Here is a 56,221-nt window from a genome sequence, read left to right as displayed (position 1 = left end):
ATATAAATCCGCAGTCCCGCTAAATCGGGTTTTGCCGTGAACATTATCAATATCAACCAAAGTCACCGGATAATGGGGATAAACTTTCCCACCCAGAAATTTGGTCACTTCCACCATCTTCGGATCATAGGTAATAACCACGTCAGTCCCCAAAGTCGGGATGCCGGCGCTGGAGACATTAACCGAAAGCCTGAATTCGTCACCGGCCGGAATCATTTGCGGCACGGCCTCAAAAGATAAATTAACCGAAGCCGCGAAGACCAAAGCCGGCAAAAAAGGATTAATCATTTTAAAGGTTGAGGCGATTTGGCGTATTGCTCTTGGTAAATTTTAAAATCAACGGCGTTAATGACACCGTCATTGTTAAGGTCAACCTTGGGGAATTGATCCGGTTCCGCCGCCTCTTTTCTGATATCCTGTTTTTGCGTGACCGCTAAAAGTAAAAGAGGAATGGTTAAAAGTAAGACGATGAGGGCAATGATGATCGGTAAATTTCTAAGCAGTAATTTTTTAGACATCAACCTTTAGCTTACGGTTAAAAAGAAAATTTGTCAACTGGCGCCCCCCGCCTGCTATCGCTTTGCGAAGCATTGCGGGCAGGCCGCCCGCCGCACCTCCGGAACTGTCGGTTCGTAAAGACAAAGAAAAAACGCAAAAATTTTAAAGAATTTTTTATAATTTAAATGGCCGCCCCAGTTGTAGAAAGAAAAAATAATAGCTGTTGCACTACGCAAAATCTTTTGAAAAATGTATAATAAACTCAGGATTATGGAAAGCACGGATTTGACTAATATCACCAAGGCAGGTCTTGATTGGATTGCTTGGGAATTAAACCACCGTCCGAGAAAAAGATTAGGCTTTCAAACACCATCAGAAGTTTTTTACCAGGAGACCGGGTGGGGCACTTGAAACTTTAATTCAGCCTTCCCATTCCTGCAAGAAAATCTACAACTTTGGATAATGGAAGAGAAACGCATCTTCACTTCCGGTTACGGGGAGAGTTGAAAATGAAGACCTATCATGCCGATCCGTACTCTTCCTGACAACGGGGGACAAACGAACATGGCAACTGGCACTTAAGGTACTACTTTCCTAAAGGGACAGACCCATTGTCAATAATCAATCGCAACCCCTAACCTCCTCCCTTAATAATTGATAAAACTTTTCTCTTGCTGTCATATACCCAAGGATCTTTCTCGGACGGTTGTTAATCTCGTCAATAACATCCTGCAATTCCTCCTCTGAAACGAGGGAGAAATCTACTGAATTTCTGAATCATTAGGTTGTACAATAATTATTGTTTGTCTGCAGATAGAAAAAAATATTGACACATGCTATTATAAATCATATGATTAAAAATCTTTTTTCTGGTCGAATAAGTATTGGTGATATATGGGTAGGAAGCCTAGTAGGTGGAATAGTACTTGCATTAATAGCAACATTTCTACCACCACTTATTATTTATGAAATAGATTTTTCAGCAGTACTACTATTCAGCGCTTTTTTTGTATTTATGGCATCACTGATAATAAGAAGATTGCATGATTTGAATAAGTCTGGTTGGTGGGCTTTGCTTAGTTTTATCCCAGGAATAAATTCAATTCTTTGGACATATGTGGGATTATGGAAGGGAGATCAAAAACAAAATAAGTTTGGACCTGTACCAATAGAGCTTCAAAAAAATACCATGAAAAGAATTTTTGGTTTGAATTAATCCTCAAATGCTTGGCAATAGCTAAGCAAAAATCGCGCGCGCAAAAAATACCTGCCTGCCAATAAAGTTCCGAAACATCCTGATATTTTTTGACAGGGCATAAGCAATCTTTTCATCAGCCAGGGAAAAATCCCGATATTGACCAAGACCTTCTTTTTTCACGATTTTATTTTATCACGTTTTCGGATTTGCTTTTTGATTTAAGCTTATAGTATAATTCGCCAAATATGACAGCAAACATAAAAGAGAGACCAAAACCTACTCTGCCTTCAGATGTTCCTCAGCGTCGTGGTGAAAGAGGGACTGACACCAAGCGACTCCCTTCTGCATCTTCCGAATTACTTAGAAGTGAACAAGATGCTTGGAGAGGAGTTTTAGGCGTAGATTTTGAAATTCAGCCTCTTCCGGAGTATGTCACTCCTGAAGTCCGAAGAAATCTTAAGGGAATGGGAATAGAGTTACGTTTTATTCCCAAACTAGAGATTGGAACGATTAATGACTTAAGGAGCAAGGGTGAAAAAGGGTATTTAAAAAAGCTTCAGGAACGCTATCCAGGCTGGAGAAAAGTTGAATCATTAAGCAGCCAAGAGTGGGTCAACCCGTGGATAAGCAGAAACCTGACAGAAGAGTATTGGAGGATGGTAATGAATGGGGAAATTGACTTTCCACGATTTCCTGGAGTTTGGTTGGCAGTAGAAACTATGCCTAAACCTTCCCGTGATAGCTTATATGAGGATGAAACATCAGGCGGAGACATGTTAGGACTTTCTAGGCGTTTCAATGTTATTTGGAACAATGCCCAAGCTGCCATTCAAAAAGCCAAACCAGATATTCTTTGGAAAGCTGGGCTACCCAGCAGTCTGGACGCGAGAATGCTTGAGGTTCATGAGTGGAATTTACTGGCTAATCGTGAAGGTTGGGGAGGAACTAACACTTATGAGTGGACAAACACAGAATTTCACGGGGATAGTTCTTGCCGTATTATTGTTGGTTTCTTTGGTAACGGTGGAGCTGCTCACATCAGCAAGGCTTCTCCTGGTTACTCGTACGAAGACGTCGGCTTTCGTTTCGCTATAATTCTTGGTTCTTGATCTTTTGAATTTCGGTTTCTTTGGTTTCCTGGAATCTTATCGACAGCTTCCTTTCTTTGCTACCCCCCCCGTTTGACTTTTTGATAATTCGTGTATAATAAAAAAAGACCCTCCTTCGTTAAAACTATGGAGGGCAAGGAGGAAAAAATGAGAAAAATATTTTTAGGACTATTATTAATGATCTTTGTTTCTTTAATTTTAGGGAAAACGACCCTAGCCGCGACCCAAGCGGGCCCCTTAAAAGCGGCCAGCCCCACCGCTCAACCTAAAGTCAATTATTCTTTGCCCTATCCCGGGATCTTGCCGGATCATCCTTTGTATTCCTTAAAAATGTTAAGAGACAGACTGGTGGATTTTTTGATCCGTGATCCTTTGAAAAAAGCCGAGTTTTTAATTTTGATGGCCGATAAAAGACTAGGCGCGGGCAAAACTTTGATCGAAAGTCAAAAAGCGGACCTGGGCCAGACGACCATTAATAAAGGCGAAAACTATCTTCTCCGGGCCATCGAAACCGCCAGGTTAGCCAAAGAGCAAGGGAAAGACACGAGCGGTTTAACCGAAAAGTTAGAAAGCTCCATCGCTAAACATCTTGAAGTTTTAGGAGAAGTTTTGCAAAAGGCTCCGGAGCAGGCAAAGCCCGGTTTACAAAACGCCTTAAAAAATTCTCGAAAGGGCTACCAAAGAGTTTTGGAACTTAAAACCCAAAAATAAATGTTTGATTTAAGCGGCAAAAAAGTTTTAGTCACCGGTGGTTCAAGGGGAATCGGCCGGGGGATTTGTTTGGCGATGGCGAAAGTCGGAGCCGATGTAGCGGTTAACTATGCGGCGAGTGAGAATGAAGCCGAACAGGTTATCCAGGAAATTAAGAAGATGGGTCGTCAAGCCATAACGATTCGGGCTGATGTTTCCCAGAAAAAAGAAGTGGAGTTTATGGTTGACGAAGTGACTAAGCAGTTTTCTAAAATTGATATTTTGGTCAATAATGCCGGCATTTTATCTTACGCGCCTTTTTTGGAAATGACGGAAGAGACCTGGGATAAAATGATCGCCGTTAATTTAAAAGGCCAGTTTTTAGTCGCTCAAGCCGCCGCCAAACAAATGGTTAAACAAGGAAAAGGTGGAAGGATTATTAATATCGCCTCCATTGCTTCGGGACAAATCGGCACCGGTTTTCCTAACCTGGCTCACTATTGTGCGACCAAAGGAGGCATTATCGCCATGACCGAAGCCATGGCTTTGGAATTAAGCCCGCAAAAGATTAACGTCAACGCCATTGCTCCGGGCGTAATTGAAACCGACATGACGAAAACAATTACGATGGATGAGAAAGCTAAACAGGGAATGCTTCTAAGAATCCCGAAAGGTCGAATGGGCAAGCCGGAAGATATTGCGGCGATGGCGGTTTTTTTGGCTTCTGATGAGGCTGATTATTGTACTGGCGCGACCTTCTATGTTGACGGCGGCTGGCTGGCAGGATAAAGAGAGATATAGATACGAGTAATTAATTATTGGTCATCAGTCGTTGGTCATTAGGAACGAAACGCTTATTCTTCTTAAGATTTCGAATAAAAAGTTTATTCGGTCATTTTTTCTCCTTTTGCTTTTCGTCAGTTATTGATCTTTTTAAGGCTGGTTTTTAAACTGATCTATTTTGATATCTTCATTCCTAGTTGACAGGCTACGATTAGTGTCCTACTATTCTTCTTGGCACTATATCTAGTGCTTATTATTTCACAAAGAAAAAGATGAAATGTCCTTATTGTGACAGTCAGGAAACCGAAGTCGTCGAAACCCGAGACAGTGAAGACTTTACGACGACCAGAAGAAGACGAGAGTGCATTAAGTGCAAGAAAAGATTTACGACTTACGAAAGAGTCGAGACGACACCTTTATTAGTCACCAAAAAGGACGGCCGGAGAGAACCATTTTCCAGAGAAAAATTGCGGGAAGGAGTTATTAAGGCTTGTCAGAAAAGACCGGTGAGTATGGATTTAATTGAGAGCCTGGTTGAGGAGATTGAAAAAGAATTATTGGGCAAGGCAACAACCGAGATTTCCTCAAAAACGATTGGAAACTTAGCTTTACGAAAATTGAAAAAGATTGATAAGGTTGCCTATTTAAGATACGCCAGCGTTTATCTGGATTTTGACGACCTCTCGGACTTTGAACAAATGATTGATAAATTAACTTAAAAAATGACCAAAACAACCATCAAACAAATCAAAAAAAGAAACGGCCGGATTGTTAAATTCAATCCTTTAAAAATTATCAACGCCATGGAAAAGGCTTTTAGGGCCATTGGCGAAAAAGATGGGGAGCGGGTTCGTTATTTAGGAGATAAAGTGATGGAAAAATTGGAGGCCCGCTATGATGGTAAAATCATTCCTCAAGTTGAAGAAATTCAGGACCTTATCGAAGAAGTTTTAATGCATCACGGACATTATGATGTCGCCCGCGCTTATATTCTTTACCGGGATTTGCGAAGCCGGGTCCGCGATGTCCATTCCCTTATTGATTCCGACGAATTAGTCGGCGATTATCTTGCTAAGCTTGACTGGCGGGTTCGGGAGAACAGCAATATGGCCTATTCTCTTCAGGGCCTAAACAATCATGTCGCCTCGGTGATTTCCGCCAATTATTGGCTTAATAAAATCTACCCGCCGCAGATAAGAGAAGCCCATACTAATGGTGATTTGCATATTCATAATTTACAAATCCTGGCGGCCTATTGTTGCGGTTGGGATTTAAGGGACCTATTATTTAGGGGTTTTGGCGGCGTGGTTGGTAAGGTTGAATGTAAACCGCCCAAACATTTTCGGACCGCCCTGGGACAACTGGTCAATTTCTTTTACACCCTTCAGGGAGAATCGGCCGGGGCCCAGGCGATCTCGAGTTTTGATACGCTTTTAGCGCCTTTTATTGCCTACGACCATCTTTCTTACAAGGAAGTTAAGCAGGCCCTGCAGGAGTTTGTTTTTAATATGAACGTGCCGACCCGCGTTGGCTTCCAGACGCCTTTTACCAACGTGACTTTGGATCTTAATATTCCTACACATCTTGCTAAAGAGCCGGTCCTTATCGGCGGCAAGACCCAGGATAAAACTTATGGTGATTTTCAAAAAGAAGTCGATTCGTTTAATAAAGCTTTTGCCGAAGTGATGCTTGAGGGCGATGCCAAGGGACGGGTTTTTACTTTTCCCATCCCGACATACAATATCACCAAGGATTTTGCCTGGAATAATCCCAATTATGAGGGGATTTGGGAAATGACGAGAAAATACGGCATTCCCTATTTTTCCAATTTTGTCAATTCCGATATGAAACCAGAGGATGCCCGAAGCATGTGCCCTTTAGCCGGTGATGAAAAAGTTTTAATTAAGTCAAGCCGGGGGCGAGATTTGGAATACAGTGAGATTAAAAATATATATGAAGGTAATGGTAAAAATAATGAATATGAAATTTATAGTGACGGAGATTTTGTTAAGGGAGTATTTAATAAGTTTGAAAACCAAAAAATGATTAAAGTAACGTTGGAAAATGGACACGAAATAAAAATTAGTGAAGAACATTTAAATTTCGTCACTTTTGATCAAGAATCAAAAACTCAAGAATTAAAAGGCAAAGAATTAAAAAAAGGTATGTTTTTACCTTATTCCTTAAAGATGATGAAAGGATCAGGTGGAAATAGAGATTTGGGATATTTTGTCGGTGCTTATGCGGGCGATGGATCGTTTGACGGGGAAACAACAGTTATTTTTTCGTTAGAAAATGAAAAGAAAAAGCAGGTAATCACCCGATTGCAAAAGATTAGTGAAAAATATTTTGGAGCCCATTGGTCTGTTTCGCCATCCCAGGAAACGAAACTTTTTACCTTAAAAATCCATTCCAAAGCGGCGGTTGGTTTATGTCAGGATTTCGTTTCCGGAAAAGAAAGAGAAAAATATTATTCCGCTCGTATTTTTGGTATGAGTCAAGAATTTAGAGAGGGAGTGATTACTGGACATTATGCTACTGATGGGGGTAACAGACATAGAATTTATACTTCTTCGAAAAAAATGGTAGAAACCCTGAATATGTTAGCGGCAACATTGGGAACGACAACTTCTATATATAGAGATAACCGACAGGATCGTTTTGGAAAAGAAACTAATTATGCAGTTTTAGTTTATCAATTAAACAGAAAGAAATACGGGGATATTTGGTTTAAAAAGGATAAAAAACTATGGGTAAAAATAAAATCCATAGAACAAATTAGTAATTCAACCGCTTATTGTTTTGAGGTAAAAAATGGCAGGCCAATGTTTACGGTCGGTACGACCGGTATTTTAACTCATAATTGCCGCTTACGTTTAGACAACCGTGAATTGGCCAAAAGGGGCGGCGGTCTTTTCGGGGCCTACCCTTTAACCGGCAGCTTAGGCGTTATCACGATTAATCTTCCCCGGATTGGCTATTTGGCCAAAAACAAAAAAGAATATTTCGAAAAACTCTCTCATTTGATGGATTTGGCGAAAGAGGCGACGATGCTTAAAAGAACGATCGTCGAACAGTTTACCGACGAAGGACTTTATCCCTATTCCAAGGTCTATTTAGGGGCGATTAAAGACCGTTTCGGCGAATACTGGAAAAATCATTTTAACACGATTGGTTTAATCGGCATGAATGAATCACTTTTGAATTTTATGGGGAAAACCATCGGCGATGAAGAGGGGAAAGCCTTTGCCCAGGAAATTCTGGATTTTATGCGGACGAAGCTTTTGATTTATCAAAAAGAAACCGACCAGATGTTTAATCTGGAGGCGACGCCGGCCGAAGGGACTTCTTATCATCTGGCCAAGCTTGATAAAAAAGCTTATCCTGATATCATCTGTGCCAATGAGGAAGAAATCGCCAAAGATCACGCGGAACCATTTTATACCAATTCGACTCATTTGCCGGTTAATTTTACCGACGATCTTTTTGAAGCCTTAAATCTTCAGGACGATTTACAGACGAAATATACCGGGGGTACGGTTTTGCACGGCTTTTTGGGCGAAAGCCTTCCGGACACCGCTTCCGTCAAAAATCTAGTCCAGAAGATTGCCCAAAATTATCATTTGCCTTACTATACCTTAACGCCGACTTTTAGTATCTGTCCTTCTCACGGATATCTTAAAGGTGAACAAAAAACTTGTCCAGAATGTGGTAAAACCTGCGAGGTTTGGTCAAGAATCGTCGGTTATCTTCGGCCGGTAGTGCAATGGAATGCCGGTAAACAAGCCGAATTTGTCGAAAGACAGGTTTACCAGCATCTTCAAAAACACAAGACTTAATGATAAAAATTAAAGGTCTGCAAAAAACAACCCTGCTTGATTATCCGGGGAAAGTGGCGGCGATTATTTTTGTTGCCGGCTGTAATTTCCGTTGTCCCTTTTGTCACAATAGCGATTTGGTTTTGCGGCCGGAAACCTTACCGGAGATAAAAGAAGAAGATTTTTTTATTTTTTTAAAAAACAAAAGGCAACTTTTAGACGGGATTGTCGTTACCGGCGGCGAGCCGACCCTTTACGAAGATCTGCCGGCCTTTATCAAAAAAATCAAAAAATTGGGTTTTTTAATTAAACTTGACACCAACGGGACAAACCCCGGGATGGTTAAAGATTTATTGGCCCAAAAACTTTTGGACTACGTGGCGATTGATTATAAAGGACCGCTTATTAAATACTACAAATATACAAATACTACAAATAAACAAATCAATAAACAAATAAGCGAATGCATTAATATTTTAATCAAAAGCGGTCTTGATTTTGAATTGCGGACAACAGTAGTCCCAACACTACATAATAGAGAAGATTTGATCGAAATGGCAAAAGACCTATCATCCATCATCCACAATCCATCATCCATCAAGTGGTTTTTACAGCAATTTAATCCCGGACAGTGTTTAGATAAAAGTTTTGAGAAACTGAAGCCTTATCCGAAGGAATTTTTTGATAAAGTCTTGCCCAAATTACGTAAATTAATACCAAAAACGGAACTAAGGGGAATATAAGGAAAGTAATTAGCTAATTAAGGAAAAGTTACTAATTCCTAATTACTAATATCTAATTTCTAATTATTATGATTATCGTTTATACCGGCAATGGCAAAGGCAAGACAACCGCAGCCTTGGGTTTGGCGTTGCGGGCGGCGGGATGGGGGAAGAAAGTACTCGTCATTCAATTCCTTAAAAAACAGGTTAGCGGAGAAGTAAAAGCGCTGTATGAGATACAAAAAAAATTTCAAATTTCAAATTTCAAATTTCAAATTGACGTTGAGCAATACGGAACTAAAGATTTTGTCAACCCAAAACGATTAAAACCGGTTGATTACAAAGAAGCCAAGAAGGCGCTTGAAAGTAGTAAGTATCAAGTATTAAGTAGTAAGTATGAGCTTATTATTTTAGACGAAATCAATGTGGCGGTAAAATTCGGGCTCATTAAATTAGAGGATGTGTTACAAATAATAAATGATAAACCCAAAAAGCTTGATTTGGTTTTAACCGGCAGGTTCGCTTGTCCGGAAATTATTAGAAAAGCGGATCTGGTAACAGAATTCACCGAAGTCAGCCATCCTTTTCAAAAAGGCGAAAAAGCCCGCAAGGGAATTGATTATTGATGATTGACAAAAAAATTTATTTTGTTAGACTTTAATTATCCTTAAGGTTACGGGAACCTTGTGTGAATCAAGGACTGTGCCGCAACCGTAAAAGGCCGCCTTCGCTAAAGCTTCGGCGAGCCAGAGCCGGGAACCGTCTTAAGGTTATCTCTCGAGCAAGGGTAGCGTTAAATATCAGAAATTAAGAATCAGTGGAGTAATTTTCCATTAATTCGCTTAACCTTCTCGAGAGAAAAAACGAGAGGGTTTTTTTATGGCCAAAGTCGAAAGACCAATCTTTGATGTCAGGGCGGAAATAGTCGGTATTGTTGATTCTCTCAAGAGAGATCCCTTAAGTCTTCCTGGGAGAATGTTTGGTTTGGTGCAAAATCGCAGAAGCGCCAATAATGAAAAAGGAAATCCTCACCGGGCCTATTGGCAAACGACTTACCGTTGGGGTCAAGACAGACACGGTGAGCCGGCTTTGGTCGATAGCAAAGGCGAGACCGGCCTGGCGATGATTGATTCGATGAAACGCTATGCGGCTTTTGTGCAAAATGACAAAAGAGATTCTGGGGAAATTCGAAGCCTTAAATGGCGAGTGGCACTTGGACAAATTAAGCAATTTGAAGGTGTGCAAAGAGCTGTTTTTTCTCTAAAAAACGGAGAAAGCCTTATTTTTTTCAGTCCTTGCGGTATCGATATTAATGACGGCGCGGCGGTTTCTAAAGTGACAAGAACAGACAACGAATTTCAATTTAAATCAAAACTCTTGCCGCCAACGACGGAGAATACCGCCAGAAGCCTTCTTGGTGATTTTTTAACGGATGAATCCCAGTTGATTAATTTAGATAAACAGCGAGATTTAGTCTTATTCATGGTTGTCAAAGGACACGTCAGAAATATCGATTTTCAGGGAAATTTTTTGGAGGAAAGAAACAAATTTCATCTTCAAAGACTAGGAGAAACACCAACGATACAAATTTCACTAGGCGCGTGTCAGTCAGTTTCGCAAGAGAGAACTTGCGGATCTACCTGCAAAAGCGAGACACAGAATAATTTCTCAGACAGACAGATACCCATAGTCCCAATCCTTCCAGTCGTGCCTCTTTTATTGGCCGTTTCCTTGCCATCCCCATCATTGCCATTAATTCATGGGGTTACACCTCTTACTACAGTGCTATGTAACATTGTAGCAAACGATAATGATAATCCTGTTAGTCACGTTTTATCTGAATCAGCTTCTATGTTTAAGATTTTATCTTTGCCCAATAATGTGCAGATTAATGAACTGTTTCCTAAAACAGGAGTACTGCCCGCCGTTGAATTTATCGCGCCAGCGGAAAGGGACATGATTAAACCATATCCAAATATCCAAATATTTGACCGCGTGCGGGAACAGGTAGAAGTAATTATCCCACAAGTAGCTCCCTATCAACCCCTAGCAGAGTGTTCTTATGTGTTGATATATGAGAGTCAATCCTCCAGGGGACAAGTAGTCGAGCAAAAAAATCTCATGATGGAAAGACCGGTGAATTTTAAAGAGATACCTATATTTAAACCACAAATCAAAGTAGGACAGGAAGACCAGATAGTTTGCGAAACGGCCAGAGAAACAATCACCATGCCTTTGGTAAAAATTTCTGCGACGGCGGATAACCAAATCGGCAAGATACTGGAAGTAGAAGCAGAAATAATTGACGAAGATGAGATGGGAAAGATGTTGCCAGTTAAACCAGGGTTACAATTTTATGATCAGCCTGTATTAAATGAACAGACAGCTGTTCGGCCCAAAATTAAGACAGAAGACAGAAGTGAAGAACCGGATAAACCGGCAGTTGGAAAAAAGGTCAAGGTTTTGGCCATAAAAAGACTGGTAGTGAGACCATCTTTAGATTTGTCTTCGGCAAAACCTGACGTTGTTGGGGTCCGTTCGGAGATTCAAAAACTGATTTGGGTTAGCCAGTCGACCGAAGTTACGTTTTCGGATATTTTAGAGCTAGAGTTTCCTAAAGACCAAAACCAAAGACTTTATTCTTTATTACATTTCTTAAGAAAATTGGTTAAGGAAAAACTAGGAGAAGATTTCTTATGGCAGCGGCGGATAAGTCTGATGAATGCAGACGGGCCAGCAGATGATTTAACAGAAACTTCAGGGGATCTTGAAGATTTTCAGGAGATAGAGTATTATTTCTCATTATTGCAAGAAAGGGGAAATTATGCGCAAGTATTTGCTTTTGCTAATTAGTCTGGGAATATTGGGGGGATTGGGAACTTTGGTGATTTTAGAGAAAAGACCAAGTCCAACCCCGGCGCCGCAAGTTAAGGTGGAACAACCTAAGTTACAAACACAGATAGTTATCGAAAATGAAGAAACAAGGAAAGAAGCCACGGTTTCGGCCAAAACGGCCCTTGAGGCTCTGCAAAATTTGGCCAAACAAGAAAATCTTGATTTAAAAACAAAGCAATATGATTTCGGGGTTTTCGTGGAAGGAATTGGCGGAGTAGAAAACACCAAGGAAAAAGCCTGGATCTATTTTATTAACGGGAAATCGGCGGAAGTTGCGGCTGACAAATACGAATTGAAAAATGGTGATATAATAGAGTGGAAATACATAAAACCAAATTTTTAATTTTTAATTGCTAATGTTTAAACTTAAACGTAAAATTTTCTGGACAATCCTTTTGGTTTTTTTAGGTCTTTTCTTTAGAACCATTGGTCATATTGCGCCGAATATCGAATACGTTACGGCCGCCTCGCTTTTGGCCGGAGCTTATTTAGGGAAAAAATACGCCATTTTAGTGCCCTTAGCGATCATGGTTTTGTCAGACACGTTAATCGGCAACACCAATATTTTTCTTTTTACCTGGTCGGCTTACTTAGTCATTGGACTAGTTGGTTCCAAATACTTAATACTTAATACCAAATACCTGATACCAAAAGCCACGGGGTTAGGAATAGGAGCGGCACTGTGGTTTTTTCTTTGGACCAATTTCGGGGTTTGGGCTTTAGACAGCTGGGGGATGTATCCAAAAACACTGGCGGGTTTAATTGAGTCTTATCTTATGGGTTTGCCCTTCTTAAAACTTAATCTTTTGGGCAATTTGTTCTTCGTGCCGGTTTCTTTTGGTATCGTCGAAATGGTAAAATCCTTTTATGCCTCAAAATCTAGGAATCTCAACTTCCTATTTCGCCGCTAGGGTTTTTCCCGATTTAATCCCTAAACATTTGGCCGGGGTCAAAGAAGGGGAGATTGTAAAGGAAGTTAAATTAGTTGAGAAAAACCTCAAAAGTTGTTAGAATTAAGGCAAGATGAGCAGTCTGCCCGATCCTCTTAATAAAAAAATTGATCAAACAACAAGTTCTTATTCTGGTTCCTTAGGAACCAAAGAAAAAGAAACTCTTATAAGACAAGATGAAGCTTCTTTAGAAGCGGTCAGACAAGAAATTGAGTTGACACCGGAAATCAAAAAAGTTGTCGAAATCCGTCAGGAAGAAATTGAACTGCCGCCGCCCCTGCCGAAAATGGGAGTGACTCAAACCGGAGCGGATTTATCGGTAAATTTATCATCGGTGAATCTTCCCTTAGCTGACGAAAAAATTTTAAGCAGCCGGAAAGCCCCAATTACCGACAACTTGCGTTGGTTTGCCGAATGGTGTTTAAAACAATTAAGAAAAGTTCATATTAAGTTAAAAAAAGAAAACGGCCGAATTGTCAGGGTCAAGACCTAAAAAGGGTCATTAAGATTTATGCAGACGGAAGCGATTAACGAGTTTTTAACTCAAGCCCAGGCTTTTTTATTTAGTCTTGTCATCGCTCTTTTGGCCTTGGGAGGTTTCGTCATTCTTCTTTACTTTATTTTCCTTTTATGGAAATACCGTCATCGGGAAGAGCGGGCGCTTAACTCGGTTTTGCTGCAAATTGCCTTGCCTAAAGACAATGAGATTAAAATTGATGCGGCCGAACAGATGTTTGCTTCCTTACACTCGTTGACTAAAAGTGGTTTTTTTTCTTTTTTAAAACTTCAGGAACATCTTTCTTTTGAAATTGTCGGTTTACCCGAGGACATCAGATTTTATGTGCATTGTCCGAAAAACATTCAGGACCTGGTCGAAAAACAGATTAACGGTGCTTATCCCGGCGCCGACATCAAGGAAGTTGAGGAATATAATCTTTTCGGCGAAAAAGGCAAGGTCGCTTTTGCTTCTTTAAAACTTAAAAACGTCAATTATTATCCTTTAAAAATTTATAAGGATTTGCCGACCGACCCTTTATCTTTAATGACTTCGGCTTTGGCGAAAATGGGAGAAGGGGAGGGGGCGGCGATCCAAATCTTAATTTCACCGGTTAACAGTAAATGGCAGTCGATCGGTCGAGGGTATATCGGTAAAATTAAAAGGCGGGAGGCGGATCCGGAAAAGGCCCGATTTACCGTTGACCAAAAAATTTTGGAGGCCATTGAACAAAAATGCAGCAAGCCCGGTTTTGCTACCTGTATTCGTCTTGTCGTGGCCTCGGCCACGAAAGAACAAGCGAGCGCTCATCTTCAGAATTTGACGGCCGTTTTTGAACAATTTGCCAATGATTTAAACAGTTTTAAGAAGGCTAGACTCTTCAGTAAAAGATCTTTTATGATTGATTTTATTTATCGTTATTTTCCGACGATCTCCGTACCTTTTTTTGGGAAAACCGGGATCTTAAATTCGGAAGAATTAGCGACCATTTTCCATTTTCCCAATAAACAAGTCGAAACACCGCATCTCTTCTGGCTGAACGCGAAAAAGGCCCCGGCGCCGCAGCAGATTTCAACGAGCGGTCTTTTCCTGGGCGAATCGGTTTACCGCGGGATCAAAAGACCGGTTTATATTGAAAAAGGAGATCGCAGTCGTCATATCTATATTATCGGGAAAACCGGAGTCGGCAAGTCAGAGCTTTTAAAATCCATGATTTTACAGGATATTAAAAACGGCGAAGGTGTTTGTTTTATTGATCCTCACGATACGATTGACAAAATTTTGCCGTTAATCCCGCCGGAGCGAGCCGAAGACGTTATCTATTTTGACCCGTCAGACACGGAACGGCCGCTGGGTCTGAACATGATTGAGGCCTATACCGAACAGCAGCAGCACATGGTGACCACTTCAATTATCGGTCTCATGTATAAACTTTATGATCCTTATAAAACCGGAATTATCGGGCCCAGATTTGAACACGCGATCAGAAATGCGATTTTAACCGTCATGGCCGAACCGGGCAGTACTTTTGTCGAAGTTGTTCGTTGTCTGACCGATTCTAATTTTGTTCAAGAAATTTTGCCGAAAGTTCAGGATCCGATGGTGAGGCGGTATTGGACCGATCAAATTGCGCAAACGGCTGACTTCCACAAATCCGAAGTTTTGGATTATATCGTTTCCAAATTCGGTCGGTTCGTCACTAATAAACTCATCAGAAACATTATCGGACAATCAAAAACCGCTTTTGATTTTCGTAAAGCGATGGATGAAGGGAAAATCATTCTCGTTAATTTGGCCAAGGGAAAGATCGGTGAAGAGAATACCAGCTTTTTAGGGACGATTATTGTGCCAAAGATTTTAATGGCGGCGATGTCAAGGACCGATGTTTCTGAAGAAAAACGGCGTGATTTTTATCTTTATGTTGATGAATTCCAAAATTTTGCCACTCCTGATTTTGCCACCATGCTTTCTGAAGCCAGAAAATATCATCTCGCCATTACCGTGGCCAACCAATTTATCGGCCAAATGGAAGAGGAAGTGAAAAACGCCGTTTTCGGTAACGTCGGAACCTTGATTGCCTTTCGGGTTGGCGTCACAGACGCCAATTTTATCCAGCACGAATTCCAGCCGGTTTTTAACGAGGCTGATTTAATCAACGTTGACCGTTATAACGCCTATATCAGAACGATTGTTAATATGGAAGCCGTTCCGCCTTTTTCCGTTGATATGACTAAAGATTTGGCCGCAGAGGAAAAAGCTAAAAATGACAAGGTCGCCGAGGCGATTAAAAAACTCTCCGCTTTAAAATACGGCAAGCCCAAAGAGCTTATCGAGGCGGAAATCGCCCAAAGATCCAGGCTGTGATATAATCTCACCGCGCGTTCTAACTTAATAAATTTGGGCCCGTAGCTCAGCGGAAGAGCGGTTGTCTTATAAACAACAGGTGCTTGGATCGTCCCCAAGCGGGCCCACTTTTTTATGCAGACTTTAATTTTAGTTGATAAGGAAGACAAAGAAGTAGGTTTCGCCGAAAGGGAGGAGACTCATAAAATCCCCGGTAAACTCCATAGGGCGATTCTGGTGATCGTCAAAAACGATCGGGGGCAAATCCTTTTGGCCCGCCGGTCTTTAGAAAAAACCCTCTGGCCGGGAATTTGGGACGGGACGGTCGCGACTCATGTTTTTCCTCGGGAGAAAGTTACCGAAGCCGCGGCCAGGGCTCTTAAACAAGAGCTGGGGATAGAAAAAATTCCTTTAAAATACCTGGCTCATTTTATTTATCAGACTAAATGGGGTGAAGAGGGAGTAGAGTATGAGTTTTGTCATTTACTTGAGGCCAAAAGCAATGTAGCTTTTCCCCAAAAAAAAGAAATCAGCGAAATTGCCTGGGTTAAAAAAGAAGATTTAAATAACTATCGCGTTAGCCCCTGGTTTTTGGAAGCTTTAAAGTTCGTCTAATCCCATTTTCCCATGACAAATATTCGGTTGATTCTACGGCCTAAAACTTGACAAATCTACCCAGATTATGCTATAGGATAGGTGGAATATGGGAATTAAAGAGTCAATAGAAAGATTTTTGGTACTACGTGGTTCAAAAGATTCTTTGAGACGTGCCATTTATATTTATGGTCAAGAGAATCGTCAAGAGTTGCCAGGGAAGTCTTTTCAGGAGTTGCTAAAAGACGTAAGAGAGGAAGCCCGGGAACAAGAATTTTACGAAAGAGCCAAAATAACAGTTTTTGCTATCTCGCAGGATGGAAAAACTTTACTGATTCGAAGAGATGAACGAGGCGGTCCGGATCCTCTTTCTGTTATAGATATTTTTTATGAGAGATGTCATCGGCAATACGGAAAGCGGGACTTTTTCCCATTAGTCTCAGGGATTTATCAAAAACCGTCGTCAAATATATCTCCCTATCTTTCAGAGGATGGAAATTTCATTTTGGTTACGGCTATTTTATTTGACCTGATGTCCCCTTATGCTCCCCCTGAGTATGGTGATCATATTTTGCCGCTAGGAAAAACAGAGAGAAGATTTTCTTTCCTTGGTCGAGGGAAATCTCTATCCCTGAGTGGCACAGTGGTCTCTTCCGAAACTGGTCTTAATTTAAAAGACTACACAAGATTTTTTCATAAGAACATAAACGGCGAAGAAGACTCTTTATTTATAAAGACAGAAGAATTAAGAAAGTTTCAAGGAAAATGAGAGCTATAATTCCTCTAATTTGACGTTTTCTTCGACTTTGTCTTTTACTAAATCTAAATACTTTTCGGTCGTCGAGAGTCTTTTGTGGCCGGCTAGTTTCGAGATGACGGTTAAAGGCGTTCCGGCCATTAAATGATGGGCAATAAAAGTATGACGGAGATCATTAACACACGCATGTTCAATTCCGGCCAATTTAAAATAACGGTCAATCGCGGTTCTTATGTTTCTGATCAAAAGTGGTTTGCCGGTTTTGGTTATGAAAAGCGCTTCTTCCTTGGTTTTCGGCCTGATCGTCAGATAATGGTCCAAAGCCGCCTTAGCCGCCTTGTTTAAAGGCACAGTTCGGCCTTCATGGGATTCAAAGGGCTTAACGATAATTTCGTTTTCCCGAAGATCTTCAAGACGTAAGTTGGCCAACTCACCGATTCTTAAGCCGGTTTGCAGAAGAATCTCAACAATAGCGGAAATTCTGACATCTTCCCGGCAGGCATCTCTTAGCGCCCGGTATTCTATTTTGGAAAGAATTCTGGGCGGCCGAACTTCATATTTCGGGTGAGCGATTTCTGCGGCCCGATCAAACTGAACAATGTCGGAGCTTTTTAAAAACCGGTAAAAAGTTTTAAAAGAGTTTAACTTTCGGGAAAGAGATTTTTGCGTGTAGCCGTCTTTGCCGAGCTTACCTAAGAAAGCCTCGATATCTTCTTTTTGCGCCTCATCAATGGTTTTTCTACCCATATCCTTGAGGAAGTTCATTAATTGTTCGATATCTTTGCGGTATGCTAAAATAGTGGCATGGGCACGCCGTTGCCCTTCTAAAAATTCAACAAATTTTTCTCTGGCAGAAGATAAATCAAGAGTTTGAGGCATATTTCGCGACCTATAATATCATTCACGAAGTTATGTGTCAAGAGAGCTGTTTTTATAAAGTTACTATTGGGGACGGCCTTTATGTTTAAGTCCAGACTGACAAATTTAATTATTCTTATTTTAGGTTTGTTTTTAATAGTAAATCTTACAAGGTCTATTTATAGTCTTCTTAAAGCCGGCGATAAACTCAAAGAAGAAGAAAAAAAAGTGGCGGAATTAAAATACCAAAACGACGAACTTAAAAATAAGCTAAGCGAAGTTCAATCACCTTCTTTCTTGGAAAAAATGGCTCGGGAAAAATTAGGCTTGGCGAAGGAGGGGGAAACGGTCGTTATCCTGCCTTCGATTTTGCCCCAAAACCCAAAACTTAATCCGGAAGAAAAACTTGCCAATTGGCAGAAATGGTGGAGACTGTTTTTCTAAGTTGTCAATAATAGGAAGATTTGCTATAATCTAGACCTCGACGCGGGGTAGTGTAGAGTTGCACAGGAGGCTCATAATCTCCTAGGCCGGGCGCGACTCCCGGCCCCGCAACATAATAAATTAAGGGCGTATTAACGCCCTTTTTGTTTATTGCTTTTTTCAAGTTTAAAACCTATAATTCTGCCCAAACTGGTATAGCCATTTTTTTATAAATTTACCGTCCATTTGGTTATGTCATTGGATGGTTTATAGAGGGAGAAGAAAGGGAATGAAAACAGAGAGAATTCTTGTTTGTAGTGAGACCGCTTTACAACTTAAGAACTGGATTCAGGAGGATCTTAGAGAGCATGGTCGTGTTCCACGCGACATGGCTAAATTCTATAGGTCTTTCGCAAAGGACGACGCATCTTTTCATAGAACAAATAGCTTCAGTCATTGTTTTGGGGGTGCTCTTGCCCAAAGAGCAGGTCAAAAGATGCGATAAGGACAAGTTTAAAAGGAGAATGATTATGACCGTAAATAAAAAAGAAGTTAGTGTTCCTGATGAATTAGCCAATGACCCAAACTATAAGGCCTATCAGACAGCCTTACAAGCAGGTCAGTTTGAAGATATGCCACCCGGAACCTATGTTTTTTTTCACGAAGGTCAATTAGCAGGAACAGGAATGGACAGACATAGACTATTTGAGGAAACGGACAAAAAAGGGATAGGCGCTGGTTTCGTCCACCAGGTAGGAGTTCCCGAACGAGTAGTGTATCTTCCCGCACCATTTATTTAGATAAAGATTAACCAATAAGACGTTCTCCTTCGACAAGCTCAGCGCGAGCACTTCGTGCAACGAAAAAAACAGCGCCAGTTTACTTAATCCTTCTTTTCTGTTAAAATTTGCTAGGGTTTACCCTGAAAATCTTTAGATTTTTAGGGCTACGTAGCTCAGCGGTAGAGCGGTGGCATCATAAGCCATGTGTCGCTGGTTCGATCCCAGCCGTAGCCACCCTTTATGGATAAACGTGTTTTTTCAGGAATTAGAGCTACGGGCAGATTGCATTTAGGCAATTATTTTGGCGCGGTCAAAGGCATGTTGGAGCTTCAGGATAAGTATGACTGCATTTTTTCCGTGGTGGATTTGCATACAATAACGACGCCTTTTGAGCCCAAAACCCTCCAAAAAAAGATAAGAGAGGTCGTTTTGGATTATCTGGCCGCGGGTTTAGATCCGCATAAGTGTCACCTCATGATTCAATCCCAGGTTCCGGAACATCTGGAACTGGCCTATCTTTTATCAACCGTTTATCCGGTTTCCCGGCTTGAAGATTTGCCGACCTATAAGGATAAAAAATTACAGCACCCCGATTATGTCAATCTGGCCCTTTTATACTATCCGGTTTTGATGGCCGCCGATATTTTGGTTTACAAGGCGGAGCTGGTTCCGGTCGGTCTTGACCAGGAGCCGCATATCGAAATAGCCCGGGAAATAGCCAGAAAATTTAACAGGATGTTTCCTGACGGCACTAAAGATCATGTGACTTTTCCTGAACCGCAACGCTTTATAACGAAAGAAGAATATGTTCCTTCGCTTTTAGGCAGCGGCAAAATGAGCAAAAGCGTTGAGGGAAGTTTTATCTTGCTTGCCGATGATCAGGCGACGATCAAAAAAAGACTGGCCGCCGCGCCGACGGATAAAGGTTTTGGCAAAGACATTCCCCAAGAGGGAGGCGTGGCTAATCTTTTGAAAATGGTTGAAATTTTTCAGGGTCAGGATAAACGCGCTAAGTATGAACAAAAATATTTAAGTACTGGGATTAATTATCGGGCATTGAAAGAAGATTTGGCCAACGGTATTTATAAAGTTCTGGCGCCGATTCAGGAAAAAAGAAAATATTATGAAGCTCATCCGGCTTTAGTCGAAGGAGCCTTAAGGGACGGCCGGGATTATGCCACCAAAATTGCCAGCCAAACTTTAATGGAAGTTAAGCAAAAAATGGGTCTTCTCGCTTAAGACGTAATGTGATATAATTTCCTCCACAAAATTACTTGAGAATTTATGATGGAAGAAGACACTCAAAAATTGCGTCCTATCAAGAAAATGTCTGAAATTAGGGTAAATTTAAACCTCAAAAATCTTTTTATCTGGTTTTTTATCTTTATTTTCGGTGTTTCCTTTTTTCTTTCCTTTCAACATGGAGCCAAATTCTTAGAAGAGAAACCGTTATCAACGATTATTAGTGACGCTAAGGACAATAAAATTAAAAAAATTGAAGTTGAGGGGAATCGTCTAACCGTAACCTATAAAGACGGAAAGGCCTTTAACGTCCACAAAGAATCGCAGGAGTCGTTGACGAAAATCTTAGAATCGGCCGGTATTGATGCCAAGCAGGTGGAAATTCAGGTTAAAGATTCGGAAATGACCGCGGCTTGGTGGAATTTTCTCTCGACTGTTTTGCCTTTGGTTTTAATGGTGGCTTTTTTCTTCTTTATTTTCCGTCAGGCGAGAGGAGCTCAAGATAACCTTTTCTCTTTCGGCCAGTCCAAAGCTAAACTTTTTAATAAAGACATGCCGAAAGTGACTTTCGCGGACGTGGCCGGCGTGGATGAGGCCAAACAAGAGCTTTCCGAAGTCGTTGACTTCTTAAAACATCCTGGTAAGTACCGTGCTTTAGGGGCCAGAACCCCAAAGGGAGCCCTGCTGGTTGGGCCCGCCGGAACCGGCAAAACTCTTTTGGCGCGGGCCGTGGCCGGTGAGGCTAATGTCGCTTTTTTCTCCATGGCCGGCTCGGAATTTATGGAAATGTTAGTTGGTGTCGGTGCCTCAAGAGTTCGGGATCTTTTTAACACGGCCAAGAAAAACGCGCCGGCGATTATTTTCATTGACGAGATTGACGCCATTGGTCGGATGCGGGCCGTCGGGGTCATGGGCGGGCATGACGAACGGGAACAGACTTTAAACCAGATTTTGGTGGAGATGGACGGTTTTACGCCGAACGAAAACGTGATTGTCATTGCCGCGACCAACAGAGGCGATCTTTTAGATCCGGCCCTGCTGCGACCGGGCCGCTTTGACCGCCGGGTGATGTTGGATATGCCGGACATTGAAGGCCGCAAGGCGATTTTAAAGATTCATATGAGAGGCAAGCCCTTTACGAAAGAAGTTGATTGGGACAAGGTGGCCAAACGGACGGTCGGTTTTTCCGGAGCGGATTTGGAGAATATGCTTAACGAAGCGGCGATTTTAGCGGCTCGAGGCGGAAAAAGAGCGATTGATATGGAAGATATCGAAGAAGCCGCGACCAAAGTTAAGTTAGGTCCGGAAAAGAAACGGCTTCAGTCGGATTTGGACAAAAAAATGACGGCCTATCATGAGGCCGGACACGCCGTGGTCGCTCACGAATTGCCGCACATGGATCCGGTACATCGGATCTCGATTGTCAGCCGGGGTTTATCTTTAGGCTTTACTTTAATCCCGCCGGCGAAAGATCGCTATAACGAAACCCAGTCTCATCTTTTGGAACAGGTGACTTCGCTTTTGGGCGGCCGGGCGGCGGAAGAGTTAATTTTTCATGAGTTTACCGCCGGTGCCTCTTCTGACATTCAAAAGGCCACGGAAATTGCCCGAACCATGGTTATTGAGTATGGTATGAGTGATTTGGGTCCGGTTAATTTAGGACCGCAGGTTGATCTGTCAGAAGCCGGGGGAATGTGGTATGAGCCGGCTCAGTTATCACCCGAGATGGCCGCGAAAGTTGATAACGAAGTTAATAAGATTATTGACCATGCCTATAAAGAATCTTTAAAGATTTTAACGAAATTAAAAGGTAAGCTGGACTTAGTCGCCAACGAGCTGGTGAAAAAAGAAACCATTGAAGGCGAAGAATTTGATTCCCTGATGAAAGGGATTCGTACTTCTCAAAATGAACCGGCCGCGGCCTAAAAATGAAGCGTTTAATTCTTATTGACGGTAACGCCATTCTCCATCGCGCTTTTCATGCTCTTCCCCCCCTAACGACTTCCAAAGGAGAGTTAGTTAACGCCGTTTTCGGTTTTACCTCCATGCTTTTAAAAATTTTTGAAGCTTTTCATCCGGAATATGTGGCCGTTTGTTTTGACCGCAAAGCCCCGACTTTTCGAAAAGAAAAGTTTAAAGGCTACCAGGCGAAAAGGCCGGCCATGGTTGATGAATTGGTTGGCCAGATAGAAAGGGTTAAGGAGGTCGTTAAAACCTTAAATATTCCTATTTTTGAAAAGGACGGTTTTGAAGCGGACGATCTGATCGGGACATTAGTTGAGCAAGCAAGCCGTGAAACAAAAGCTCACGAAACGATTGTGGTTACCGGCGACCGTGATCTTTTACAACTGGTCGGGGAAAAGACCAAAGTTTATATGCCGGTTAAGGGCTTATCACAGGCGACCCTATTTGATGAGACGCTGGTTGAAGAAAAGATGGGCGTTAAGCCTAAGCAAATTCCCGATTTTAAAGCTTTAATTGGAGACCAATCTGACAATTATCCGGGCGTTTTGGGTATTGGTCCGAAAACCGCCATTGACCTTATTAAAGAATACGCAACCTTGAAAAAGATCTATCAAAATTTAGAGAAAATCTCACCCAAAATTGCCGAAAAACTAAGAAAGGAAAAAGAAAACGCCGAGCTTTCATTATATTTGGCGACGATTATTAAAAACGCGCCGATTAAGCTGGAACTTGAGAAGTGTCGTTTGACTGACTATGATTGGGACAAAGTGGCGAAGCTTTTTGAAGATTTGGAGTTTCGTAGCTTAATTGCCAGGTTGCCCTTGGATATCCATGAATTTCAGAAGCCCGTAACACAGAAAGCACAGAAAAAAACAGAGAACACGAAGGATCAACAGATGGGATTATTTTAGAATTTCTAATTTATGCGAGTTGCTTTAGTTCATGATTATTTAAAAGAATACGGGGGAGCGGAAAGGGTTTTAGAAACTCTTTCGGAAATTTATCCCGAAGCCCCGATTTATACGGCTTTCAGGGTTCCGGATTCAACCGCCGGCCGAGCTTTCAAAAATAAAAAAGTTCTCACTTCCTGGGCTAACGGTTTTTTAAGCCTGGGTAATTTGTTTTCGCCCTTAAGGTTTTTAACGCCTTTAATCTGGGAAAGTTTTGATTTTCGGGGTTTTGATTTGGTGATTTCTTCGGCCTCCTGGTATATCACCAAAAGCATTAAAACGCCTCCCGAAACTTTACACCTTTGTTATTGTCACACCCCGCCACGCTGGCTTTATGGTTATCAGACGGCCATGGAATGGAAAAGGTTTTGGCCGGTAAGAATTTACGGCGAAATTGTGGCCCATTTTTTGCGCCAATATGATTATCTGGCCGCCCAAAAAGTTAATGATTTTATCGCCAATTCAGAAAATACCAAAAAAAGGATCGCGAAGTTTTACCGGCGCGATTCAAAAGTCATTTATCCGCCGGTTAAAGTCACCGAAATCATTCAGGCGACGAAAAATCTAAAGCCTCAGGATTATTTCCTGGTTGTGGCCAGACTAGCCGGTGCCAAGGGTCTTGAACTAGCGATTGAGGCCGCGAATAGATTAAAGATCAATTTAAAAATTGTCGGCGAACCGGTGGGCTTGCATTGGGAAGAGAAAAAGCTTAAAGAAGCTCAAGGGGGAACGATTGAGTTTTTGGGTCGGGTTGAAGACAAAGACTTATGGAGGCTTTATGGCGAATGCCGTGCTTTTTTAGCTTTGGCCTATGATGAGGATTTTGGCATGACGACCGTGGAAGCCCAGGCCGCGGGTCGGCCCGTGATTGCTTTTCGGGGCGGAGGATATTTGGAAACCGTGATTGAGGGAAAAACCGGAGAATTTTTCAATGAGTATACCGCTGATTCATTAATTAATGTTTTGAAACATTTTGATATAAAAAAATATGCTAAAGACGAATGCCAAAAGCAGGCCGCGAAATTTAGCCAGGAAAGATTTAAAAAGGAAATTTTGGAATTTGTGAAAGAAAAAATGGAGGCTTTTCATGCCGGAATTGCCGGAAGTTGAAACCATTCGTCAGGACCTACAAAAGTTGATCGTGGGTAAGAAAATCGTGGCCATCGAAACGAACAGCCCAAAACAGGTCCAGCCATCATTGAGTGTGGTGACTCAAGCTATCGTTGGCACCAAGATTCTTAAAATTGAAAGACGGGCCAAACTTTTACAGATTTTTCTTGATAACGGCAGGATTTTAATTGTCCATTTAAAATTAACCGGACGCTTATTATATCGCCGGAAAAATGATAAGGAAGATCAATGGACACACGTCGTTATTAGTTTTTCTGACGAGACCCAGTTGCGCTTTGCCGATTCGCGCAAATTCGGTTGGATTAAGCTGATTGAAGATGAAAAAGAACTTCAAAAAATTTTAACCGGTTTTGGTCCGGAGCCCTTAAATGATTTAACCTTAGCGGAATTCAAACAAATCCTGAAAAAAAACAGCCGGCCGATAAAAATTATCCTGATGGATCAAACGAAGATCTCGGGGATCGGCAATATCTACGCTGGTGAGGCTTTATTTTTGGCTAAAATTGATCCGCGCCGTCCCGCCAAAAGCCTACAAGATAAAGAGGCGGAAAAATTATTGACGAAGATAGAAGCTGTTTTACGCTTGGGTTTAAAATACCGCGGCGCTTCTGATCAGGATTATTTAGATGCTTATGGGCAAAAAGGCGCTTACCAGGAACATTTTTTGGTTTATGGAAAAAACGGGAAACCTTGTCCGAATTCTTGCGGCGGTAAAATCAAAAGAATCGTTTTGGGCGGCCGCGGCACCTTTTATTGCCCAAAATGTCAAAGATAAGTCATTTTTTCTTCTCTTACACCCCTGAAACCATGGGCTAAAATCCATGTAACTTTCCCTTTGTCTTGACGACCCTGAAATTCAATCGCTCCCAAACCAAATTTATCCAAGGCTAATAAAAGATAATAAAATTGAGGGCACCACTGACCAAAGACGGTTTCCATGACCTGTTTAGTAATTTTATAGGGGAATGATCGAATTTTTAAGTGTTTAGTAAGATAATTTCTACCCGGTTCGAGTTTTATTTTGCCGGGAATGAAAATCCCATAACCGTTTTCAGAGATGTCCATTGTAATTTCAATCAAATCAGCACGCTTGGCCCTGCCTTCAATGTCACGCATTTGGTCTGTTCCAATTCTTAGTTCGGCTCGTAAATTGGTATCAACGGTTTCAACCCGGAAGACAAAATGTTTTCCCCTTAAGTTTCCTCTGCCTAAACCAGGCGGATTTTTCATAACGATAATTTCGGTCAGACCCGGATATTTTTGCCAGTCCCGATAAGTTTCTTGAAAGCCTGTCCAAATAGGAGTTTTTGGAAGCGGTTGCTCGTCAAAAAAAGCTGATACCAGTTTTTCTTGATTCAAGCCCATAATCCAAGGAGCAGTTCCCGCTGGTGGAGTCTGTGCGTTATTAAAACAGGTTCTTAAACCAATCTCTCTATTGTCCCTTATTCCTTGTTCAATCTCTCCTCGCAGTCCATCTTTATCTTGGGAAAGGATAACCGTTTGAGGAATTCTTAAATCGGCCGGCAGTATTTCCAGCATTTTAGTAATCCTGGCCTTATTTGTTCTGAAAGACCCGCAGGCTTCTTGCCATAAAGCCTGAATTTTGCCTTCAAATCCCTCAATGGCTGGGTTATGGCCAAGTAAATTTCCTTCACTGACAAGAATTTTTGGAGAATGACCGGTGTAATCAGCCAAAAGTGGTTTTCCACTTTCGGGGTTTAAGATCATAAATTGTTTTTATTTAGCTTCTAATTGGTTAGCTAGCCGGCTCAATTGAGGGACAAGAGTAATTGGAGGTGGGCATTCTTCGCCATCGTCATTAAACCATGGTTGACAAAGAGAAGGATCATTTTTAGCTCTTTGTATTAAGTCATCAGCGAGCTCTCTATATTTTTCTGCCAATCCTTGATGGTCTTCTGGTGATAATTTAGGAGGTTCTTTTCTAGTTTTCTTCTCCTGACCATTTATTGTTAAATTCAGGCCTTTTAAAAGTTTTCCTTGAGGTCCGGCTCCCGGACCGTTGTATCCGTCAAGGATCTCTCTAATTAAACCACAAGCTTTTTTTTCGTCAACTCCCTTTGCTCGAAGATCTGGGCTGAATTTTGTTCCGTCAACGTTGACTTCTAATTTTGTTACCATAAAATTTTCTCCAGAGTCTTTATATATCACGTTTTTCTTATGTTGTCAATAAAACTTGCTAGTTTTTGGTTTTCGGACTAGAATAGAATTTCTTTTCTATGATGACAAAAAAAGAAGATTTTATCTTACCGATTACGTCAGAACTTATTCCCTCTCACGAGTTAGAAAACAGCTTTAGGATTGTTTGTGACATTGATGAGACCCTAGCCGATTCGTGGGGAGACTATATCCCTCTTCTCAACGCGCGCTTTGGGACAAATTTAACTCCAGAAGAAGTAGCGGTTCACGGTTATGTTCAAAATGTTCCCGCGTGGTGTTCTTTTGCTAAAGAACTCTCTCAAGTTATGAATGACTTGCGCTGTAATTCCGAATTTGTCAAGAATCATAGAACAGTTGAGGGATCGGTTAAAGGACTTTGGAGACTGACAGAGATTGGTAGGCTTATTGCCTATGTGACGAGCAGGCCTGATGGCGTTTACCAAACTACGGTTGAGTGGTTAAGAAATAATGGTTATCCCGAAGCTGAAGTTATATGTATGCCGGCCCATTTACTTTTAACCCCTCAAGAAAAAATCTGGAAACAAGAAAAAATAGGAAAATTGGGAGCCCATTTGATGATAGATGATAATGTGGACTTAGCCGAAAACTTAAGGATGAGCACGATCATTATCGACGGTCATCATAATAAGCTGGTTGTTCCCAGAGGAGCTCATATTACAAAAGCTTCTCATTGGGACTATGTTCCCGAACAAGCTGCTTTAATAAAAAAAGAATGGTTAGAGAGGAGCAGAAGGCTGACTTTATAAGGAACGATTAAAATAAAGTCTTACGATATTCAGCACAGCTATTTGACAAAAACTCATTGATTATGTAAGATATTTCAGTCCACCAATATGGTGGGATTTTTAAAGCCCAATGAAATACGTCAAAGATTTATTAGAATCCTCAATTAAAACGGAAAGAGTTGAGGGATTTAAAAAATTAGCCAAAGCAAGATTGCCAATTCCTGACGTTAAGATTATTGACAATCAAGCCTTTCTTCTTTGTGAAAAGAAGGGAATAACAGAACCGCTTCAAAAAGAGATTGAGGCGGTTTTTTTTAACTTAAAGAAGAAATATCCTCGGCGGGGATTTTATGTCGGTCGGGCTTTCTCTGTTCCCGGTTTTACCAATCCTCCCGGCCCCTACTCGGTAGTAAGAAGCGCCAAAGACATGATTAAAGGCGTAGAAAAGCTCTATAATTTTGCCTGCCAAAGTCGATACAATAAGAAAGGCGCTAAAATTGGAGTCATTATTCATCCCTGGATTGATCCTAAGGCCCCCTTCGGCGGCGGTTGCTTGACTCTTTCCAACAGCCAGCAAAAGGTTATTATTGAAGCTATTTATGGTTTGGATGAAGGGGTTCAAAGTTTTCCTCATGATTTTTATATTGTCGATTTCGAAACGGAAAAGATTCTAGAAAAAGTAGTGGCGGAGAAGAAAGAAGACCTGGAGGTAAATAATGATTTAATGATTAGAAGCCTAAAAATTCCCAGAAATTTATGGAACAAAGCTGTGTTTTCCGACAAACAAATTCTCCAGGTAATTTCTTATTTCAAACATTTTGTTAAAACTTACGGGCCTCATCGGATGGAGTTTGCTTTTGAAAGAGAGGGCCTTTTTTTCAGGGAATGTATTCCTTTCCTTTTAACTAAAGAGAAGGCGCCCCACCTCAAAGAAGAGGGAAGTGTCTTTCGTCTTAATACAAAAAGTGATTTGCCTAAAATCGGTAAGGAGCAAAGAATTATCTTTGTAGATCCGATAGTCATCAAAAAAAGACAAATGAATCTTTTAACCTTTCTTGCTACCAACAGTCAGGACAAAAAAATCATTCTTTACCCTGGTTCAGCCAGCACCGGCCATGCGGCCACTATTTTTCGGGAGACTGGTCATCTCGTTGTTTTTATAGGTAACCAAATTTTTAAGGACAAAGATAAGGTGCTGGTTGAAACAAAAAATGGAGAATTAGCAGTTAAAAGACTATGATGCCTCTAGTTTTACCTCTTCCGGCCGTAAAGAAGAAAGATGAACCGATTGTGGGCGCTAAGGCTTTTCGTCTAGCGCAATTAATTAGCCGTGATTTGCCCGTTCCCGGCGCCTTTGTTTTAACCACCGTCGCTTTTGATCTTTTTTTTGAGAAAAATAATCTAGGTTATCTTCTGGAACGGCTTTCTCTGCAAAATGACAGAAGTATTCTTGAAAACATTTGTCGTGAACTTAAAAGGAAAATTAAAAAAGGAGAGTTTCCCAAGAATTTAAAAGAACAAATTAACCAAGAAATTTTTAAAAATAAATTAAAAAGATTGGCCGTTCGCTCTTCGGCTACTTCCGAAGATCTTGCTTTCGCTTCTTTTGCCGGTCAATTTGAAAGCTATTTAAACATTAAAGAGGAAAAAGTTTTCGACTTTATCAAAACCTGTTGGTCTTCTTTATATGAAGAGAGAGTTGTTGCTTACACTTTATATCACCAAATTCCCATGCATGAAATTAAGATGGCGGTTTTAGTTCAAGAAATGATTAACGCAGAAAAAGGAGGAGTTATCTTTACTAAAGACGTCTTGCGAGACGACGAAAGATTGATTATTATTGAGGCGGCCAGGGGTTTAGGAACACAGGTTGTTGACGGAATCGTTGAGCCAGATAGATTTGTGGTTGAAAAAACGGACTTAAAAATTATTCAGCGGAAATTAAAAAGCCATAAACCGGTTCTTAATGACGAAGAAGTTTTTCAATTGGCAAGCCTTGGGCTTTTAATTGAGAATTTTTACCAAAAACCCCAGGATCTTGAATGGGCGGCCCAAAAAGAAAAAATTTATCTTCTTCAGACGAGGCCGATTACTGTTTGAAACCAAAATGAAAAAAGAATTTATAATTATCTCATTGGGTGGTTCTTTAATCGTCCCTAATGGTGGTATTAATACCGAATTCCTCAAAAAATTTAATGATTTTATCAGAAAACACGTCAGCCTTGGCAAGCGATTTTTTATCGTTTGCGGCGGCGGCAGAATTGCCAGGCATTATCGCGATGCCGGCCAGGCGGTGATGGGGAAAAAATTAACCGATGACGATCTTGACTGGTTAGGTGTTCATGCGACAAGAATTAACGCTCATCTTCTACGGACTATCTTTAAAGACCTAGCTCACCCTCGAGTTATTGATAAATATGATGTCAAATATGACACGGACACTTATCCAGTCATTATTTGTTCTGGTTGGAAACCGGGATGGTCAACTGATTATAACGCGGTTTTATTGGCAAGAGATTATAAATCCAAAACCTTAATTAACCTTTCCAATATTGATATGGTTTATGATAAGGATCCGGCTAAATTTAAGGACGCGACGCCGATTGAACGAACCTCTTGGGAGTATTTTCGTACGCTAGTCGGTGATGTTTGGAACCCCGGTTTGAACACTCCTTTTGATCCCATAGCTTCAAAATTAGCCCAAAAAATAGGTTTAACCGTTGTTGTCCTGCGGGGTGATAATTTGGAAAATTTGGAAAAAGTTTTTGAGGGTAAAAAATTTACCGGCACGGTTATTGCTCCTTTTCAAATTGATGCCTCTTTTTATAATCAGGCTTATTTTGAGGGAGGTAAAAGCGGCGAAAGAAAAGGCTATACAACTGACTCTTTTGTTAAATTTCGGCGCATATTAAGGGATATTTACCGGGCGATAAAGATTAAATTACTTCTAAATCCCAAGACGCTTTTGGATGTGGGTTGCGGAACCGGGCAAATGGTTTATTTTTTAAGGTTATTAGGGGTTGAAGCTCAAGGATTGGAAATTAGTCAGTATCTTTTATCCAAGGCCAGACCGCAAGTTAAAAAATACTTAAAAATGGGGAATATTATGTCTTTACCCTACAAAGACAGTTCTTTTGAGGTCGTAACGACAGCCGATGTTTTGGAACATGTTCCGACCGAAGATTTAAAAGTAGCGGTTTTAGAATGTAATCGGGTGGCTCAGAAATTTGTTTTACATAAAATCTTTACGACCGAGAATCAATGGATTAAACATTTTCATGGTCCGGATATTTCTCACGTTTCTGTTTTTGGGAAAAACTGGTGGTATAAATTTTGGAAAGAACTTAACCTAAAACCCGCAGAAAAATTTTATCCAAGCCTTCCTGTTTTTATGGAAACTCTTTTTCTGCTTGAGAAGAAAAAGTAATGTATTTAGATAAATTAAGCCTTAAAAACTTCAGAAGTTTTAAAGAAAAAGCCTTTGTTTTTTCTCCTAAAACAAGTTTAATCCTCGGGCCGAATACCGCCGGAAAGACTAATATTTTAGAGGCGATTCATCTTTTGGCTACCGGCAAAAGTTTTCGGGCGGAAACAGAAAAAGAGATGATTAAAGAAGGAGAGGAGTTGGCGAGAATAAAATATCAAACAGTATCAAAAGATGACAAAAGTGAGGGAAAAACGGATCTGGAAATCCTTTTAACTGCCGGTCAGGTCGCTGGGCAGCCGACACCCCATAAAAAATATTTCGTCAACGGTGTCAGCAGAAGAATGATTGATTTTGTCGGTTTCACGCGCGTTGTTTTGTTTTGGCCGGAAGATATGGAGCTGGTGACCGACTCACCCTCAAGGCGCCGAAGATATTTAGATTTTGTTTTAACGCAAATTGACAGGGAATACAGGCGGTCTCTTTTGTCTTACGAGAAAGGCTTGCGGCAGAGAAATAAACTTTTAGAAAGGATTAGAGACGAAGGTCTTTCCAGAAGTCAGTTACTTTTTTGGGACCAGCTTCTGATAAGGAATGGTTCGCTCTTAACTGATAAAAGGATTGAGTTTCTTAATTTTTTTAACCGATCTTCGGTTTTGGCCGAAATCGCCAAAGGCAAGCCATTCCAGATCGAATACGACAAAAGTGTTATTTCTGACTCGCGGTTAGAACAATATGCTCAAGAGGAAGTGGCCGCCGCGGCGACTTTGGTTGGACCCCACCGTGACGATTTTAAATTCTTGCTGGGAAGTAGAGATCTTTCGCTTTTTGGTTCTCGGGGAGAACAGCGCATGGCGATTTTATGGCTTAAATTGGCCGAGCTGGAATACATGACGGTCAAAACCGGCGAAAGGCCAATTTTGCTTTTGGACGATATTTTCTCCGAGTTGGACCATGAGCACCGTCATTATGTTTTGGAAATTATTCCCCGGCAGCAAACGATTATGACGACGACCGATTTACATTTGGTCGAAAAAAATTATCAGGATCAAATAAAAGTGATAGAATTAGGTTGATTTATGGAAAAAGTGACGATTGAGGATTTAAAAAAACTTTATCTAGCAGGTAAAGAATCGCACAAAGGCGAAAACGGGAAGTTAACCATTATCGGCGGTTCTAAACTTTTTCACGGCGCCTCTTTGTGGGCTTTAAAAGTGGCCTCAAGAATCGTGGATATGGTTTTTTACGCTTCCATTCCTGAAAATAATGAGCTAACGAAAACGCTTAGGGCCGAGATTTTTGATTTTATCACTCTGCCCAGAGAAGAAGTCGAAAGCTACATTGAGGAGTCCGACGCTATCCTGATCGGGCCTGGTTTAATGCGCGAGCCCGGGACAAAAGAAATAACCGGAAAGTTATTGACGAAATATCCGCAAAAGAAATGGGTGGTTGATGCCGGTAGCCTGACGGAAATGGAAGCGAGTTGGCTTAATAAAAATTGTTTATTGACACCTCACCAAAAAGAATTTGCCACTCTTTTCAAAATGGAAGCGAAAGAAGAAAATATTAAAGCCATGGCGCAAAAATATGGCTGTACGATTCTTTTTAAGGGTCAGCGGGATTTAATCTGTTCTCCGAAAGAATGTAAAATTTGCGAAGGCGGTAACCAGGGGATGACAAAGGGCGGTACGGGTGATGTTTTGGCCGGTTTAGCCGCGGCCTTAGCCTGTAAAAATGATTTGTTTTTGGCGGCCTGCGGCGCCTCTTTAATCAATAAGAAGGCCGGAGAAGAATTGGCAGCCAGGGTTGGTTTTTACTATAACGCTTCGGATTTAGCCGAGCAAATTCCCCAGACAATGAAAGAACTAATGGCACGATGACTGGGCTGACGGTGACGAATTTTTTCACCCCGCGTTGTCTTTAGATGAATCATTGTCTCGTGCACTAGCACGAAGTTTTCAGGACAAGAATAGGTATGAGGCGTAAGGGCGGGGTTGTCAAAAATTGTCACACGTCATCCCTTACCAATTCCTGTTGTTTTTTTGCGGGAATTATGCGAAAATAAGCAAGCGATGTACACGCCGAAATATTCGATTAGTAACAAAATCCTCAAAAATATTGGGATAACCGAAGCCGCCAGGGAAGTCATTATGAACGCCCCCCTGGTGCCGGCCTGGGAAAAGAAATTCCGGGACGAAGCGATTTTGCGTACCGTTCACTACGGAACCCATATTGAAGGCAATGAGTTGAACTTTACGGAAGCCGCGCAGGTTTTAGAAGGCAAAGAAATTGTTGGCCGCGACCGGGATATTCAGGAAGTCATCAATTACCGCCAGGTTTTGCGTTTTATTGATTCCTTTACCGGGGAAATTGCGGCGGAAACGATTAAGACCATGCATAAATTAACCACGGAGAAGATTCTTGAAGCGGGAGAGTGCGGTCAATTTAGAACTAAACAGGTGGTGGTCAAAAATTCCCAAACCCAGGAAGTCGTTTTCCGTCCGCCACCCGCCCTTGAGGTTCCTTATCAAGTTGATGATTTTATTGAGTGGTTAAGGCAGGAAAAAGAGATTCATCCGGTTTTGAAGGCAGGAGTGACCCATTATGAACTCGTTAGAATTCATCCCTTTTTAGACGGCAATGGCCGGGTGGCCAGGGCGGTCGCCACTTTAGTCCTTTTTAAAGAAGGCTATGATATCAAAAAGTTTTTTTCACTAGAGGAGCATTACGATCAGGATGCGAGCCGGTACTACGCGGCCTTGCAATCGGTTAAACCGGAAGAGAATTATGACCTAACGGATTGGTTGGATTATTTTACCGAAGGCTTGGCGATCGAGCTTACCAGAATCAAAGAAAAAGTCCAGAGTCTTTCGATTGATTTAAAACTTAAAGAAAAAATCGGCGGAACACAAATAGCCCTATCAGAAAGACAGATGAAAATTATTGACCATATTCAAAAAGTCGGTTTCTTACAAAACAAGCAATTTGCCGAGCTTTTGCCGATGATTTCCGAAGACACGATTTTACGGGACTTAAAAGATTTGCTCAAGAAAGGTATAATCAAGAAAGAGGGAACAACGAAAGCCGCCCGTTATATTTTAAAGGGCTAAAATGAATCCTAATCAACCGGAATTTATCTATGTTGCTCTGGTATTGCCGAGTCTTTTTGCCTTGACTTTAGTCGTTGAAGGTTTACATAAGATTTTACGTCAAGAATCCGGCTGGACAAGCCTTTTTTTTGGTTTGATCTTTTTGCTGATTATTTTAGGGACGTACTTCTTTATTTTAAGATGAAATTTGCGAAACTGGCTTCATATTTTCAAAAACTAGAACAGACTTCTTCGCGTAACACCATGACCGAAATTCTAGCAGAACTCCTAGGTCAATCACCGGCTACGGAAATCGACAAAATCTGTTATCTAACCCAGGGTCGAGTTGCGCCTCTTTTCGTGCCTTTGGAATTCGGGGTGGCAGATCGGATGATGATTCGGGCGATTGCCGACGGCTTAGGAATTTCGGCCGGCGAAGTCGAGAAAACCTATAAAAATGAGGGTGATTTGGGGATTACCGCCTCAAAGCTCAAAGCTCAAAACCTGCGTCTTATTAATGCCGTTAGGGCTTTAGAGATCGGTGAGGTTTTTGAAAAATTAGAGAAAATTGCGAAATTTTCCGGTGAAGGATCTCAGGAGGCAAAAATTAAAATGCTTGGTTTTCTAATTGAAAACGCCGATCCTCTTTCGGTTCGTTATTTGGTTCGCATCCCTCTGGCGAAAATGCGGTTAGGTTTTTCCGACATGACGGTTTTAGACGCTTTGTCCTGGATGGTTTCGGGGACAAAAGAGAAAAGAAAAGAAATTGAAAAGGCTTTTAACGTCAGACCCGACCTCGGGTTTATCGCCAAAGTTATTAAAAAAGACGGTTTAGGTGGTTTAAAAAAGGTCGAGCCGGAAGTGGGAACGCCAATCATGATGGCGCGGGCGGAACGACTTTCCTCAGGGGAGGAAATCATTAAACAAATCGGTCAATGCGCCATTGAGGGAAAGATTGACGGCTTTAGAGTGGCGGTTCACGCCAAAAACTTAAAACATAACACTCAAGACTTAAAAATTACCCTTTTTTCGAGAAATATGGAAAATACGACCTTGATGTTTCCTGATCTTGTCCGGGGAGTAGAAAAACAGATTAAAGTCGATGAAGCCATTTTTGAAGGCGAGGCGATTGCCTATAACCCCAAAACAGGTGAATACTTGCCTTTTCAGGAAACGGTGCAGAGAAAAAGGAAATATGATATTGAAAAAACAGCCGAAAGCGTGCCCCTAAGGTTGATTTGTTTTGATTGTCTGTATGTTGACGGTCAAAACTTAATCGGTCTTGGTTTTTTGGAAAGAAGAAAATTTTTGGAGAAAATTTTAGGCAAAGGGGAAACTTTAATTTTGTCGGAAATGACGATCGCGGAAAAGCCGGAACAAATCGAATTTCTCTTTCAAGAGGCGATTGATAAGGGGTTGGAAGGAGTGATGGCCAAAAAACTGGACGGCGTTTATCAGGCCGGCGCCAGAAGCTGGAATTGGATCAAATACAAAAAATCATACTCTGGAAAAATTGACGATACCATTGACGCGCTTGTGATGGGTTATGACTTTGGACAGGGAAAGAGGAATACTTTTGGCATTGGCGACTTTTTAATCGGGGTTTATGATCAAAAATCCGATACCTTCAAGACGGTTGCTAAAATCGGTACCGGATTGACTGATGAAGAATGGAAAACTTTGAAACTTAACACGAAAAACTTAACACTAAAAACTAAACCGACGAGATATGATGTCAATAAGGGGATGGATTGTGATGTCTGGGTTGAACCGAAACTGATGACCGTTATCAAAGCTGACGAGATCACAAAATCACCAATTCATACGGCCAAACTGGCCCTTAGATTTCCGCGTTTGGTGGACTTTAGGGATGATAAGACGCCCGAAGACGCGACCTCGCTTGACGAGCTTAATAAAATGTATATAAGGCAAAATAAATCTGTTCTCCACTAGCGTGAATTAAGATTTCTGTTATACTTTAGTTGATGACTTTTTTATTTCATTGGAAGCATAAAAATCTTATCTTTTTTCTTTTGGGAATCTTACTGGCTTGGTTTTTCAGTCAAAATAAATGGTTTCATGATTTTTTTATTGGTTTAGGAAGCTATGGCTATTTTAGCGCCATTTTGGCAGGAGCTTTGTTTGTTTCCACTTTCACCATTGCCACCGGTGCTTTAATTTTAATGACTTTAGCTCAAACTTTATTGCCCCTGGAGATTATTTTATTGGCTGGTTTAGGAGCCGTTTTGGGAGATTTAATTATTTTTCGTTTCGTGAAAGACGAAATTGATACTGAAATTGAACCGATTTATAACGAGATTACCGGCAGTCATTTGAAAAAAATTCTGCATACCCGTTATTTTGGTTGGACGCTACCGGTTCTGGGGGCCATCATCATTATTTCGCCCTTACCCGACGAGCTGGGCGTCAGTCTTTTAGGTGTTTCGCAAATGAATATCCGGAAATTTATTATCATTGCCTGGATTTCTCATACACTGGGGATGTTTTTGTTTGTTTCGGCTTCGTTGATCTTTTGAAATATGAAATTTATTGCCGATTTACATCTGCATTCTAAGTACTCGCGCGCGGTTTCGCAGGAAATGACCTTACCGCAAATTAGCCATTGGGCCTCTCAAAAGGGGATAGGTTTGGTCGCCACCGGTGATTGGACTCACCCTTTGTGGTTGCGAGAAATCAAAGCCAATTTAGAAGAAGTAACGGAAGGATTTTTTAGATTAAAAAGTAATTCCGATTCCCGCGCGGCTGATCCATTATTTATCTTATCTACCGAAATTTCCAGTATCTATTCGCAAAACGGCAAGGGACATCGTATTCATAATGTTGTTTTAGCGCCCTCAATTGAGACGGCCGAAAAAATTAACCAGGAATTAACAAAAAGAGGCGTCAATTTAATTGCCGACGGTCGGCCGATTACCGGTATTCCGGCTTCGGATTTGGTCAAAATTATTTTATCGGTTGACGAGAAAGCTTTGATTATTCCGGCCCATGTCTGGACCCCCTGGTTTTCTTTATACGGTTCTGAATCCGGCTTTGGTTCTATTGATGAGTGTTTTGGCGATATGGCCAAATATATTTATGCGATTGAAACGGGACTTTCCAGCAGTCCTGAAATGAATTGGCGGATTGGTGAACTTGATACTCGGTCAATTCTTTCCTGCTCTGACGCTCACTCCGGACCGAAATTAGGGCGTGAAGCAACCATTTTCGAAATTAGTGATGAGTTAGGGGTCCTGAGTTATGAGACCATTAGAAGCGCCATTGCTCCGAACCTTGAACCTATAACTCATAACCAAGCGCGCATTGCTTATACGCTTGAATTCTATCCGGAGGAGGGGAAATATCACTACACCGGGCATCGCGCCTGCGGGATTAAACAATCACCAGAGGAGACAAAAAAATTAGGCGAAACTTGTCCGGTTTGCGGCAGGCATTTAACTATCGGCGTGATGCATCGGGTTGAGCAACTGGCGACAAGAGACCTTAAAACTGAAGACTTAACACTAAAAACTGACGAATTTGGCGTAAAATGGATAGGATATGAGGAAAGACCGCCATACGCCATGTTAGTGCCCTTACAGGAGATTTTATCAGAAGCCATGGGTGGTTTGCCGGCCTCGCAAAAGATTCAAAATGAATATCAAAAATTAACTAATCTTCGTCATAATTTAAGTCTGCCGGGATTAACCGGAGAATTTGGAGTTTTACTTGAAATGCCGCTTGAAGAAATAGCCAAGGTTTCCGGAGAAAAAGTCGCCGAGGGAATAAGAAGGGTCAGAAGCGGACAAATTGTGATTGATCCTGGTTACGATGGAGTTTTTGGCACCGTCAAAATCTGGGATAAGGAAAAATCATCCTCCGCTGAAACTCCGGAGGATAAAGAGCAGATGAGTCTGTTTTAATTTTAAAATACCCGTTGACAAAAGAGACGGGCTCTTAGTATGCTTGAAGTCGTAACCATCTTTTTTTGAAAGGGGGTGAAAATATGGGAGAAGCGCAGAGTAATGAAAATTTAATGGGGGCCGTTTCTTATCTTTTAGGTTTCATTACGGGGATTGTTTTTCTTTTGATTGAGAAACAATCAAAATTCGTCAGGTTCCACGCGATGCAGTCGACGATCTTATTCGGCGGACTCTTTATCATTAATGTCGGTTTGGGTTTTATTCCTTTGTTAGGTTGGCTGGCTGGGCTGTTTCTTTCTCTTTTAGGCTTTATTCTCTGGATTGTTTGTATGTGGAAAGCCTTTCAGGGAGAAATGTATAAAGTTCCTTACGTTGGTAATCTCGCCGAAAAACAGTTGGCGAAAATGGGATAAACATAAGGAATTGATATAGATAGAGATGTTAGTAATTAGTGAATATCATTAGTAAGCCACCGAGGTGGTGGTTTTTTCGTGTTTAAATTAGTAAATTTCCGATTTTCATTGTAGAATGAATTTGCCCTATGAAATTAATCGTCGGTTTAGGTAATCCGGGCAGCAAGTATGAAAAAACCCGGCACAATTTAGGTTTTCGGGTGGTTGAGGCTTTGGCCAAAGATAAGATTAAAGGAGAGGTTAAATGGGAAGAGGCGCCAAAATTCAGTTCCTTAATTTGCCGTTTAACTAAGGATGTTATTTTGGTTAAACCCCAGGCTTTTATGAATGCTTCGGGCGAAGCTGTTGCCAAGATAGCCAACTTCTATAAAATCTCTGCCTCTGATATTTGGGTTGTCCACGACGATGTTGATTTGCCCTTGGGGAAAATCAAAATCAGAATCGGCGGCTCAGCCGCCGGCCATCACGGGGTGGAATCCTTGATCGTCAATTTGGGCACGGATCGGTTCTTAAGAATCAGACTAGGCATCGGTCGTCCGAGCCGAGGGAAAGACGCGCAAATCGAAAAATATGTTTTAAAGACTTTTGAGTTGAATGAAACCAGTGAGGTCAAACATCTGCTTAAACAAGCCGCCCTAGCCTTAGAAACCTGTCTTCAGGACGGTCCGGAAAAAACCATGAATCGGTTTAATTGTTAAAAGAGTAGTGTGATATGGTTAATAATAGTCAAGATTTCAAACCTATCGGACAGATTTTAAAGGGTTTTAACTCAACTCAAGATAAATATATTTCCCGAGAATTTCAGGCCTACGGTTACTATCTCGCTCGCGAGCTGGGTGATTTTTCTCATAAGGCTCTCTATATTAAATACGCCAAAGAAATATCCAGGCCGCTTCTTGATCAGGCTCTTAGTTTTGTTAAAGACGCCGGCAAAGTCAAAAGCCGGGCCCGTCTTTTTATGTGGAAACTAAAAGCCCTGCAAAAAGAAACGAAAAAACGAGACGTTTAAACTTGCTTTGGAAGTTTAAAAATGAAACAATGGGAATAATGGATGAAACGCTAATCACGCCGCAAGCTAAAAGCCAATTGACTTTGGTTTTTGAACGTTTAAAAGCCTATTTAAATTCATCTAACTTGCTGGCTGACAAAAAACTTTTAATTATTACCCTAACTTATTTTCTTTTTTTAATCTTCTGGCATTGGGGTTTACGGCTTAATTTGGGGATTATCTTTTTTCTCGCCGGAGGTTTAGCGGGTATTTATTTTTTAGATTTGGCCGACGCTCTTTTTGCTTTATCGCCGTCGCCTTTTAAAAATGTCCTCTTTCAATCAATTTTCGTCCCTTTCACTTTATTTGTTTTAACCTCTTCCGGTTCACTTTTTGGAGCAGGATTGGTTCTCTCCATTTTCCTGAGCATGATTTACAGCCAGTGGTTGACCTATCGCCAAAATGGCAATCTTAACAGTTGGTTTGGTGTGATTAAAAGAGAAATCCTTGTCAAAAATCAACAGATCTATTTATGGGTCATGTCGGGATTATTTATTTTTTTAAGTTTACTTTTTTAAGATGCCTCTTTTAATTTGGGTTATAACTTTTACTTTTTTGGGAAGTGTCGCTTCTTTGATCGGAGGTGTTTTTCTTTTATGGAAAGCCGATTTAATCGAGGGAAAAACTCATTTTTTGGTCGCTTTTGCGGCGGGAGCCATGCTTGCGGCTTCCTTTTTAGACCTTTTACCGGAAGGCTTTAAAGAGGCTAAAAGTGAAGAGTTTATGCCTATCTCGGCCGCCGTTTTGTTCGGCGTCGTGACCTTTTTCTTTTTGGAACGCTTTATTGCCTGGTTTCACCATCATGCTTGTCCTGATAGGGAAGAATGTGAAGGGTCGGCGCCGACAATACCGCTTTTAGTTATCGGCGATTCTTTACATAACTTTTTAGACGGTATTGTGATTGCCAGCAGTTTCCTGTTGAGTCTCCCCGTGGGTATCGTGGCGTCAATCGCGGTTTTCTTTCATGAGATCCCGCACGAGATGGGGAACTTCGGCGTTTTACTGCATCTTAAAATGCAAAAAATCAATGTCTTGTTTGTCAATCTTTTATCGGCATTTTTCGCCTTCTTAGGCGCTTTCTTGGCTTTTTTCTTCTTAAATAATTTAAAATTCTTAATTCCTTTTTTGGTCGCTTTTGCCGCCGGCAATTTTATCTATATTGCCGCCTCTGATCTTATTCCGGAGCTGCACCGTTCTTTTAAGCGTCAGATAGCCGTAAGCCAAAGTTTAAGTTTTTTATTGGGGATTCTCGTCATTATTTTAGCGATCAGGGTTTTTGCATAACTAACCCTGATCTTCATAACTTCTTAATTCTTTTTCTGTTATCGTTATAAAACGATGAAAACAATTAAATTACAAATTGAGGGGATGCACTGCGATGCCTGCGGCAAAGTTATTTCTATGGACCTGGAAGCTTTAGACGGAGTAAAGAGGGTTCAAATTGACCAAAAAGCAAAATTAGCCGAGATCAGTTTTGACGAAGAGAAAACAAGCGAAGAAGAAATTTTACAAACCATTAAAAATTCCGGTTACACGCCAAAGTCAATTATATGAATAATAATGCCAATTCCAGAGGAGAGATGTTTTGGCTTCTTTTGGTCGTTGCCTCCTTTCTTCTTGGGCACTTAATGACCAAGGCGCAATCTTTGGAAAAGATCCAAGCCGCCGCCAACGCCGGGGTTAAAAAGGAAGCCAATGTTTTGGTCAACCCCCCTTCTGTTAAGAATCAACCGACACCTCTTCCCGGTTCGGCCGGAGTTTTGGCAAGTGCCGATAACGTTCCGCCGGTTGTAGCTAAAGATCATTTAAGAGGAGAAAAACTTGCCCCGATTACGTTAGTTGAGTATTCCGATTTCGAATGTCCTTTCTGCAAACGTTTTCATCCCACCATGAAAAAAATTCTGGAGGAATATCCCGATAAGGTTAATTGGGTTTACCGTCATTTTCCCTTGCCGTTTCACACGAATGCCTTACCGGCGGCTTTGGCGGCCGAATGTGCCGACGAACTGGGCGGAAACACGAAATTTTGGCAGTATACGGATGGCATTTTTGCCGACCCTTCAACCTTAAGCAGCGAAACGATTTCTGCCGTTGCCGGGAAAATCGGTTTGGACAAAAACAAGTTTTCCGCCTGTCTTGAAGACAAAAAATACCAAAAGAAAGTCGAAGAGCAGCAAGCCGGCGGGCAAAAAGCCGGAGTCAACGGGACACCGGGGACAATTTTAATCAACAACCAAACCGGCAAAACCCAGCTTATTTCCGGAGCTTTACCTTTCGAAGAAATTAAAAAAACCATTGACAGCGCTTTAGCCGAATAAAGTTTACTTACTCTTCCACTCTCCGCAGGGCTTTATAGAAACACCAAAGAATGAAGCCAAAGACGAACAAGTCTACCAGAGGGTTTTGAAAATAGCCGGCGAGATTAAAGACCGTTTTGCGGATGGTTAAACTGTAACTCTCCATTTGGTACATCTGAATTTTGCCCAAAAAGGTCAGAACGGCGATTGAAACCCCGCTGATCATAAAAATACTTCCGCCGATAACTTTTAAAATCGTGTAAATCTTCCGGCGTTTTGTGGCGTCAATTTTTTGCAGAGTTTTCTGTTAGCCTAAAGAAAGAAAAAATAAAGGGAAAACAATGCCTAAAACGTAGGCGATAGAGACAATAACAGCTTGAAAAAGAGTCGGGGAAAGAGAAGTCAGGGTCACGGCGGCAAAAAGAACCGGAGCGCAGCAGGAGGAGGTGATGCCCGAAATGACTCCCAAAGAGAAAACGGAAAAAGTATTAGCCTGACCGTTTAAAGAAGAGGTCGGATGAAAAACTTGCGGCAGGTGAAAAAAAGGTTTGATTGTGGTTAAACCCATGAAAATAAGCAAAACCGCTCCTAAATAATAGAGCCCCTGATGATAAAAATTAAAAAAATCAATCAAAAGACGAAAGCCCAAAGCCACAGGAATAAGAATGGAAGAAAGACCCAGGGCAAAGATTAAGGTATAAAAAACGACCTTTTTGTTTTCTTTAAAAATGGTTCCCAAGTAAGCCGGCAATAAGAAAGTCAGACAACAGGGAGCAAAAAGAGCCAAATTCCCCGCCAAAAACGAAGCTGTCAGGGAAATACCGAAGAGAAAATTGCCAGTCATAAGATTTGAGCCTTAATCGCTAAGGTTAACTTGGGGGATAAGGGATCATTGGTGCGAAGGTAGATTTGTCGGCTGACCGGTCCTTTTACCGGCATGACAAAGGGCCGGTAAATGACCTCAATTTTTATTTTTTCTTTGGGGAGAACCTCTTGAACGGAAGCTTTTTTCAGATGCATGCCATATTCAGAGCTTTCCTGCCCGTTTTCCCTGATGATCTTAGCCGTGGTACAGCCGCAGCTTGAAGAAATTTCGAAAAGTTGCAAGGGTTTGGTCCCTGAATTAGTCAGAAAAAAATCGGTTTTCTGCTCTTCGGAAACGTTGATTTTTCCCAAATTGACCTCGACCTTATCAATCTCTAGCTTAGGTTTTTCTTCATTCTTCGTATAAGCGACAATCGGCGGACTGCCGCTTTGAGAAGAAATTAGGGAAATTCCGGTTATCACCAAAACGGTGAAAACCAGGGTAAAAAAGATCCAGAAGCGTAAGCCGGCCATAATTGGTCTTAATGATACTCTTAGATTTATTAAGATAATGTTAAGAGGGAGATTGTGACCGTGGTCCCTTGGCCGAGTTGGCTCTTAAGAGCAATTTGACCGCCCAACTCTTCAATAATATTTTTGGTTATGAAAAGACCCAAGCCATTGCCTTTGATTCGGGCATTTTGGCCTCGGTAAGAGCGATTAAAAACCAAAGGCAAATCCTTTTCGGTGATCCCTGTTCCGTTATCGGTGATCATAATTATGGCTTGCCCCTGACCGGTTGCCAGGGAAACTTTGACTTGGCCGTTGGTTTTTCCGTAGTTGATGGCATTTTCCATAACCGAAAGGATGGCCTTGGCCAGTTTTTGTTTGTTGCCGCTAACGAAAATCTGTTCCCGGGTCAGACTTAAGGTAACTTTTATATGCTTTTTTTGACCAAGATGCTGGCTTATTTCCACAAGTTCTGCCAAAAGAGCATTAAGGTTAACGATTGCTGATTCTGACAGGGGAGTTTGGGAATAAGCTGATTCAAGGGTCTGATTGACAGCTTGAGAAAGTCTTTGCAGATTGGTAAGAAGAGCGGTACGGTCAAATTTTTCCGGTTGGGATTCGATTTGGCTTTGGATGACGGCCAGGGGAGTTTTTAAAGAATGGGCGGCTTCGGTTAAAAATTCTTTTTGACGAGACAAAGCTCTTTCGGCCAATAATCTTGCCAGGGCAATAGCGGGAATAAAAATAACCAAGATGATTAAAATAATCATTTGGGCAAGAATTTGCCGGGTTTTTAAGAAAGTTTCAATCGGATGGCCCATGAGGACCGAACCGATTTGCTTGTCATTGGTTTTTACCGGATAAAGGAGAAAACGATAAGTTTGGTTGGAGAGATGTTCATTAAAATATAATGGCGGGACAAAGGCTTTTTGGAAAAGAAGAGGATTGTTATTAAAATCCGCCGAGGATTTAACCATTTGGTTATTTTCGTCGAAAATGGCCGTCGGCATACCGGGCATTTGAAGAATACCATCCAGAAAAGACGATTGGTTTGAAAGGCAGTTACAGCCGGCTTGTTTGGCGCCTTGTTCTACCGAGGTGGCAACGGCCCGAACATGTTCGTTCAGGGTGGCGTCAACCTGTTGGTAAAAAACTTTATTGGTGGCCCAATAGAAAAAGATTAACAAAAAAACAATGGTCGTCAGAATCCCCAGGGAGTACCAAGCGGTTAGCTGAAAACGAAGTTTTTTAAGCATTTTCTATTTTATAACCAAGGCCATGGACGGTTTTAATAAAGTTGGGACCGATTTTTTTGCGCAAGGTCGCGACAAAGACATCGACGATATTGCTGAAGCTTTCAAAATTGTAATCCCAGACGTGTTCCATAATCATACTTCTAGTGACGACTTGATCCTGACGGCGCAAAAGCATTTCCACAATGGCAAATTCTTTTGGCGATAAGTTAATTCTTTTTTCGGCGAGTTTAACTTCGTGTTTTTGCGGATCAAGGGTTAAATTTTTAGTTTTAAGAATGGTTTTTCCTTCGGACTGGTTTCTTCTGATTATGGCCTCAAGTCTGGCCTCAAGTTCGGCAAGGGCAAAAGGTTTAACTAGATAATCATCGGCGCCGGCATTTAAGCCGGCCACGCGTTCTTCGACACTGCTTTTAGCCGTCAGAATCAGAATGGGAGTTTTATTGCCTTGACGGCGAAGATTTTGACAGATTTTGATCCCCTCAATATCCGGCAGCATCAAATCAAGGATAATGACGTCATAAGGTTCTGATTCGGCCATGAATTGGCCGTCTTCACCGGTATTGGTCACATCGACGGCGTCACCCTTTTTGACCAAATGATCTTTAATATTTTGGGCCAACTGTTTTTCGTCTTCGATAATTAAAATACGCATAAAAAGTTCTAGCACATTATATCAAAGATATGCCAAGCATTTACTTCGTAATTACTTCGTAATAAATGAGTGAAAATATAGATATATCTTTGATTAATTCGTTTCGCTCATTATAACATACCACCTCTTCATGAATTTTTAATTAATAAACGTTAAACTTAGGGAAGCTTATGAAAAAACACGCGGTTAAAATTTACGGCATGCATTGTTCCTCTTGTGAGGTTTTAGTTCATAAAGAGGTGTCAAAAATTGCCGGGGTCAAATATTTGGAAGTTTCCCATAAAACAGGCATGCTGGAAGTTATTCATGACGAAAGCCTGGATAAAAAGGAGATTGAAGAGGCGATTTGCCGCTGCGGTTATCGTCTTGCTCCGGGCGAGGAAGCCCAGCCTTCTTTTAATCATTTTTCCTTGACCGAGGGGAATATTACGGCTTGGATTAAAGCCGGTTCGATCCTTGTCATCCTTTATTATTTATTTACGACCATCTCGCAACTGCCTTTTTTCCAACAGGTTTCAACCGTTAATCAATCCAGTCTGTCCTTGCCGTTGGCTTTCATGGTTGGTTTAGTGGCCTCATTTTCGACTTGTTTGGCCGTGGTTGGCAGTGTTGTTTTAGGTTTAAGCGCTTCTTTTAAACAGAAAACAACCAATCCTTTAATGCCGCAATTGGTTTTCCAGTCAGGGAGGTTAGCAAGCTTTTTTCTTTTGGGCGGGCTTTTAGGTTTAATCGGGACCAATTTCCGTTATTCACCGACTCTTTCTGCCTTCTTAAACATCTTAGTTGCCGTGGTTATCTTTTACCTTGCTCTATCTCTTCTTAACTTAGTCCCGCCCATGAAATCATTATTGTCTTCATTCTCGCCTTCTTTGGGAGGAAAACTTTCCCAGCTTGAGGGAGAAGGAAGTTATAAGGCGGCTTTCTTAATGGGGGGTCTAACCTTTTTCCTGCCTTGCGGGTTTACCCAAAGCATGCAGGTTTTGGCCTTAGGTCAGGCGGATTTTATCAAAAGCGGACTAACCATGCTCTTTTTTGCCCTCGGGACTTTACCGGTTCTTTTAGGTGTCGGTGCTTTAGGGACCTCGATGAAAACCCTTAAAGACCCGGCCTTGGCTAAGGTTATTGTCGTGATTCTGATTGTCTTTGCCTTTTTTAATCTCAATACCGGTTTGGCTTTAAAAGGACTTTCTTTGCCTTTGCCGTCATTAACCCTGCAGGCCGCCGAAACAAGCGGTTCGAGTGCCCTAAAACCTGAAGTCCAAGGGAAGACAGACTCAGGCAGACAGATTATTGAAATGGAGGTTAATAACAGCGGTTACACGCCCCGGGCCTTTACCATTAAAAAAGGCGTGCCGGTGGAATGGCGAATCAACGCCACGGCTCTTAACGGTTGTAACGGCACTATCATTATGCCGGACCTAAAGATTGAGAAACAGCTGCAAGACGGTTTAAACACGATTGCTTTTACGCCCCAAAAAGTCGGCCGACTCAATTTTTCCTGCTGGATGGGAATGATTCGAGGTTATTTTGAGGTGGTTGAGAACAGCGGTACGGCCCAGGTCGGTCCGGTTCCCCAGGACAAACAGGATCCTAAGGCCGCTGGCGGCGGCAGTTGCGGAGGCGGCGCCGGAGGTTGCGGTTGCGGTAGAAGATAATCTTAACCAAAGATTGAACGAACGGCATCTTTAGGCTATGATTACTTTACCCGCGAAAAAATGAAAAAAACAAAAATCAATCTTTCGATTTCGGGCATGCATTGTACTTCGTGCGCGGGGATTATTGAGCGTTCCCTGAAAAAACTAGACGGAGTTATTGAGGCCCATGTTAATTTTACCGCGGAAAAAGCCTCAGTCGTTTTTAATGAAAATTTAGTCTCAAAAGAGAAACTGCTTGAGGCAATTTCTAAAGCCGGTTATAAGGCAGCGGTGGTTGAAGAAGGGAAAGGTGAAGAAGAGGGTAAAAAGAAAGAGCAAGAGATTAAAGAATTATTTAACAGATTTATCATTAGTTTAATCTTAAGCGCGCCGATGCTTTATTTTATGTTTTTTGATTTCTTCAAATTTTTGCCGGGAAGCGCGGCTCTCCTCCCATACGTTGGTATTATTTCCTTAATTCTCTCCACGCCGGTTCAATTTATTATTGGTTCGGGTTTTTATAAAGGCATGTGGTCATCCTTACGGATGAAGACTTTTAATATGGACAGTTTAATCGCCATCGGCACCTCGGTCGCTTACTTTTACAGTTTAGTTAATTATTTTGGTTTTGTTCTGCAAAACAAAAGTCTTATTGGTTTAGAAGGAATGAAAATTCCGGAACTTTATTTCGAAACCGCGGCCTTTTTAATAACTTTTGTGATTTTGGGCAAATGGCTTGAGGCTAAAGCCAAGGGTCGGACTTCGGAAGCGATTAAAAAATTAATGGGGCTTCAGGCTAAAACCGCTCGGGTGGTCAGAAACGGGCAAACCTTGGATATTCCTTTAGAGCAGGTCGTGGTTGGCGACATTGTTATCGTCAGGCCCGGAGAAAAAATTCCGGTTGACGGCGAAATTATTAAAGGTTTATCGTCGGTTGACGAATCCATGGTGACCGGAGAAAGTTTGCCTGTAGAAAAAAAAGAGGGTGATTTAGTTATCGGTTCAACCATGAATAAAACCGGTAGTTTTGAGTTTAAAGCGACCAGAGTTGGGAGTGAAACAACTTTAGCGCAGATTATTCGGTTGGTGGAAGAAGCCCAAGGCTCGCGGGCGCCGATTCAGGCTTTTGCCGACCGTATTTCGGCTTATTTTGTGCCTACGGTTATCATGATTGCCTTTTTAACTTTTGGTATTTGGTTTTTTGTTTTAGGGTCAACTTTATCCTTTGCCCTAATGGCTTTTACATCGGTCATTGTCATTGCCTGCCCTTGCGCTTTGGGTTTGGCGACGCCCACCGCCATTATGGTGGGCACGGGGAAAGGTGCGGAGCAGGGCATTTTAATTAAGGGCGGAGAACCGCTCGAGGCGGCGCAAAAAATTAACGCCATTATTTTTGATAAAACCGGAACTTTAACCAAAGGAACGCCCGAGGTGACGGACATTATTAATTTAAATGGTTTGAGCGAAAGCGAAATTCTTCAGATCGCGGCCAGTTTAGAAAAACAGTCGGAACATCCGCTGGCCGAAGCCATTTACAATCACGCGCAGGGACGGGGTCTGAAACTTGAAGAAGTATCGCAGTTTCAAGCGCTTCCGGGACAGGGTATCCGCGGTAAAATTAAGGGCAATACTTATTATTTTGGCAACCGTAAACTAGTCGCCAGTTTAGAAAAACTGACCTTAACGGAATTTGACCGCGAGATGTCGTGGCTTGAGGAGCAAGGAAAGACGGTCATGGTTTTAGCTAATGAAAAGCAGATTTTTGGGATGGTGGCGGTGGCGGATCAGGTTAAGGAAACCTCCAAAGAGGCGATTGCCAAGCTTGAGGAAAAAGGTCTTGACCTTTATATGATTACCGGCGATAACCAAAGGACGGCCAAAGCGATTGCACAACAGGTTGGTATCGAAAATGTTTTGGCTGAAGTTTTACCTGAGGATAAAGCTTGGGAAGTGAAAAAACTGCAGGAATTGGGTAAGATTGTGGCCATGGTTGGGGACGGGATTAATGACGCGCCGGCCCTGGCCCAAGCTGATTTAGGCATTGCCATGGGTTCGGGAACCGACGTGGCCATGGAAACAGGTGGCATCGTCATGGTTAAAAACGATTTGCGCGACGTGGTGACCGCCATTGATTTATCCCAGGCCACCTTGGGCAAAATTAAACAAAACATGTTTTTTGCTCTTTTTTACAATGTTTTGGGCATTCCGATTGCTGCCAGGGTTTTTATGGGGATTGGTTTGGTTTTAAAACCGGAGCTGGCGGGGTTGGCGATGGCTTTAAGTTCGGTTTCGGTGGTCAGTAATTCGTTATTGTTAAGGCGTTTTAAACCGGGGAAAAGAGACGTTTTATCAATCTTGGCTCCGTCCATCATGATTGGTCTTTTTACTCTTCTTTTTATTGAATTTGCCCGTTTGAGTTCGGGCATGAAGCCATAATTTCGGTAATTTCCAACTCTTTACTTCTTAAAAGGTTTAAAGTAACATTATAGTTTATGAACACGGGTGTCTGTACCACTGTTGCCTGCAGTTTAGCCAAGAACGGCGGGCTCGTTTCTTTTCCTCTGGTTACTTTGGCCGGCTTAGTTGATTCCTTAAACCCCTGTGCCATCACCATGATCGTTTTGCTTTTGACTTATCTGGTCATTTTTGCCAAAAAACCGGAGCGGGTATTGCTGACAGGTTTGGTTTATATTGCTTCAGTTTTTTTAACCTATCTTTTTATTGGCCTTTTTTTCTATAAATCAATTAACTTTTTTTCTATTACTCCCGTGCGGTTCTATATTAATAAAATCTTGGGTTCAGTCTTACTTTTAGCCGGGATGATTAATGTTAAAGATTTTTTCTTCCCGCAACTTGGGCCGCATTTGGAAATTCCGGCCCAGACCCGACCGTTTTTAAAAAAACTCACCCAGAATGTTTCGTATCCAATGGCGGCGGTTTTGGGAGTTTTGGTTACGGTTCTGGAAACCCCCTGTTCTTTACCGATTTATATAGGGACGGCGACGATTTTGGCTAATGCCGGCTTAGCTGGGCTGGTTGTTCTTTTCTATTTTCTTTACTATAATTTTCTTTTTGTTTTGCCCTTACTTCTGATTTTGCTTTTAGTTTGGAAAGGCAGTGAATGGAGAGTAATTGAGCTTCAGGACTTTGAACACCGGGGCAAAAAATGGATGAAACTTTCTTTAGGCATTTTGCTTTTGCTGATGGGCAGCTGGTTGGTTTTGTGATAAAATGAGGAAGCAGATATGACTATTTTGACTGATGAAAATTTTGAAAGTGAAGTTTTAAAAGCCGATTTACCGGTTTTGGTTGATTTCTACGCCGACTGGTGCGGTCCCTGCCAAATGCTTCGGCCCATCATCGAGGAATTAAGTGAAGAATCTCAGGGAAAAGCGAAAATCGCCAAAATTAATGTTGATGAGGCGCCGAAAACAGCCGAAAAATATGGCATCATGAGTATTCCAACGGTCATTCTTTTCAAAGAGGGGAAAGAGGTAACAAGGCAAACGGGTTTGACCACTAAAGAAGTCTTGAAAGAATTAATTTCTCATCCTTAATTTATTATGTACGATCTTTTGATTATCGGTTTGGGTCCGGCCGGGATGACGGCTTCGATTTACGCCTCCCGTTATCGTTTAAAACACTTAATCATCGGTCAAGTTTTAGGCGGGTCCATTGTTTTATCCGGTGAGGTTGGAAACGTTCCGGCTTTTCTTTCAACCACCGGCCTGGAGTGGTCAAAGAAAGTTGAAAAACAAATCAAGACTTTGGGAGCGGAAGTTATTTACGACACGGTCACGAAAATCGAGAAAATTGACGGAGGCTATAAAGTGACCGACAGCCAGGGCCGACAATTTGAAGCGAAAACACTCATTTTGGCCGCCGGTTCCGAAAGAAAAAAACTTAATATTCCCGGCGAAGATACTTATCAAGGTAAAGGCGTTTCTTTTTGCACGACCTGCGATGTTCCCTTTTATAAAGACAAGGTCGTGATTGTCATCGGCGGCGCCAATGCTGCCGTTTCCGGAGCGGTTCACGCTGCGGCCTACGCGAAGAAGGTTTACATAATTTACCGAAAAGAAGAACTTAGAGCCGAGCCGATTTGGATTGAACAGGCTCGGGCCAATTCCAAAATTGAAATAATTTATGAGACGAACGTGGTGGCAATCGAGGGAGACGGTCAGAAAGTAACCGGGGCTAAACTTGATCATCCCTATAACGGTCAAGATCTTTTACTAACGGATGGTATTTTTATCGAAATCGGTTCGGTGCCCGGCCTGACTTTGGCTCGCAATTTAGGTTTAGAACTTAATGAGGTGGGTTATCTTAAAGTGACGGACGCGATGTTAACAAATTTGCCGGGCGTTTTTGCCGCCGGCGACATCACCGATAAAGGTCAATTATTGGCCCAACTAATCACGGCTTGCGCTCAAGGGGCGATGGCAGCAGCCTCGGCTTTTAAATTCTTAAAAGGCGAAAAAGCGCCTAAAATTTATTAAGATGAGAGATATTTTAGAAAAAGCCGGCCAGCTTTTAAAACTCCGGCCGGATATTCTCAAGGTGATCATGACACCGGAAAGAATTTTTGAAGTGTTTATTCCGGTGAAGATGGATAATGGTGAAATTAAAATTTTTGAAGGTTATCGTGTCCAGTATAATTCAGCTCTGGGTCCTTACAAGGGCGGTATCCGTTATCATCCTGAGGTTGATTTGGAAGAAGTTAAAAATTTAGCTTTCTTAATGGCGATTAAATGCGCCGTGGCCGATTTGCCTTTGGGCGGCGGTAAAGGAGGGATTAAGGTTGATCCCAAAAAGCTTTCAGAAGGAGAACTGGAAAGATTGAGCCGTGGTTATGTTCAAAAAATTGCCGACGTGATCGGTCCTTATAAAGACGTTCCGGCGCCGGATGTCAATACCAATGCCAAGATCATGGGTTGGATGGTAGATGAATATGGTAAATATATTAGGGCTGGTGGCCACGAATTTTCTCACTCCACGTTGTTGTCCTCGACTCGAAAATTTATTCATAGCACGCAGTCTTTAAGAGATAATGGCACAGCCGTAAATGTGGAGTTGTCGAAAATTGTAGCACACCATCCTTTATTGACAGAAAATGAGATTCTTGCGACTTTTACCGGGAAGCCTTTAAATTCGGGCGGCAGTCAGGGGAGAGAAGAGGCGACGGGCAAAGGGGGCCTTTATGTTCTTCAGACGATCTTAAATAAACTAAAGACTAAAGACCAAAAACTAAAGACTAAATTGACGGTGGCGGTTCAGGGATTTGGGAATGTCGGTTATTTTATCGCTCAATTTTTATTTGAACAGGGTTTTAAAATCATGGCTTTATCGGATTCGCAGGGAGCCATTTATTTTGAAGAAGGTTTTGATCCGGCCAAAACCATGGTTTGCAAAAAAGGAAAAGGACAAATTGCTAATTGCTATTGTGCCGGCTCGGTTGCTAACGGTAAATGCGGCGTCAAAATTTCCAACGACAAACTTTTAGAACTCCCGGTGGATATTTTAGTGCCGGCGGCTATGGGTGGCATTATTCATAAAGGTAATGCCCGAAAAATCAAAGCGAAAATAATTCTCGAGATGGCCAATGATCCTATTACCCAAGAGGCGGATAAGATTTTGAGCGCCAAGGGCATAACGATTGTCCCTGATATTTTGGCTAATTCCGGCGGGGTTACAGTTTCTTATTTTGAATGGGAACAAAATTTACTCGGAAAATATTGGTCGAAAGACGAAGTCAATAAAAAACTTAATGAAAAAATGACCAAAGCGACGACGGATATCTGGCAAATAGCGCAAAAATATCAGGTTGATTTGCGTTTGGCCGCTTACGTTTTGGCGTTGCAAAAAATTGTCGCTCAAGATAAAATTTGACAGAAGATTTTGTCTATTGTATAGTAAAAGCCTGATTTTAAAGGAGATCATCAAAAGATGAAAACCCTGGTCATTAATAAAAATACGTGTATCGGTTGCGGGACGTGCGCGGCCATAAGTCCTAAAGTTTTTAAGATGAGTGATGACGGCAAGGCCGAGGTTATTGATCAAGAGGCGGAGACAGAAGAAAATATCCAAAATTCCATTGATTCCTGTCCGGTACAGGCTATTGCCTGGAAGGAGGATTAATTAATATGAATACTAAAACCACGCCCATTCTTGTTATCTTACTAATCGTCGCGGCTTTTTTAATCGGCATGTTTTCTACCAAGGTTCAATATCTCGAGAGTGGCAAGGGGGACAGTAAGGTTGCTCAGGCTTCACCATCATCGGTTGCGCCGCAACCTCAAGCAGAAAAAACTTTAGGGGCTCAAGAGGCAGCGCAACTTGCCGGCAGTAGTCCTGCCAAGGGTTCTTCTCAGGCCAAGGTAACGATTGTTGAATTTTCCGATTTCCAATGTCCATACTGTGGTAAAGTCCAAGAGACGCTGAAGAAAATTTTTGAGACCTATCCTAATAAAGTCAAACTGGTTTTCAGAAATTACCCCTTGCCGTTTCACGAAAATGCCGAACCGGCCGCCCAGGCTTCGCTTTGTGCCAACGAACAGGGTAAATTCTGGGAATTCCACGATAAATTATTTGCCAATCAGGAGAAATTGACCGTGACGGATCTTAAACAATACGCGGCTAATTTAGGTGTGGATGCCAATAAATTTAACAGCTGCTTGGATAGCGGTAAATATAAAGAAACAGTGCAAAAGGATATCAAAGACGGTGGGGCCGTCGGTGTTTCCGGAACCCCGGCCATTTTTATCAACGGCCGAGCCGTAACCGGAGCTCAACCGTTTGAAAATTTCAAAAAGATCATTGACGAGGAATTAGCCAAATAAGTCCGAGTATTCCTTTTTCTTTAAAGATTGACAATGGTTTAATTCGCTGATATAATGATTTTTGTTTTAAGGAGCCCGTAATTTTTTAAGTTCATGAGAAAGCAAAAAATATTTAACTTACTTTGCCAATTTTGGCGTGGTGATTAATTTTATTCAAGCTTTTTCATCAATTTGAAGATCCGGCTCCGCCGGATTTTTTAGTTTTAAACACTAAAAAATCTATCGATTTTTCAGCATAAAGGGTTTACCCGGTAAAATCGGTGAGATTTTACAGGGCCTGTAGCTTAGTTGGTAGAGCGCATCATTTGCAATGATGAGGTCGGCGGTTCGAATCCGCCCGGGTCCACAAGGGACAGACCCTTAGAAATCCAACGTGAAGGTCGGGAGTTCGAGTCTCCCGGTCCATCAGTTAAGTCTTTTGACTTAAATTTTAAATATAAAAATAAGTTTACAAGATTTGTACCTTAAAAAGTGAAGAGAGTCTTGGTTTAAAAAAATTGCTACTAATGCAGACAATGGATGCCTTGGTAGTTTGAGCCGAGGAAGGACGCATATGGCGGCGATACTCGTCGGGAAGGAGCCATAATCCCGCGATCCGACGGTTTCCGAATGGAGTAATCCTCCCGATTTTAATCGGGAAGCCCTGGGTCAATTCATAAGCCCTGGGCGGGGTACCGGGTGAACTGAAACATCTAAGTAACCCGAGGAAAAGAAATTAATTAAAGATACCGTGAGTAGCGGCGAGCGAAAGCGGCAAAGCCTAAACTTCAGGAGCAATCTTGGAGGGTTGTAGGGCTTTCAATATGAGAAGTCGAGGATAGTTGAATTGCTCGGAATAGCAGACCAAAGAGAGTGAAAGTCTCGTAAACGAAATTTGAAACTTCTCTAGAGAGTTCCTAAGTACCACGAGGCACGGCAAAACCTTTTGGGAATCCAGGTGGACCACCCATCTAAGGCTAAATACTCAAACTAACCGATAGTGAACTAGTACCGTGAGGGAAAGGTGAAAAACACCCCGGAAGGGGAGTGAAATAGTATCTGAAATTGTCTGCTAACAAACAGCCGAAGTCCGCCAACTGGCGGATGACGGTGTGCCTATTGAAGAATGAACCGGTGAGTGTCCCGAACATGGCGCTTTAGTCTAACCCATTTATATGGGGCAGACGCAGTGAAAGCGAGCCCTAACCGGGCAAATTTGTGCCATCGGGATGACCCGAAACCGGGTGAGCTAGTCATGGACAGGGTGAACTCTGTCGAAAGGCAGAGGGAGGCCCGAACTCGTATCTGTTACAAAAGGTTGAGATGATCTGTGACTAGAGGTAATATGCCAAACGAACCCGGAGATAGCTGGTTCTCCCCGAAATATATTTAGGTATAGCGGTTACCACGATTTTAGCTGGGGGTAGAGCACTCAATGGTTCACCAAGCGTAAGCGAGGCGAATCAATGAAACTCCGAATACCAGTTTAAATTAGGTAGCTAGTCAGAGATGCGCGGCTAAGCGTGTGTCTCGAAAGGGAAACAGCCCTGACTTTCAGCTAAGGTCCCTAAATACAGGCTAAGTTGTTAAGGATGTCATATTCCCCAAACAGCCAGGAGGTTGGCTTAGAGGCAGCCATCCTTTAAAGATAGCGTAACAGCTCACTGGTCGAGGAATTTGGCGCCGAAAATGAACGGGGATAAGCCTGTTACCGAAGCTAGAGATTTCCGCCTTTGGCGGGAGTGGTAGGGGAGCATCTTGCTCGCAGTGAAGCTTTACCGTAAGGTAGGGTGGAGCGGGTGGGAGAGAGAATGCCGGTACGAGTAGCGTTTTCCGATGAAAATTCGGAATGCCGAATACCCAAGGTTTCCCACGCAACGTTCGTCGACGTGGGGTTAGTCGGATTCTAAAGGGGATGCATTTTGCTATACCCTGATGTACAAGCCGTCCAAAATCGGCTACAAAATTGCTTTGACTAAGACACCAAGGGATGACTGAGAGAGAATAACTTAGTCTCGATATGACTTCGAGATTTAAATCACAAGGTAGTTATTGTTGGAAAATCCGCAATGACGTTTAATCAAGTGGTGACGAAAAGTTTCCCGTAAGGGAAGCAATTAAGTAATTTTTTTCTTACAAGAAAATTCCCGTGGTGAAAAGTAATTTTTCCGTACCGCAAACCGACACAGGTGGGTTGGTAGTAGACTACTAAGGCAATCGGGTAATGGAGGCTCAAGGAACTCGGCAAAATAGCTAGGCGTAAGTTTACGAGATGCCTTGCCCCGCCTTTGGCGGGGTCGAAGTTAATAACGCTTGTCGACTGTTTAACTAAAACACAGGTCTCTGCAAAGCCGAAAGGCAAAGTATAGAGGCTGACACCTGCCCAGTGCTCGTAGGTTAAAACTGATAGTGACTCCGCAAGGAGAGGCTGTTGGTCAAAGCCCGAGTGAACGGCAGCAGTAACTATAACTGTTCTATGGTAAAGGCTGAAAGAAGCCTCGCTGCCATAGTGAGGTATTCAAACCTCTCCCGTCTCGTGCATAAATAATTGGCGGGAAAAATCCGACCATATGCTGGGAAAGTCGGTTATTCTTGACATTACTCATTCTATGTGTAAGACTACACATAGGTAAGTAAAAATATGTCGAGTACGACTAATCAGCAGGAAAGATTAGAAACAGAAGGATGGATTGTCGGTTTTGTCGATGGCGAGGGGTGCTTTTGTATAAGCATTAACAGGAATTCCACAAGTAAGATTGGCTGGCAGGTAATGCCGGAATTTATCGTAACTCAAGGAGAAAAGAGCTTAAAAGCTCTTAAAGCTGTTCAAAGCTTCTTTGAGTGCGGAAGAATTTTTGTTAACCGTCGTCATGACAACCATAAAGAAAATCTTTGGAGATATTGTGTTCGTTCCTTAAAAGATTTAAGAGAAAAAATTATTCCCTTTTTTAGGGAGCATCATTTACGGACAAGTAAAGATGAATCATTTAAAACTTTTGTAAAAGCTCTTGATCTAATGGGGGAAAAAGAACACTTAAAAACTTCTGGAGTTAAAAGAATCGCAAAATTAGCTTCAAAGATAAATAAACAACAATTTCCTAAGTTTCTAAAATCCTCAGAGACTATACGTCGGATCCCGACTAGGTCGGGAAAGATATAGTCCAATACCGATTTAATCGGTAATTAGAGCGAAGCCCCTTGTCGGGTAAGTTCCGACCTGCACGAAAG

Annotated in this window: 60 protein-coding genes, 3 tRNA genes, 1 rRNA gene, 2 pseudogenes and 1 riboswitch (1 of these 67 cut by a window edge); of the genes and pseudogenes, 56 read left to right on the top strand and 10 right to left on the bottom strand. The window is 41.8% G+C overall.

The features are described from left to right. Positions 1–288, bottom strand: partial view of a cohesin domain-containing protein gene (locus tag M1575_03460; protein MCL5095756.1) — the 5' portion only. The gene continues 252 nt to the left of window position 1, outside the view; 288 of the gene's 540 nt are visible here — the first part of the coding sequence; it begins with the start codon at positions 286–288; the stop codon falls past the left edge of the window. Further along, positions 285–518, bottom strand: a complete 234-nt coding sequence (locus M1575_03455; GenBank protein ID MCL5095755.1) for a hypothetical protein — start codon at positions 516–518, stop codon at positions 285–287. The genes M1575_03460 and M1575_03455 overlap by 4 nt, the downstream gene beginning before the upstream one ends. Positions 519–768: 250 nt before the next feature. On the opposite strand from M1575_03455, the gene M1575_03450 reads away from it, so the two are divergent. The 3 genes and pseudogenes from M1575_03450 to M1575_03440 all read left to right on the top strand — a co-directional run bounded on the left by M1575_03450 (position 769) and on the right by M1575_03440 (position 1,714). Beyond that, positions 769–909, top strand: a complete 141-nt coding sequence (locus M1575_03450; GenBank protein ID MCL5095754.1) for a hypothetical protein — start codon at positions 769–771, stop codon at positions 907–909. Between the two features lie 92 nt (positions 910–1,001). Continuing rightward, a pseudogene (locus M1575_03445) lies at positions 1,002–1,103 on the top strand (IS30 family transposase). Positions 1,104–1,348: 245 nt separating this feature from the next. Further along, positions 1,349–1,714, top strand: coding sequence for a DUF805 domain-containing protein (locus tag M1575_03440; protein ID MCL5095753.1), 366 nt, complete (start codon positions 1,349–1,351; stop codon positions 1,712–1,714). A gap of 21 nt (positions 1,715–1,735) precedes the next feature. Here the strand turns inward: M1575_03440 and M1575_03435 are convergent, their stop codons facing one another. Further along, a complete protein-coding gene (locus M1575_03435; GenBank protein MCL5095752.1) occupies positions 1,736–1,876 on the bottom strand; it encodes a hypothetical protein in 141 nt (46 codons plus the stop codon). Between the two features lie 65 nt (positions 1,877–1,941). Between M1575_03435 and M1575_03430 the strand changes: the two genes are divergently transcribed. The 15 genes from M1575_03430 to M1575_03360 all read left to right on the top strand — a co-directional run bounded on the left by M1575_03430 (position 1,942) and on the right by M1575_03360 (position 16,865). After that, positions 1,942–2,805: a hypothetical protein gene (locus M1575_03430; protein MCL5095751.1), complete on the top strand. Its 864-nt coding sequence runs from the start codon at positions 1,942–1,944 to the stop codon at positions 2,803–2,805. A 126-nt stretch (positions 2,806–2,931) separates the two neighbouring features. Further along, positions 2,932–3,516: a DUF5667 domain-containing protein gene (locus M1575_03425; GenBank protein MCL5095750.1), complete on the top strand. Its 585-nt coding sequence runs from the start codon at positions 2,932–2,934 to the stop codon at positions 3,514–3,516. Next, positions 3,517–4,284 (top strand): 3-oxoacyl-ACP reductase FabG, encoded by a 768-nt coding sequence (locus M1575_03420; protein ID MCL5095749.1) that lies wholly within the window; start codon positions 3,517–3,519, stop codon positions 4,282–4,284. A gap of 266 nt (positions 4,285–4,550) precedes the next feature. Further along, complete coding sequence (gene nrdR / locus M1575_03415) at positions 4,551–4,997, top strand: transcriptional regulator NrdR (GenBank protein MCL5095748.1); 447 nt, start codon at positions 4,551–4,553, stop codon at positions 4,995–4,997. A 3-nt stretch (positions 4,998–5,000) separates the two neighbouring features. Continuing rightward, on the top strand, positions 5,001–8,117 hold the full coding sequence (locus M1575_03410) for a ribonucleoside triphosphate reductase (protein ID MCL5095747.1): 3,117 nt from the start codon (positions 5,001–5,003) through the stop codon (positions 8,115–8,117). After that, positions 8,117–8,839, top strand: coding sequence for an anaerobic ribonucleoside-triphosphate reductase activating protein (locus tag M1575_03405; GenBank protein ID MCL5095746.1), 723 nt, complete (start codon positions 8,117–8,119; stop codon positions 8,837–8,839). Before M1575_03410 ends, M1575_03405 begins: the two co-directional genes overlap by 1 nt. Positions 8,840–8,907: 68 nt before the next feature. Then, complete coding sequence (gene cobO, locus M1575_03400) at positions 8,908–9,444, top strand: cob(I)yrinic acid a,c-diamide adenosyltransferase (GenBank protein MCL5095745.1); 537 nt, start codon at positions 8,908–8,910, stop codon at positions 9,442–9,444. An 8-nt stretch (positions 9,445–9,452) separates the two neighbouring features. Further along, positions 9,453–9,601: riboswitch (cobalamin riboswitch) on the top strand. 96 nt (positions 9,602–9,697) lie between these two features. Continuing rightward, positions 9,698–11,671: a hypothetical protein gene (locus M1575_03395; protein ID MCL5095744.1), complete on the top strand. Its 1,974-nt coding sequence runs from the start codon at positions 9,698–9,700 to the stop codon at positions 11,669–11,671. Further along, positions 11,643–12,056: a DUF4430 domain-containing protein gene (locus M1575_03390; GenBank protein ID MCL5095743.1), complete on the top strand. Its 414-nt coding sequence runs from the start codon at positions 11,643–11,645 to the stop codon at positions 12,054–12,056. Before M1575_03395 ends, M1575_03390 begins: the two co-directional genes overlap by 29 nt. 13 nt (positions 12,057–12,069) lie before the next feature. Continuing rightward, complete coding sequence (locus M1575_03385) at positions 12,070–12,624, top strand: hypothetical protein (GenBank protein MCL5095742.1); 555 nt, start codon at positions 12,070–12,072, stop codon at positions 12,622–12,624. A gap of 112 nt (positions 12,625–12,736) precedes the next feature. Further along, positions 12,737–13,156, top strand: coding sequence for a hypothetical protein (locus M1575_03380; protein ID MCL5095741.1), 420 nt, complete (start codon positions 12,737–12,739; stop codon positions 13,154–13,156). Between the two features lie 18 nt (positions 13,157–13,174). Then, complete coding sequence (locus tag M1575_03375) at positions 13,175–15,523, top strand: DUF87 domain-containing protein (protein ID MCL5095740.1); 2,349 nt, start codon at positions 13,175–13,177, stop codon at positions 15,521–15,523. A 35-nt stretch (positions 15,524–15,558) separates the two neighbouring features. Beyond that, positions 15,559–15,630 (top strand) — tRNA-Ile (locus M1575_03370). A 7-nt stretch (positions 15,631–15,637) separates the two neighbouring features. Further along, positions 15,638–16,117, top strand: a complete 480-nt coding sequence (locus M1575_03365; GenBank protein ID MCL5095739.1) for an NUDIX domain-containing protein — start codon at positions 15,638–15,640, stop codon at positions 16,115–16,117. An 88-nt stretch (positions 16,118–16,205) separates the two neighbouring features. After that, positions 16,206–16,865 carry a hypothetical protein gene (locus M1575_03360; protein MCL5095738.1) on the top strand — a complete coding sequence of 220 codons (660 nt, stop codon included), beginning with the start codon at positions 16,206–16,208 and terminating at the stop codon, positions 16,863–16,865. 3 nt (positions 16,866–16,868) lie between these two features. On the opposite strand, the gene M1575_03355 is transcribed toward M1575_03360, so the two are convergent. Further along, the gene (locus M1575_03355) at positions 16,869–17,732 is read right to left on the bottom strand and encodes a tyrosine-type recombinase/integrase (protein MCL5095737.1); all 864 of its coding nucleotides are present in this window, start codon (positions 17,730–17,732) and stop codon (positions 16,869–16,871) included. An 81-nt stretch (positions 17,733–17,813) separates the two neighbouring features. Between M1575_03355 and M1575_03350 the strand changes: the two genes are divergently transcribed. The 8 genes from M1575_03350 (at position 17,814) to mutM (ending at position 24,979) form a co-directional block, all read left to right on the top strand. Next, positions 17,814–18,155 carry a septum formation initiator family protein gene (locus tag M1575_03350; GenBank protein MCL5095736.1) on the top strand — a complete coding sequence of 114 codons (342 nt, stop codon included), beginning with the start codon at positions 17,814–17,816 and terminating at the stop codon, positions 18,153–18,155. A gap of 347 nt (positions 18,156–18,502) precedes the next feature. Then, positions 18,503–18,934, top strand: a complete 432-nt coding sequence (locus tag M1575_03345) for a hypothetical protein (GenBank protein ID MCL5095735.1) — start codon at positions 18,503–18,505, stop codon at positions 18,932–18,934. Positions 18,935–19,078: 144 nt separating this feature from the next. Continuing rightward, a tRNA-Met gene (locus M1575_03340) sits at positions 19,079–19,150 on the top strand. Positions 19,151–19,156: 6 nt separating this feature from the next. Next, positions 19,157–20,155 carry a tryptophan--tRNA ligase gene (gene trpS, locus M1575_03335; protein MCL5095734.1) on the top strand — a complete coding sequence of 333 codons (999 nt, stop codon included), beginning with the start codon at positions 19,157–19,159 and terminating at the stop codon, positions 20,153–20,155. A 45-nt stretch (positions 20,156–20,200) separates the two neighbouring features. Further along, positions 20,201–22,084, top strand: a complete 1,884-nt coding sequence (gene ftsH / locus M1575_03330) for an ATP-dependent zinc metalloprotease FtsH (protein MCL5095733.1) — start codon at positions 20,201–20,203, stop codon at positions 22,082–22,084. A gap of 2 nt (positions 22,085–22,086) precedes the next feature. Beyond that, on the top strand, positions 22,087–23,034 hold the full coding sequence (locus M1575_03325) for a hypothetical protein (protein ID MCL5095732.1): 948 nt from the start codon (positions 22,087–22,089) through the stop codon (positions 23,032–23,034). 12 nt (positions 23,035–23,046) lie between these two features. Further along, a complete protein-coding gene (locus M1575_03320) occupies positions 23,047–24,183 on the top strand; it encodes a glycosyltransferase (GenBank protein ID MCL5095731.1) in 1,137 nt (378 codons plus the stop codon). Beyond that, a complete protein-coding gene (gene mutM, locus M1575_03315) occupies positions 24,161–24,979 on the top strand; it encodes a bifunctional DNA-formamidopyrimidine glycosylase/DNA-(apurinic or apyrimidinic site) lyase (GenBank protein ID MCL5095730.1) in 819 nt (272 codons plus the stop codon). The genes M1575_03320 and mutM overlap by 23 nt, the downstream gene beginning before the upstream one ends. Here mutM and M1575_03310 read toward each other — a convergent pair. Next, the gene (locus M1575_03310; protein MCL5095729.1) at positions 24,970–25,932 is read right to left on the bottom strand and encodes a hypothetical protein; all 963 of its coding nucleotides are present in this window, start codon (positions 25,930–25,932) and stop codon (positions 24,970–24,972) included. The two genes, mutM and M1575_03310, sit on opposite strands and share 10 nt — an antisense overlap. A 9-nt stretch (positions 25,933–25,941) precedes the next feature. Further along, positions 25,942–26,343 carry a hypothetical protein gene (locus M1575_03305; protein ID MCL5095728.1) on the bottom strand — a complete coding sequence of 134 codons (402 nt, stop codon included), beginning with the start codon at positions 26,341–26,343 and terminating at the stop codon, positions 25,942–25,944. 98 nt (positions 26,344–26,441) lie between these two features. Here M1575_03305 and M1575_03300 point away from each other — a divergent pair, with 98 nt between their 5' ends. The 18 genes from M1575_03300 (at position 26,442) to M1575_03215 (ending at position 41,340) form a co-directional block, all read left to right on the top strand. Next, positions 26,442–27,149 (top strand): hypothetical protein, encoded by a 708-nt coding sequence (locus M1575_03300; GenBank protein ID MCL5095727.1) that lies wholly within the window; start codon positions 26,442–26,444, stop codon positions 27,147–27,149. Between the two features lie 109 nt (positions 27,150–27,258). Further along, positions 27,259–28,368 carry a PEP/pyruvate-binding domain-containing protein gene (locus M1575_03295; GenBank protein MCL5095726.1) on the top strand — a complete coding sequence of 370 codons (1,110 nt, stop codon included), beginning with the start codon at positions 27,259–27,261 and terminating at the stop codon, positions 28,366–28,368. Beyond that, a complete protein-coding gene (locus M1575_03290) occupies positions 28,365–29,228 on the top strand; it encodes a PEP/pyruvate-binding domain-containing protein (protein MCL5095725.1) in 864 nt (287 codons plus the stop codon). Before M1575_03295 ends, M1575_03290 begins: the two co-directional genes overlap by 4 nt. Before the next feature lie 7 nt (positions 29,229–29,235). Beyond that, on the top strand, positions 29,236–30,555 hold the full coding sequence (gene pyrH / locus M1575_03285) for a UMP kinase (protein MCL5095724.1): 1,320 nt from the start codon (positions 29,236–29,238) through the stop codon (positions 30,553–30,555). Then, on the top strand, positions 30,555–31,628 hold the full coding sequence (gene recF, locus M1575_03280) for a DNA replication and repair protein RecF (GenBank protein MCL5095723.1): 1,074 nt from the start codon (positions 30,555–30,557) through the stop codon (positions 31,626–31,628). The genes pyrH and recF overlap by 1 nt, the downstream gene beginning before the upstream one ends. Before the next feature lie 3 nt (positions 31,629–31,631). Further along, the gene (locus M1575_03275; GenBank protein ID MCL5095722.1) at positions 31,632–32,432 is read left to right on the top strand and encodes an NAD(P)H-hydrate dehydratase; all 801 of its coding nucleotides are present in this window, start codon (positions 31,632–31,634) and stop codon (positions 32,430–32,432) included. A gap of 192 nt (positions 32,433–32,624) precedes the next feature. Further along, entirely contained in the window at positions 32,625–33,662 is a 1,038-nt protein-coding gene (locus M1575_03270) for a Fic family protein (GenBank protein MCL5095721.1), read from the top strand. 1 nt (position 33,663) lies between these two features. Continuing rightward, the gene (locus tag M1575_03265; GenBank protein ID MCL5095720.1) at positions 33,664–33,846 is read left to right on the top strand and encodes a hypothetical protein; all 183 of its coding nucleotides are present in this window, start codon (positions 33,664–33,666) and stop codon (positions 33,844–33,846) included. Beyond that, positions 33,843–35,594, top strand: coding sequence for an ATP-dependent DNA ligase (locus tag M1575_03260; GenBank protein MCL5095719.1), 1,752 nt, complete (start codon positions 33,843–33,845; stop codon positions 35,592–35,594). Before M1575_03265 ends, M1575_03260 begins: the two co-directional genes overlap by 4 nt. A gap of 32 nt (positions 35,595–35,626) precedes the next feature. Continuing rightward, a complete protein-coding gene (locus tag M1575_03255) occupies positions 35,627–36,178 on the top strand; it encodes a hypothetical protein (protein MCL5095718.1) in 552 nt (183 codons plus the stop codon). A gap of 3 nt (positions 36,179–36,181) precedes the next feature. Next, a complete protein-coding gene (locus tag M1575_03250; protein MCL5095717.1) occupies positions 36,182–37,561 on the top strand; it encodes an endonuclease Q family protein in 1,380 nt (459 codons plus the stop codon). An 83-nt stretch (positions 37,562–37,644) separates the two neighbouring features. After that, positions 37,645–37,974, top strand: a complete 330-nt coding sequence (locus tag M1575_03245) for a DUF4870 domain-containing protein (GenBank protein ID MCL5095716.1) — start codon at positions 37,645–37,647, stop codon at positions 37,972–37,974. Positions 37,975–38,102: 128 nt separating this feature from the next. Then, positions 38,103–38,672, top strand: coding sequence for an aminoacyl-tRNA hydrolase (gene pth / locus M1575_03240; GenBank protein MCL5095715.1), 570 nt, complete (start codon positions 38,103–38,105; stop codon positions 38,670–38,672). A 14-nt stretch (positions 38,673–38,686) separates the two neighbouring features. Next, positions 38,687–38,983, top strand: coding sequence for a hypothetical protein (locus M1575_03235; GenBank protein MCL5095714.1), 297 nt, complete (start codon positions 38,687–38,689; stop codon positions 38,981–38,983). A 38-nt stretch (positions 38,984–39,021) separates the two neighbouring features. Beyond that, the gene (locus M1575_03230; GenBank protein ID MCL5095713.1) at positions 39,022–39,540 is read left to right on the top strand and encodes a hypothetical protein; all 519 of its coding nucleotides are present in this window, start codon (positions 39,022–39,024) and stop codon (positions 39,538–39,540) included. Position 39,541: 1 nt separating this feature from the next. Next, positions 39,542–40,306, top strand: coding sequence for a ZIP family metal transporter (locus M1575_03225; protein MCL5095712.1), 765 nt, complete (start codon positions 39,542–39,544; stop codon positions 40,304–40,306). Between the two features lie 54 nt (positions 40,307–40,360). Further along, entirely contained in the window at positions 40,361–40,576 is a 216-nt protein-coding gene (locus M1575_03220) for a heavy-metal-associated domain-containing protein (protein MCL5095711.1), read from the top strand. Then, the gene (locus M1575_03215; protein MCL5095710.1) at positions 40,573–41,340 is read left to right on the top strand and encodes a DsbA family protein; all 768 of its coding nucleotides are present in this window, start codon (positions 40,573–40,575) and stop codon (positions 41,338–41,340) included. The genes M1575_03220 and M1575_03215 overlap by 4 nt, the downstream gene beginning before the upstream one ends. Positions 41,341–41,626: 286 nt before the next feature. Here the strand turns inward: M1575_03215 and M1575_03210 are convergent, their stop codons facing one another. Genes M1575_03210 through M1575_03195 form a run of 4 tightly spaced genes read right to left on the bottom strand, consistent with a single transcriptional unit; the run spans position 41,627 to position 44,541 of the window. Continuing rightward, on the bottom strand, positions 41,627–42,163 hold the full coding sequence (locus M1575_03210; protein ID MCL5095709.1) for a cytochrome c biogenesis protein CcdA: 537 nt from the start codon (positions 42,161–42,163) through the stop codon (positions 41,627–41,629). After that, positions 42,160–42,657, bottom strand: coding sequence for a DUF1573 domain-containing protein (locus M1575_03205; protein ID MCL5095708.1), 498 nt, complete (start codon positions 42,655–42,657; stop codon positions 42,160–42,162). Before M1575_03205 ends, M1575_03210 begins: the two co-directional genes overlap by 4 nt. 29 nt (positions 42,658–42,686) lie before the next feature. Further along, complete coding sequence (locus M1575_03200; protein MCL5095707.1) at positions 42,687–43,889, bottom strand: HAMP domain-containing histidine kinase; 1,203 nt, start codon at positions 43,887–43,889, stop codon at positions 42,687–42,689. Continuing rightward, positions 43,882–44,541 (bottom strand): response regulator transcription factor, encoded by a 660-nt coding sequence (locus M1575_03195; protein MCL5095706.1) that lies wholly within the window; start codon positions 44,539–44,541, stop codon positions 43,882–43,884. The genes M1575_03200 and M1575_03195 overlap by 8 nt, the downstream gene beginning before the upstream one ends. A gap of 170 nt (positions 44,542–44,711) precedes the next feature. On the opposite strand from M1575_03195, the gene M1575_03190 reads away from it, so the two are divergent. The 12 genes and pseudogenes from M1575_03190 (at position 44,712) to M1575_03135 (ending at position 56,153) form a co-directional block, all read left to right on the top strand. After that, positions 44,712–46,196 carry a sulfite exporter TauE/SafE family protein gene (locus M1575_03190; protein ID MCL5095705.1) on the top strand — a complete coding sequence of 495 codons (1,485 nt, stop codon included), beginning with the start codon at positions 44,712–44,714 and terminating at the stop codon, positions 46,194–46,196. A 60-nt stretch (positions 46,197–46,256) separates the two neighbouring features. Further along, positions 46,257–48,611, top strand: coding sequence for a heavy metal translocating P-type ATPase (locus tag M1575_03185; GenBank protein ID MCL5095704.1), 2,355 nt, complete (start codon positions 46,257–46,259; stop codon positions 48,609–48,611). A 56-nt stretch (positions 48,612–48,667) separates the two neighbouring features. Further along, entirely contained in the window at positions 48,668–49,402 is a 735-nt protein-coding gene (locus tag M1575_03180) for a GAP family protein (GenBank protein ID MCL5095703.1), read from the top strand. A gap of 18 nt (positions 49,403–49,420) precedes the next feature. Continuing rightward, positions 49,421–49,732: a thioredoxin gene (trxA, locus tag M1575_03175; GenBank protein MCL5095702.1), complete on the top strand. Its 312-nt coding sequence runs from the start codon at positions 49,421–49,423 to the stop codon at positions 49,730–49,732. A gap of 6 nt (positions 49,733–49,738) precedes the next feature. Then, positions 49,739–50,674: an NAD(P)/FAD-dependent oxidoreductase gene (locus tag M1575_03170; protein ID MCL5095701.1), complete on the top strand. Its 936-nt coding sequence runs from the start codon at positions 49,739–49,741 to the stop codon at positions 50,672–50,674. A 91-nt stretch (positions 50,675–50,765) separates the two neighbouring features. After that, a pseudogene (locus M1575_03165) lies at positions 50,766–51,128 on the top strand (glutamate dehydrogenase). After that, entirely contained in the window at positions 51,114–52,064 is a 951-nt protein-coding gene (locus tag M1575_03160; GenBank protein MCL5095700.1) for a glutamate dehydrogenase, read from the top strand. Before M1575_03165 ends, M1575_03160 begins: the two are co-directional and overlap by 15 nt. Positions 52,065–52,121: 57 nt before the next feature. Further along, on the top strand, positions 52,122–52,313 hold the full coding sequence (locus tag M1575_03155; GenBank protein ID MCL5095699.1) for a ferredoxin: 192 nt from the start codon (positions 52,122–52,124) through the stop codon (positions 52,311–52,313). Positions 52,314–52,318: 5 nt separating this feature from the next. After that, a complete protein-coding gene (locus M1575_03150) occupies positions 52,319–53,014 on the top strand; it encodes a DsbA family protein (protein ID MCL5095698.1) in 696 nt (231 codons plus the stop codon). 273 nt (positions 53,015–53,287) lie between these two features. Beyond that, positions 53,288–53,360, top strand: a tRNA-Ala gene (locus tag M1575_03145). A gap of 147 nt (positions 53,361–53,507) precedes the next feature. Further along, a 23S ribosomal RNA gene (locus M1575_03140) occupies positions 53,508–55,588 on the top strand. 46 nt (positions 55,589–55,634) lie between these two features. Beyond that, the gene (locus M1575_03135; GenBank protein MCL5095697.1) at positions 55,635–56,153 is read left to right on the top strand and encodes an LAGLIDADG family homing endonuclease; all 519 of its coding nucleotides are present in this window, start codon (positions 55,635–55,637) and stop codon (positions 56,151–56,153) included. The last annotated feature ends 68 nt before the right edge of the window (positions 56,154–56,221 follow it).

It is taken from the genome of Patescibacteria group bacterium (assembly GCA_023473585.1).
Classification (GTDB): domain Bacteria; phylum Patescibacteriota; class Microgenomatia; order JAMCYU01; family JAMCYU01; genus JAMCYU01.
This window is presented reverse-complemented; position numbering and strand designations above follow the sequence as displayed.

Excerpts from the sequence above, each read along its gene's own strand:
- M1575_03455 (MCL5095755.1), bottom strand. The coding sequence starts at position 518 with ATGTCTAAAAAATTACTGCTTAGAAATTTACCGATCATCATTGCCCTC.
- M1575_03450 (MCL5095754.1), top strand. The coding sequence starts at position 769 with ATGGAAAGCACGGATTTGACTAATATCACCAAGGCAGGTCTTGATTGG.
- M1575_03440 (MCL5095753.1), top strand. The coding sequence starts at position 1,349 with ATGATTAAAAATCTTTTTTCTGGTCGAATAAGTATTGGTGATATATGG.
- M1575_03430 (MCL5095751.1), top strand. The coding sequence starts at position 1,942 with ATGACAGCAAACATAAAAGAGAGACCAAAACCTACTCTGCCTTCAGAT.
- M1575_03425 (MCL5095750.1), top strand. The coding sequence starts at position 2,932 with ATGGAGGGCAAGGAGGAAAAAATGAGAAAAATATTTTTAGGACTATTA.
- M1575_03420 (MCL5095749.1), top strand. The coding sequence starts at position 3,517 with ATGTTTGATTTAAGCGGCAAAAAAGTTTTAGTCACCGGTGGTTCAAGG.
- nrdR (MCL5095748.1), top strand. The coding sequence starts at position 4,551 with ATGAAATGTCCTTATTGTGACAGTCAGGAAACCGAAGTCGTCGAAACC.
- M1575_03410 (MCL5095747.1), top strand. The coding sequence starts at position 5,001 with ATGACCAAAACAACCATCAAACAAATCAAAAAAAGAAACGGCCGGATT.
- M1575_03405 (MCL5095746.1), top strand. The coding sequence starts at position 8,117 with ATGATAAAAATTAAAGGTCTGCAAAAAACAACCCTGCTTGATTATCCG.
- cobO (MCL5095745.1), top strand. The coding sequence starts at position 8,908 with ATGATTATCGTTTATACCGGCAATGGCAAAGGCAAGACAACCGCAGCC.
- M1575_03395 (MCL5095744.1), top strand. The coding sequence starts at position 9,698 with ATGGCCAAAGTCGAAAGACCAATCTTTGATGTCAGGGCGGAAATAGTC.
- M1575_03390 (MCL5095743.1), top strand. The coding sequence starts at position 11,643 with ATGCGCAAGTATTTGCTTTTGCTAATTAGTCTGGGAATATTGGGGGGA.
- M1575_03385 (MCL5095742.1), top strand. The coding sequence starts at position 12,070 with ATGTTTAAACTTAAACGTAAAATTTTCTGGACAATCCTTTTGGTTTTT.
- M1575_03380 (MCL5095741.1), top strand. The coding sequence starts at position 12,737 with ATGAGCAGTCTGCCCGATCCTCTTAATAAAAAAATTGATCAAACAACA.
- M1575_03375 (MCL5095740.1), top strand. The coding sequence starts at position 13,175 with ATGCAGACGGAAGCGATTAACGAGTTTTTAACTCAAGCCCAGGCTTTT.
- M1575_03365 (MCL5095739.1), top strand. The coding sequence starts at position 15,638 with ATGCAGACTTTAATTTTAGTTGATAAGGAAGACAAAGAAGTAGGTTTC.
- M1575_03360 (MCL5095738.1), top strand. The coding sequence starts at position 16,206 with ATGGGAATTAAAGAGTCAATAGAAAGATTTTTGGTACTACGTGGTTCA.
- M1575_03355 (MCL5095737.1), bottom strand. The coding sequence starts at position 17,732 with ATGCCTCAAACTCTTGATTTATCTTCTGCCAGAGAAAAATTTGTTGAA.
- M1575_03350 (MCL5095736.1), top strand. The coding sequence starts at position 17,814 with ATGTTTAAGTCCAGACTGACAAATTTAATTATTCTTATTTTAGGTTTG.
- M1575_03345 (MCL5095735.1), top strand. The coding sequence starts at position 18,503 with ATGGTCGTGTTCCACGCGACATGGCTAAATTCTATAGGTCTTTCGCAA.
- trpS (MCL5095734.1), top strand. The coding sequence starts at position 19,157 with ATGGATAAACGTGTTTTTTCAGGAATTAGAGCTACGGGCAGATTGCAT.
- ftsH (MCL5095733.1), top strand. The coding sequence starts at position 20,201 with ATGATGGAAGAAGACACTCAAAAATTGCGTCCTATCAAGAAAATGTCT.
- M1575_03325 (MCL5095732.1), top strand. The coding sequence starts at position 22,087 with ATGAAGCGTTTAATTCTTATTGACGGTAACGCCATTCTCCATCGCGCT.
- M1575_03320 (MCL5095731.1), top strand. The coding sequence starts at position 23,047 with ATGCGAGTTGCTTTAGTTCATGATTATTTAAAAGAATACGGGGGAGCG.
- mutM (MCL5095730.1), top strand. The coding sequence starts at position 24,161 with ATGCCGGAATTGCCGGAAGTTGAAACCATTCGTCAGGACCTACAAAAG.
- M1575_03310 (MCL5095729.1), bottom strand. The coding sequence starts at position 25,932 with ATGATCTTAAACCCCGAAAGTGGAAAACCACTTTTGGCTGATTACACC.
- M1575_03305 (MCL5095728.1), bottom strand. The coding sequence starts at position 26,343 with ATGGTAACAAAATTAGAAGTCAACGTTGACGGAACAAAATTCAGCCCA.
- M1575_03300 (MCL5095727.1), top strand. The coding sequence starts at position 26,442 with ATGATGACAAAAAAAGAAGATTTTATCTTACCGATTACGTCAGAACTT.
- M1575_03295 (MCL5095726.1), top strand. The coding sequence starts at position 27,259 with ATGAAATACGTCAAAGATTTATTAGAATCCTCAATTAAAACGGAAAGA.
- M1575_03290 (MCL5095725.1), top strand. The coding sequence starts at position 28,365 with ATGATGCCTCTAGTTTTACCTCTTCCGGCCGTAAAGAAGAAAGATGAA.
- pyrH (MCL5095724.1), top strand. The coding sequence starts at position 29,236 with ATGAAAAAAGAATTTATAATTATCTCATTGGGTGGTTCTTTAATCGTC.
- recF (MCL5095723.1), top strand. The coding sequence starts at position 30,555 with ATGTATTTAGATAAATTAAGCCTTAAAAACTTCAGAAGTTTTAAAGAA.
- M1575_03275 (MCL5095722.1), top strand. The coding sequence starts at position 31,632 with ATGGAAAAAGTGACGATTGAGGATTTAAAAAAACTTTATCTAGCAGGT.
- M1575_03270 (MCL5095721.1), top strand. The coding sequence starts at position 32,625 with ATGTACACGCCGAAATATTCGATTAGTAACAAAATCCTCAAAAATATT.
- M1575_03265 (MCL5095720.1), top strand. The coding sequence starts at position 33,664 with ATGAATCCTAATCAACCGGAATTTATCTATGTTGCTCTGGTATTGCCG.
- M1575_03260 (MCL5095719.1), top strand. The coding sequence starts at position 33,843 with ATGAAATTTGCGAAACTGGCTTCATATTTTCAAAAACTAGAACAGACT.
- M1575_03255 (MCL5095718.1), top strand. The coding sequence starts at position 35,627 with ATGACTTTTTTATTTCATTGGAAGCATAAAAATCTTATCTTTTTTCTT.
- M1575_03250 (MCL5095717.1), top strand. The coding sequence starts at position 36,182 with ATGAAATTTATTGCCGATTTACATCTGCATTCTAAGTACTCGCGCGCG.
- M1575_03245 (MCL5095716.1), top strand. The coding sequence starts at position 37,645 with ATGGGAGAAGCGCAGAGTAATGAAAATTTAATGGGGGCCGTTTCTTAT.
- pth (MCL5095715.1), top strand. The coding sequence starts at position 38,103 with ATGAAATTAATCGTCGGTTTAGGTAATCCGGGCAGCAAGTATGAAAAA.
- M1575_03235 (MCL5095714.1), top strand. The coding sequence starts at position 38,687 with ATGGTTAATAATAGTCAAGATTTCAAACCTATCGGACAGATTTTAAAG.
- M1575_03230 (MCL5095713.1), top strand. The coding sequence starts at position 39,022 with ATGGATGAAACGCTAATCACGCCGCAAGCTAAAAGCCAATTGACTTTG.
- M1575_03225 (MCL5095712.1), top strand. The coding sequence starts at position 39,542 with ATGCCTCTTTTAATTTGGGTTATAACTTTTACTTTTTTGGGAAGTGTC.
- M1575_03220 (MCL5095711.1), top strand. The coding sequence starts at position 40,361 with ATGAAAACAATTAAATTACAAATTGAGGGGATGCACTGCGATGCCTGC.
- M1575_03215 (MCL5095710.1), top strand. The coding sequence starts at position 40,573 with ATGAATAATAATGCCAATTCCAGAGGAGAGATGTTTTGGCTTCTTTTG.
- M1575_03210 (MCL5095709.1), bottom strand. The coding sequence starts at position 42,163 with ATGACTGGCAATTTTCTCTTCGGTATTTCCCTGACAGCTTCGTTTTTG.
- M1575_03205 (MCL5095708.1), bottom strand. The coding sequence starts at position 42,657 with ATGGCCGGCTTACGCTTCTGGATCTTTTTTACCCTGGTTTTCACCGTT.
- M1575_03200 (MCL5095707.1), bottom strand. The coding sequence starts at position 43,889 with ATGCTTAAAAAACTTCGTTTTCAGCTAACCGCTTGGTACTCCCTGGGG.
- M1575_03195 (MCL5095706.1), bottom strand. The coding sequence starts at position 44,541 with ATGCGTATTTTAATTATCGAAGACGAAAAACAGTTGGCCCAAAATATT.
- M1575_03190 (MCL5095705.1), top strand. The coding sequence starts at position 44,712 with ATGAAAAAACACGCGGTTAAAATTTACGGCATGCATTGTTCCTCTTGT.
- M1575_03185 (MCL5095704.1), top strand. The coding sequence starts at position 46,257 with ATGAAAAAAACAAAAATCAATCTTTCGATTTCGGGCATGCATTGTACT.
- M1575_03180 (MCL5095703.1), top strand. The coding sequence starts at position 48,668 with ATGAACACGGGTGTCTGTACCACTGTTGCCTGCAGTTTAGCCAAGAAC.
- trxA (MCL5095702.1), top strand. The coding sequence starts at position 49,421 with ATGACTATTTTGACTGATGAAAATTTTGAAAGTGAAGTTTTAAAAGCC.
- M1575_03170 (MCL5095701.1), top strand. The coding sequence starts at position 49,739 with ATGTACGATCTTTTGATTATCGGTTTGGGTCCGGCCGGGATGACGGCT.
- M1575_03160 (MCL5095700.1), top strand. The coding sequence starts at position 51,114 with ATGGTAGATGAATATGGTAAATATATTAGGGCTGGTGGCCACGAATTT.
- M1575_03155 (MCL5095699.1), top strand. The coding sequence starts at position 52,122 with ATGAAAACCCTGGTCATTAATAAAAATACGTGTATCGGTTGCGGGACG.
- M1575_03150 (MCL5095698.1), top strand. The coding sequence starts at position 52,319 with ATGAATACTAAAACCACGCCCATTCTTGTTATCTTACTAATCGTCGCG.
- M1575_03135 (MCL5095697.1), top strand. The coding sequence starts at position 55,635 with ATGTCGAGTACGACTAATCAGCAGGAAAGATTAGAAACAGAAGGATGG.